Annotated in this window: 50 protein-coding genes and 1 pseudogene (2 of these 51 running past the window's edge); 22 read left to right on the top strand and 29 right to left on the bottom strand. The window is 74.3% G+C overall.

The annotated features are described in order from the left end of the window. Positions 1-952, top strand: the 3' portion of a protein-coding gene (locus ABD345_RS17845) for a coenzyme F420-0:L-glutamate ligase (protein WP_344553211.1). It extends 353 nt beyond the left edge of the window; the window shows 952 of its 1,305 coding nt (coding positions 354-1,305); its start codon lies off the left edge, out of view; it ends in the stop codon at positions 950-952. 214 nt (positions 953-1,166) lie between these two features. On the opposite strand, the gene ABD345_RS17840 is transcribed toward ABD345_RS17845, so the two are convergent. After that, a complete protein-coding gene (locus ABD345_RS17840) occupies positions 1,167-2,081 on the bottom strand; it encodes a DNA-3-methyladenine glycosylase family protein (RefSeq protein WP_344553210.1) in 915 nt (304 codons plus the stop codon). A gap of 174 nt (positions 2,082-2,255) precedes the next feature. Here ABD345_RS17840 and ABD345_RS17835 point away from each other — a divergent pair, with 174 nt between their 5' ends. Together ABD345_RS17835 and ABD345_RS17830 are read left to right on the top strand one after the other, a co-directional pair. Then, the gene (locus ABD345_RS17835; RefSeq protein WP_344553209.1) at positions 2,256-3,044 is read left to right on the top strand and encodes a TIGR03089 family protein; all 789 of its coding nucleotides are present in this window, start codon (positions 2,256-2,258) and stop codon (positions 3,042-3,044) included. 178 nt (positions 3,045-3,222) lie between these two features. After that, on the top strand, positions 3,223-4,986 hold the full coding sequence (locus ABD345_RS17830; protein ID WP_344553208.1) for an LCP family protein: 1,764 nt from the start codon (positions 3,223-3,225) through the stop codon (positions 4,984-4,986). Positions 4,987-5,171: 185 nt separating this feature from the next. Here ABD345_RS17830 and ABD345_RS17825 read toward each other — a convergent pair whose 3' ends face one another. Beyond that, positions 5,172-5,777: an acyltransferase gene (locus ABD345_RS17825; RefSeq protein WP_344553207.1), complete on the bottom strand. Its 606-nt coding sequence runs from the start codon at positions 5,775-5,777 to the stop codon at positions 5,172-5,174. A gap of 137 nt (positions 5,778-5,914) precedes the next feature. Here ABD345_RS17825 and ABD345_RS17820 point away from each other — a divergent pair, with 137 nt between their 5' ends. Further along, entirely contained in the window at positions 5,915-7,438 is a 1,524-nt protein-coding gene (locus ABD345_RS17820) for an LCP family protein (RefSeq protein WP_344553206.1), read from the top strand. A gap of 156 nt (positions 7,439-7,594) precedes the next feature. Here the strand turns inward: ABD345_RS17820 and ABD345_RS17815 are convergent, their stop codons facing one another. The 3 genes from ABD345_RS17815 to ssuE all read right to left on the bottom strand — a co-directional run bounded on the left by ABD345_RS17815 (position 7,595) and on the right by ssuE (position 11,800). Then, a complete protein-coding gene (locus ABD345_RS17815; RefSeq protein ID WP_344553205.1) occupies positions 7,595-10,153 on the bottom strand; it encodes an ABC transporter permease in 2,559 nt (852 codons plus the stop codon). Positions 10,154-10,170: 17 nt separating this feature from the next. Beyond that, positions 10,171-10,956 carry an ABC transporter ATP-binding protein gene (locus ABD345_RS17810; RefSeq protein ID WP_344553204.1) on the bottom strand — a complete coding sequence of 262 codons (786 nt, stop codon included), beginning with the start codon at positions 10,954-10,956 and terminating at the stop codon, positions 10,171-10,173. A gap of 289 nt (positions 10,957-11,245) precedes the next feature. Beyond that, positions 11,246-11,800, bottom strand: a complete 555-nt coding sequence (gene ssuE, locus ABD345_RS17805; RefSeq protein WP_344553203.1) for an NADPH-dependent FMN reductase — start codon at positions 11,798-11,800, stop codon at positions 11,246-11,248. 368 nt (positions 11,801-12,168) lie between these two features. Between ssuE and ABD345_RS17800 the strand changes: the two genes are divergently transcribed. Together ABD345_RS17800 and ABD345_RS17795 are read left to right on the top strand one after the other, a co-directional pair. Further along, positions 12,169-13,506, top strand: coding sequence for an LCP family protein (locus ABD345_RS17800; protein ID WP_344553202.1), 1,338 nt, complete (start codon positions 12,169-12,171; stop codon positions 13,504-13,506). A gap of 109 nt (positions 13,507-13,615) precedes the next feature. Then, positions 13,616-14,086, top strand: a complete 471-nt coding sequence (locus ABD345_RS17795; RefSeq protein WP_344553201.1) for a serine O-acetyltransferase — start codon at positions 13,616-13,618, stop codon at positions 14,084-14,086. A 21-nt stretch (positions 14,087-14,107) separates the two neighbouring features. Here ABD345_RS17795 and ABD345_RS17790 read toward each other — a convergent pair whose 3' ends face one another. Continuing rightward, positions 14,108-15,277, bottom strand: coding sequence for an LCP family protein (locus ABD345_RS17790; RefSeq protein ID WP_344553199.1), 1,170 nt, complete (start codon positions 15,275-15,277; stop codon positions 14,108-14,110). Positions 15,278-15,414: 137 nt separating this feature from the next. On the opposite strand from ABD345_RS17790, the gene ABD345_RS17785 reads away from it, so the two are divergent. Further along, positions 15,415-16,758: a UDP-glucose dehydrogenase family protein gene (locus ABD345_RS17785; protein WP_344553198.1), complete on the top strand. Its 1,344-nt coding sequence runs from the start codon at positions 15,415-15,417 to the stop codon at positions 16,756-16,758. A gap of 51 nt (positions 16,759-16,809) precedes the next feature. Next, positions 16,810-17,217 (top strand): CoA-binding protein, encoded by a 408-nt coding sequence (locus ABD345_RS17780; protein WP_344553197.1) that lies wholly within the window; start codon positions 16,810-16,812, stop codon positions 17,215-17,217. Positions 17,218-17,224: 7 nt separating this feature from the next. On the opposite strand, the gene ABD345_RS17775 is transcribed toward ABD345_RS17780, so the two are convergent. From ABD345_RS17775 to ABD345_RS17760, 4 genes are read right to left on the bottom strand one after another with little or no spacing between them, the layout of a single operon-like run. Beyond that, complete coding sequence (locus tag ABD345_RS17775) at positions 17,225-18,058, bottom strand: MerR family transcriptional regulator (RefSeq protein WP_344553196.1); 834 nt, start codon at positions 18,056-18,058, stop codon at positions 17,225-17,227. A gap of 41 nt (positions 18,059-18,099) precedes the next feature. Further along, a complete protein-coding gene (locus ABD345_RS17770) occupies positions 18,100-19,293 on the bottom strand; it encodes a dipeptidase (protein WP_344553195.1) in 1,194 nt (397 codons plus the stop codon). A gap of 12 nt (positions 19,294-19,305) precedes the next feature. Continuing rightward, positions 19,306-19,830 carry a 5-(carboxyamino)imidazole ribonucleotide mutase gene (gene purE / locus ABD345_RS17765; RefSeq protein WP_344553193.1) on the bottom strand — a complete coding sequence of 175 codons (525 nt, stop codon included), beginning with the start codon at positions 19,828-19,830 and terminating at the stop codon, positions 19,306-19,308. Beyond that, complete coding sequence (locus ABD345_RS17760; RefSeq protein WP_425556841.1) at positions 19,827-20,984, bottom strand: 5-(carboxyamino)imidazole ribonucleotide synthase; 1,158 nt, start codon at positions 20,982-20,984, stop codon at positions 19,827-19,829. Before ABD345_RS17760 ends, purE begins: the two co-directional genes overlap by 4 nt. A gap of 171 nt (positions 20,985-21,155) precedes the next feature. On the opposite strand from ABD345_RS17760, the gene ABD345_RS17755 reads away from it, so the two are divergent. Further along, positions 21,156-21,677, top strand: coding sequence for a GtrA family protein (locus ABD345_RS17755; protein ID WP_344553191.1), 522 nt, complete (start codon positions 21,156-21,158; stop codon positions 21,675-21,677). Positions 21,678-21,705: 28 nt separating this feature from the next. Here ABD345_RS17755 and ABD345_RS17750 read toward each other — a convergent pair whose 3' ends face one another. The 9 genes from ABD345_RS17750 to hutH all read right to left on the bottom strand — a co-directional run bounded on the left by ABD345_RS17750 (position 21,706) and on the right by hutH (position 32,833). Next, the gene (locus tag ABD345_RS17750) at positions 21,706-22,947 is read right to left on the bottom strand and encodes an ATP-binding protein (protein WP_344553190.1); all 1,242 of its coding nucleotides are present in this window, start codon (positions 22,945-22,947) and stop codon (positions 21,706-21,708) included. A gap of 53 nt (positions 22,948-23,000) precedes the next feature. Beyond that, complete coding sequence (locus ABD345_RS17745; RefSeq protein WP_285740005.1) at positions 23,001-23,675, bottom strand: response regulator transcription factor; 675 nt, start codon at positions 23,673-23,675, stop codon at positions 23,001-23,003. Between the two features lie 231 nt (positions 23,676-23,906). Continuing rightward, entirely contained in the window at positions 23,907-25,073 is a 1,167-nt protein-coding gene (gene hutI / locus ABD345_RS17740) for an imidazolonepropionase (RefSeq protein WP_344553187.1), read from the bottom strand. A gap of 188 nt (positions 25,074-25,261) precedes the next feature. Continuing rightward, on the bottom strand, positions 25,262-26,614 hold the full coding sequence (locus ABD345_RS17735) for a formimidoylglutamate deiminase (protein ID WP_344553185.1): 1,353 nt from the start codon (positions 26,612-26,614) through the stop codon (positions 25,262-25,264). Next, positions 26,599-27,786, bottom strand: a complete 1,188-nt coding sequence (locus tag ABD345_RS17730; protein WP_344553232.1) for an allantoate amidohydrolase — start codon at positions 27,784-27,786, stop codon at positions 26,599-26,601. Before ABD345_RS17730 ends, ABD345_RS17735 begins: the two co-directional genes overlap by 16 nt. An 11-nt stretch (positions 27,787-27,797) precedes the next feature. Next, positions 27,798-29,483 carry a urocanate hydratase gene (gene hutU / locus ABD345_RS17725; protein ID WP_344553183.1) on the bottom strand — a complete coding sequence of 562 codons (1,686 nt, stop codon included), beginning with the start codon at positions 29,481-29,483 and terminating at the stop codon, positions 27,798-27,800. Between the two features lie 309 nt (positions 29,484-29,792). After that, positions 29,793-30,134 (bottom strand): hypothetical protein, encoded by a 342-nt coding sequence (locus tag ABD345_RS17720; RefSeq protein ID WP_344553181.1) that lies wholly within the window; start codon positions 30,132-30,134, stop codon positions 29,793-29,795. Between the two features lie 104 nt (positions 30,135-30,238). Next, on the bottom strand, positions 30,239-31,111 hold the full coding sequence (locus ABD345_RS17715; RefSeq protein ID WP_344553180.1) for a MurR/RpiR family transcriptional regulator: 873 nt from the start codon (positions 31,109-31,111) through the stop codon (positions 30,239-30,241). Positions 31,112-31,270: 159 nt separating this feature from the next. Next, on the bottom strand, positions 31,271-32,833 hold the full coding sequence (gene hutH / locus ABD345_RS17710) for a histidine ammonia-lyase (RefSeq protein ID WP_344553231.1): 1,563 nt from the start codon (positions 32,831-32,833) through the stop codon (positions 31,271-31,273). 251 nt (positions 32,834-33,084) lie between these two features. On the opposite strand from hutH, the gene fdhD reads away from it, so the two are divergent. The 4 genes from fdhD (at position 33,085) to ABD345_RS17690 (ending at position 35,961) form a co-directional block, all read left to right on the top strand. Then, complete coding sequence (gene fdhD, locus ABD345_RS17705) at positions 33,085-33,900, top strand: formate dehydrogenase accessory sulfurtransferase FdhD (protein WP_344553179.1); 816 nt, start codon at positions 33,085-33,087, stop codon at positions 33,898-33,900. Positions 33,901-33,987: 87 nt separating this feature from the next. Further along, positions 33,988-34,773: a Crp/Fnr family transcriptional regulator gene (locus ABD345_RS17700; protein WP_344553178.1), complete on the top strand. Its 786-nt coding sequence runs from the start codon at positions 33,988-33,990 to the stop codon at positions 34,771-34,773. Positions 34,774-35,116: 343 nt separating this feature from the next. Then, the gene (locus ABD345_RS17695) at positions 35,117-35,308 is read left to right on the top strand and encodes a hypothetical protein (protein ID WP_344553177.1); all 192 of its coding nucleotides are present in this window, start codon (positions 35,117-35,119) and stop codon (positions 35,306-35,308) included. Positions 35,309-35,430: 122 nt separating this feature from the next. Then, entirely contained in the window at positions 35,431-35,961 is a 531-nt protein-coding gene (locus tag ABD345_RS17690) for a hypothetical protein (RefSeq protein WP_344553175.1), read from the top strand. A gap of 611 nt (positions 35,962-36,572) precedes the next feature. Here the strand turns inward: ABD345_RS17690 and ABD345_RS17685 are convergent. The 3 genes and pseudogenes from ABD345_RS17685 to ABD345_RS17675 form a co-directional block, all read right to left on the bottom strand. After that, positions 36,573-37,712 (bottom strand): annotated as a pseudogene (locus ABD345_RS17685) (GGDEF domain-containing protein); the annotation flags it as partial. A gap of 170 nt (positions 37,713-37,882) precedes the next feature. Beyond that, positions 37,883-38,950, bottom strand: coding sequence for an adenylate/guanylate cyclase domain-containing protein (locus ABD345_RS17680; RefSeq protein ID WP_344553174.1), 1,068 nt, complete (start codon positions 38,948-38,950; stop codon positions 37,883-37,885). 202 nt (positions 38,951-39,152) lie between these two features. Next, a complete protein-coding gene (locus ABD345_RS17675; RefSeq protein WP_425556840.1) occupies positions 39,153-40,049 on the bottom strand; it encodes a biotin--[acetyl-CoA-carboxylase] ligase in 897 nt (298 codons plus the stop codon). A gap of 200 nt (positions 40,050-40,249) precedes the next feature. On the opposite strand from ABD345_RS17675, the gene ABD345_RS17670 reads away from it, so the two are divergent. Continuing rightward, complete coding sequence (locus ABD345_RS17670; protein WP_344553173.1) at positions 40,250-41,839, top strand: acyl-CoA carboxylase subunit beta; 1,590 nt, start codon at positions 40,250-40,252, stop codon at positions 41,837-41,839. A gap of 22 nt (positions 41,840-41,861) precedes the next feature. Continuing rightward, positions 41,862-42,062 carry an acyl-CoA carboxylase subunit epsilon gene (locus ABD345_RS17665; protein WP_344553172.1) on the top strand — a complete coding sequence of 67 codons (201 nt, stop codon included), beginning with the start codon at positions 41,862-41,864 and terminating at the stop codon, positions 42,060-42,062. A gap of 245 nt (positions 42,063-42,307) precedes the next feature. Here the strand turns inward: ABD345_RS17665 and ABD345_RS17660 are convergent, their stop codons facing one another. Further along, a complete protein-coding gene (locus tag ABD345_RS17660; protein WP_344553171.1) occupies positions 42,308-42,727 on the bottom strand; it encodes a DoxX family protein in 420 nt (139 codons plus the stop codon). A gap of 254 nt (positions 42,728-42,981) precedes the next feature. Here ABD345_RS17660 and mmpB point away from each other — a divergent pair, with 254 nt between their 5' ends. Both mmpB and ABD345_RS17650 read left to right on the top strand, forming a co-directional pair. Further along, positions 42,982-43,107 (top strand): morphogenic membrane protein MmpB, encoded by a 126-nt coding sequence (gene mmpB, locus ABD345_RS17655; protein ID WP_344553169.1) that lies wholly within the window; start codon positions 42,982-42,984, stop codon positions 43,105-43,107. 18 nt (positions 43,108-43,125) lie between these two features. Continuing rightward, the gene (locus ABD345_RS17650) at positions 43,126-43,737 is read left to right on the top strand and encodes a nucleoside triphosphate pyrophosphatase (RefSeq protein ID WP_344553168.1); all 612 of its coding nucleotides are present in this window, start codon (positions 43,126-43,128) and stop codon (positions 43,735-43,737) included. A 7-nt stretch (positions 43,738-43,744) separates the two neighbouring features. Here ABD345_RS17650 and ABD345_RS17645 read toward each other — a convergent pair whose 3' ends face one another. Next, a complete protein-coding gene (locus tag ABD345_RS17645; RefSeq protein ID WP_344553167.1) occupies positions 43,745-44,497 on the bottom strand; it encodes a hypothetical protein in 753 nt (250 codons plus the stop codon). Positions 44,498-44,763: 266 nt separating this feature from the next. Between ABD345_RS17645 and ABD345_RS17640 the strand changes: the two genes are divergently transcribed. Further along, the gene (locus tag ABD345_RS17640; RefSeq protein WP_344553166.1) at positions 44,764-45,516 is read left to right on the top strand and encodes a hypothetical protein; all 753 of its coding nucleotides are present in this window, start codon (positions 44,764-44,766) and stop codon (positions 45,514-45,516) included. A 218-nt stretch (positions 45,517-45,734) separates the two neighbouring features. Then, positions 45,735-47,510, top strand: a complete 1,776-nt coding sequence (locus ABD345_RS17635) for an acetyl/propionyl/methylcrotonyl-CoA carboxylase subunit alpha (RefSeq protein ID WP_344553164.1) — start codon at positions 45,735-45,737, stop codon at positions 47,508-47,510. A 97-nt stretch (positions 47,511-47,607) separates the two neighbouring features. On the opposite strand, the gene ABD345_RS17630 is transcribed toward ABD345_RS17635, so the two are convergent. From ABD345_RS17630 to ABD345_RS17615, 4 genes are all read right to left on the bottom strand, one after another. Next, positions 47,608-48,960, bottom strand: a complete 1,353-nt coding sequence (locus tag ABD345_RS17630; protein WP_344553163.1) for a condensation domain-containing protein — start codon at positions 48,958-48,960, stop codon at positions 47,608-47,610. Between the two features lie 93 nt (positions 48,961-49,053). Further along, positions 49,054-49,956: a DeoR/GlpR family DNA-binding transcription regulator gene (locus ABD345_RS17625; protein ID WP_452176582.1), complete on the bottom strand. Its 903-nt coding sequence runs from the start codon at positions 49,954-49,956 to the stop codon at positions 49,054-49,056. Between the two features lie 197 nt (positions 49,957-50,153). Beyond that, the gene (locus tag ABD345_RS17620; protein WP_344553160.1) at positions 50,154-51,608 is read right to left on the bottom strand and encodes an NAD(P)H-quinone dehydrogenase; all 1,455 of its coding nucleotides are present in this window, start codon (positions 51,606-51,608) and stop codon (positions 50,154-50,156) included. Positions 51,609-51,663: 55 nt separating this feature from the next. Next, entirely contained in the window at positions 51,664-52,224 is a 561-nt protein-coding gene (locus ABD345_RS17615) for a hypothetical protein (protein ID WP_344553158.1), read from the bottom strand. Positions 52,225-52,357: 133 nt separating this feature from the next. Between ABD345_RS17615 and ABD345_RS17610 the strand changes: the two genes are divergently transcribed. The 3 genes from ABD345_RS17610 (at position 52,358) to ABD345_RS17600 (ending at position 56,059) form a co-directional block, all read left to right on the top strand. After that, positions 52,358-52,795, top strand: a complete 438-nt coding sequence (locus ABD345_RS17610) for a gamma-glutamylcyclotransferase family protein (RefSeq protein ID WP_344553156.1) — start codon at positions 52,358-52,360, stop codon at positions 52,793-52,795. A gap of 216 nt (positions 52,796-53,011) precedes the next feature. Next, positions 53,012-53,839 carry a purine-nucleoside phosphorylase gene (locus tag ABD345_RS17605; RefSeq protein ID WP_344553155.1) on the top strand — a complete coding sequence of 276 codons (828 nt, stop codon included), beginning with the start codon at positions 53,012-53,014 and terminating at the stop codon, positions 53,837-53,839. A 522-nt stretch (positions 53,840-54,361) separates the two neighbouring features. After that, a complete protein-coding gene (locus ABD345_RS17600) occupies positions 54,362-56,059 on the top strand; it encodes a phospho-sugar mutase (RefSeq protein ID WP_344553154.1) in 1,698 nt (565 codons plus the stop codon). Between the two features lie 7 nt (positions 56,060-56,066). Here the strand turns inward: ABD345_RS17600 and ABD345_RS17595 are convergent, their stop codons facing one another. Continuing rightward, on the bottom strand, positions 56,067-56,104 hold the 3' end of the coding sequence (locus ABD345_RS17595; RefSeq protein WP_344553153.1) for a DUF3710 domain-containing protein. Its footprint extends 622 nt past the window's final position; 38 of the gene's 660 nt are visible here — the last part of the coding sequence; its start codon lies beyond the right edge, outside the window — the gene reads right to left on this strand; the stop codon is at positions 56,067-56,069.

Genomic DNA, 56,104 nt, shown 5'->3' with positions numbered 1-56,104 from the left:
GCGGGCCCGGCTCCAGGAGCTGACCGGGCGGCGGTTGGCCGTGCTGATCACCGACACCTTCGGCCGCCCCTGGCGCAGCGGGCTCACCGACGTCGCGATCGGCGCCGCCGGACTGCCCGTGCTGGAGGACCACCGCGGCCGGGTCGACAGCCACGGCAACGAACTGCGGCTGACCGTCACCGCCACCGCCGACGAACTCGCCGCCGCCGCCGACCTGGTGAAGGGCAAGGCCACCGGCACCCCGGTGGCGGTCGTCCGCGGCCTGGCCGGGCTGGTCACCGAGGACGACGGGGAGGGCGCGCGCCGGCTGGTCCGCGCCGCCGGGCAGGACATGTTCCGCCTCGGCACCTCCGAGGCCGTCCGCGAGGCGGTCACCCTGCGGCGCACGGTGCGCGCCTTCACCGACGAACCGGTCGACGGCGGCGCGGTGCGCCGGGCCGTCGCCGCCGCGGTCACCGCCCCCGCCCCGCACCACACCACCCCCTGGCGGTTCGTCCTGCTGGAGACGGCGGAAGCCAGGACCGGGCTGCTGGACGCGATGCTCGCCGCCTGGCAGCGGGACCTGCGGGAGCTCGACGGCTGGAGCGAGGAGCGCGTCGCCCGGCGCACCGCCCGGGGCGAAGTGCTGCGCGGCGCACCGTACTTGATCGTGCCCTGCCTGGTCATGGACGGCTCGCACGACTACCCCGACGAGCGGCGGGCCGCCGCCGAGCGGGAGATGTTCGTGGTCGCGATCGGCGCCGCCGTGCAGAACCTGCTGGTCACCCTGGCCGGCGAGGGGTACGGCTCGGCGTGGGTCTCCTCCACGATGTTCTGCCGCGAGACCGTCCGCGCGGCGCTGGACCTCCCGGCGGGGTGGGACCCGATGGGGGCGGTCGCGGTGGGGCGGGCGGCGGAGGAGCCGAGGGAGCGTCAGGCGCGCTCCGCGGAGGACTTCCTGACGGTGCGCTGAGAAGGGAGCACCGCCAGGGGCTCACGGGAGCGAAGCCAGGGGCCCGGCGAACGGCGGGGCCGTGCTGCTGACGGCCGGAGCCCACCGAGGTGTCCGCGCTGCTGCGTGTGGTGATACAGAACCGGAAGCCCACGCGCGCCACGGCAGTGCACCGCCCGCAGCCACGACCTCGCCGTTCCCCGAGCCCCTGGTGGTGCTCTCCCGAGCCGTCTGCCTAACGGTTGCGGTGGTCGTTGGGGGCGAGGCGGGGCCCGTACTTCGGGGGGCGGGCTCCGGTGAGGGGGAGGATGCGGCAGAGGCGGTGCCGGTGGGGGCGGTAGGGCTCCAGGAGGGCGAGCATCTGGGCGTCGTCGCTGCGGGGGCGGCCGGCCAGGGCCCAGCCGACGGTGTTGGGGAGGTGGAAGTCCCCGACGGAGACCGCGTCGGCGTCGCCGTTGCTGCGCTGGAGGGTCTCGGCGGCCGTCCAGGGGCCGACGCCGGGGACGGCGGTGAGGCGGGCGAAGGCGTCCGCCGGGGGCATCGCGGCGGCCTGTTCGAGGCGGGCGGCGAGCCGGACCGCGCGCAGGACGGTGGCGGAGCGCTTGGGGTCGACGCCGGCCCGGTGCCAGGCCCAGCTGGGGACGAGGGTCCACTCCCGGGCGGAGGGGACGACCCGCATGCCGAGGTCGGCGGCCGGGCCGGGGGCCGGGGTGCCGTGGTCGCGGAGCAGGGTGCGCCAGGCGCGGTACGCCTCCACGGTGGTGACCTTCTGCTCCAGGACCGCCGCGACCAGCGACTCCATCACCAGGCCGGTGCGGGTCAACCGCAGCCCGGGGCAGGAGCGTTGGGCCTCGCGGAGCGGCCCGGGCGGCAGGGTGAGGCCGGCCGGGTCGTCGTGCGCGCCGAGCATCGCGGGGAGCTGTTCGAGCAGCCAGCCGCCGCCGGGGCCCCAGCCGGTGGCGTCGATCTCGTCGGCCCGCTGGACGATCCGCAGGGTGCCCGGCCCGTCGGGGGTGCGGGAGGCGCGCCAGACGGCGCCGTCGGGGGTGCGCCGGAAGGCCGGGTCGCCGGTGCCGCGCTGCAGCGGGAAGAGGGTGCGGCCCAGGTCGAGCGGGTAGCCGGGCCGCCACTGCCGGGTCTGGGCGGGCATCGGTACGTCCTCGGGGTGCGGGTGCGGGTGCGGGTGCAGGTGCGGGCGCGGGGCCCCGGGGGTGTGGGCCGGGGCACCGGCGAGCGTAACGCGGGGCGGTGACACGACGCGGCGTTCCGACCGGCCGGGCACCCTCCCGTTCGGCGGGGGGCAGGACGTAGGCTGGGCCGCACCATGACTGCGCCTTTCGCTGCCGACGCCCGTACCCCCGCCGAGCTGCTGCAGGCCTTCCTGCGCCCGGGGTCCGCTGCCGACCCGTCCCGCCCGTTGGTGACCTTCTACGACGACTCGACCGGGGAACGGGTGGAGCTGTCCGCGAAGACGTTCGACAACTGGGTGGCGAAGACGGCCAACCTGCTGCAGGACGAGTTGAACGCCTCGCCGGACGACCGGGCGGCGCTGCTGCTGCCGGCGCACTGGCAGAGCGCGGTGTGGCTGCTGGCCTGCTGGTCGGTGGGCGTGGTGGCGGTGCCGCAGGGCGAGCCGAAGGACACCGAGCTGGTGGTCTCCGGGCCGGACGGACTGGCGGCCGCGCAGGAGTGCCCGGGCGAGCGGGTGGCGCTGGCGCTGCGCCCGCTGGGCGGGCGGTTCCCGCAGCGGCCGGACGGGTTCCTGGACTACGCGGCGGAGGTGCCCGGACAGGGCGACCGGTTCGCCCCGTACTCGCCGGTGGACCCGCAGGCGGTGGCGCTGGAGACGGTGGTGGACGGACTGCCGCTGAAGCTGACCGGCGAGCAGACGGTGGCGCTGGCCCGCGAGGGCGCGGCCCGGCTGGGCCTGGACGGCGACAGCCGCGTCCTGTCGACGCTCTCCTTCGACGACTGGGCGGGCCTGGAGGCGGGCCTGCTGGCGCCGCTGGCGGTCGGCGCCTCGGTCGTGCTGTGCCGGAACTCCGGGCAGTTGACGGAGGAGCAGTGGCAGAGCCGGATCGACTCCGAACGGGTGACTCTGCGCCTCGGTTGACGCTCCCGGCGCCCCGGGGCGGGTAGTCCTGGGGCGATGGCAGTGGAGTGCGGCGGCGCGCTCCGTCCGGCGGATCGGACCGGACGGGGCGCGCCGCAACCGTTTTCCGCCCGTTCGCCGGGTGACGGGTATCACATCGTGGACGGTTCGGGCGTCAGGCTCGTCTAGGGTGTCCGGGATGAACAGCGGACACCGGAACCGGGGCGACTCGGCGGACTCGATCCCTCCCGGCGTCGACCCCGCCGACCAGTGGGTGCTCGACCCGGCGACCGGCGAGTTCCGGCTCGACCTGGACGCGGGACGGCGGCCCTCCGACGCACGGCCCCGCGCCGCCTCGGCGCGCCCGCAGGCCGGCCGCCGGGCCGCGGACGGCTCCGCCACCTCCGCCGCCGGTGCCTCCGCCGCGGAGCCGACCGGCGAGCGGGGCCCCCGGGGCTCCCGGGCCGCCGCCCGGAACCCGAAGGGCGCGACCGCGGCGCCGGGCGGCCGGGCCGCCCGCCGCAAGGGCCGTTCCAGCCGCGGCCGACGGGTGCTGAAGTGGACCGCGGGCACGCTCGGCCTGGTGCTGGTGGCGGGCTGCGGCGGCGCGTACTACGTGTACCAGCACTTCAACAACAACATCTCCTCGGTGAAGGTCGACGTCGGCGACGACTCCGAGCGCCCGCAGGCGACCGACGCGCTGAACATCCTGGTGATCGGCACCGACAGCCGGGTCGGCCTGGGCCGCGAGTACGGCGACGAGGGCTCGGCCGGGCACGCGGACACCACGCTGCTGTTCCACATCTCCAAGGACCGCTCCAACGCGACGGTGCTGTCCATCCCGCGCGACCTGATGGTGCAGATCCCGGACTGCAAGACCGGCGACAAGACCATCCCCGGCGAGGCCCGGGCGATGTTCAACACCAGCCTGGGGCAGGACGGCCGCGACCCCGGCTGCACCTGGAAGACCGTGGAGAAGCTGACCGGCGTCCGGATCAACCACTTCATGATGGTCAACTTCGAGGCGGTGAAGACGCTGTCGACCGCGGTCGGCGGGGTCGAGGTGTGCGCCGCCACCGACATCGACGACCCGTACTCGCACCTGAAGATGAGCGCGGGCCGGCACGTGGTGCAGGGCGAGGAGGCGCTGGCCTTCGTCCGCACCCGGCACGCGGTGGGCTTCGGCGGCGACCTGACCCGCATCCCGCTGCAGCAGCAGTTCATCTCCTCGATGATCCGCAAGATGAAGAGCAGCGACACCCTGACCAGCCCCACCAAGCTGTGGGACCTGGCGGACGCCGCCACCAAGGCGCTCACCGTCGACGACGGGATCGGCAGCGTCAACAAGCTCAAGGACCTGGCGCTCGACATCTCCCGGGTCGACACCAAGAACATCACCTTCACCACGGTGCCGGTGCTCGACGACCCGACGAACAACAACCACCTGGTGCTCAAGCCGAACGACGCCCAGCAGGTGTTCTCGATGATCGTCGCGGACCGCTCGCTGACCGACGTCCCCTCGCCGAGCCCGACCCCCGAGGCGCCCGCGCCGTCCTCCTCCGCCCCCGCCGCGCCCCAGGTGGACCCGGCCGGGGTGAAGGTCACCGTGCGCAACGGCAGCGGGGTCGGCAAGCAGGCCGCGAAGGTCGCCACCGCGCTCCAGGACAAGGGCTTCGCACTGGCCGTCGCGGGCAACAACGCCGACCCGACGGCCACCAGCACGGTCTCCTACCCCGCCGGGCACGAGGACGAGGCGCAGGCGGTCGCCGCGGCCCTCGGACTCCCCGGGACGGCGGTGCAGGTCGGCGGCAAGCTCACGGCGAAGGACGGCCTCGTGGTCGTCATCGGCAAGGACTTCACCGACGCGGGCAGCACGCCCTCGGCGGCCCCGTCCGAAGCGCCCAAGGACATCCAGCGGGTGCAGGCGGACGACACCAACGTCTGCGCGGCCAAGGGCAAGTAGGCGCAAGAGCGCGCATTCAGGGGCTCGGGGAACGGCGAGTCCGTGCTGCTGACGGCCGGAGCCCATCGAAGTGTCCGTGCTGCTGCGTGTCCTGAACAGAACCCGAAGCCGATGCGCGCTCCGGCAGTGAACCGCTCGCAGACTGGGCCTCGCCGTTCCCCGAGCCCCTGAATGCGCGGGCGCGGCTAGGCGTCGCGGGTGAGGGTGCCGGAGGCGCTCTCGGTGTAGGTCTCGCCGGTGCGGGGGCAGCGCCAGCGCTGCGGGCCGTCGGGGGCGAGGGGTTCGCCGGCCCGGCCGACCCACTTGATCCGGCGGGCGGGGACGCCGGCCACCAGGGCGTGGTCGGGGACGTCGCGGTGGACGACGGCGCCCGCGGCGACCAGGGCCCAGCGGCCGACGGTGACGCCGGCGACCAGGACGGCGCGGCCGCCGATCGAGCAGCCCTCGCGGAGGGTGACGCCGCGGGCGTGCCAGTCGTCGCCGCGCTTGAGCTTGCCGTCGGGGTCGACGGAGCGAGGGTAGAGGTCGTTGGTGAGGACGGCGGCGGGGCCGACGAAGACGCCGTCCTCCAGGACCGCGGGCTCGTACACCAGGGCGTGGTTCTGGAGCTTGACCCGGTCGCCGAGCCGGACGCCGGGGCCGACGTACGCGCCGCGGCCGATGATGCACTCGGCGCCGATCCGGGCGTCCTCCCGGACCTGGGCGAGGTGCCAGACGGTGCTGCCGGGGCCGATCTCGGCGCTCGGGTCGACGTCGGCGGTGGCCTCGATCCTGGGGGCGCTGCTCGTCATGGCGCGAGCCTAGTGCGCGGGGGCGGCCCCCGTCCGGCGTTCCGGGGAGCGGCTCCGACGGTTCGTCAGGCCGCGCGGGCGGGGCGTCCGGCGCGCCGTCCGGTCGGGTGGCGGGCGGGCCGCCTAGCATGCGGAAGATGTCCCGTCAGCGCCCTCCCGAACGCCAGCCCGCACCCGTTCGGCCGCGGCGGCCGGGCCGCCGCCGCTGGGGCGGCTGGGCGGCGGGCACCCTCTCCTTCGCGGTGCTGGCCACCTCGTGCGGCGGGTGGGCGGTGCTGAACGGCATCGGCTCCTCGCTCGACCGGGTGGACGCGATCGGCGGCGGGCCGGACCGCCCGGCCGACGACGGCGCCGAGACCTTCCTGGTGGTGGGCACCGACGAGCGCGCGGGCATCCCGGACTCCACCCTGAAGGACGTGCTGCACGCGGGCGGCGAGTCCTGCCACTGCACCGACACGATGATGGTCGTGCAGTTGTCCGCGAACCGCGGCCGGGCCACCGTGGTGTCCGTCCCGCGCGACTCCTACGTGGACATCCCCGCGCACCGGGACCTCGCCACCGGGGAGCAGGTGGAGGCCGGCAAGGGCAAGATCAACGCGGCGTACGGGATGGGCGGGGCGCCGCTGGCGGTGCGCACCGTCGAGCAGAACACCGGGCTGCGGATCGACCACTACGTCGAGGTGAACTTCCTCGGCTTCGTCTCCACCGTGGACGCCCTGGGCGGCGTCGAGGTGTGCACCGCCAAGCCGCTGCGGGACGACTACTCGGGCCTGGACCTGCCGGCCGGCACCACCAGGCTGGACGGCGCCGGGGCGCTGCGCTACGTCCGGGCCCGGCACGTGGACGGCTCCTCCGACCTCGGGCGGATGCACCGTCAGCAGAAGCTCCTGGCGCAGCTGTTGCACCGGGCGTCCGCCGGGGACACCCTGCTCGACCCGGCGAAGCTGTCCGGGGTGCTGGACACCGTGCTGCGCTCGGTCAAGGTCGACAAGGGGCTGGGCGACGCCGAACTGCTGGAGTTCGCGGGCCGGTTGAAGGACCTGTCGGCGGCGAACGCGGACTTCGTCACGGTGCCGCTGGCCGAGGTGGACCACCAGGTCGCGGGGTGGGGGTCCACCGTGCTGTGGGACGAGAAGGGCGCGGCGGCGCTGTTCGAGGCCCTCCGGGCCGGGCGTCCGCTCACCGGGGCCGGGGCCGGGGCGCCGGTGTCCACCGCCGCGCCGAGCGCCTCGCCCGTTGCCGGAACGGTTCCGCCGGGCGAGGTCCGGGTGCAGGTGCTCAACGGCGCGGGCGTCCAGGGCCTGGGCTTCCGGGTCGACGCGGAACTGCGCAAGGCCGGGTTCGCCACCACCGGCATGCCGTCCAACGCGCCCGGCGGGCAGGCGGCCGCGACCCGGACGGTGATCCGCTACGACCCGCGCTGGGACGAGTCGGTGAAGACCCTGGCGGCGGCCCTGCCCGACGCCGAGCTCGAATCCGTCCCGGGCCTGGGGGCGACCTTCCAGGTGGTCGCGGGCAGCGGGTACCGCGGGCCCTCGGACGGCGGCTCCTCCCCGGAGCCCTCGGCGACGGCGGGGCCTTCGGCGACGGCCGCCGCGACGGCCGGGCCTTCGGCGGTGGCGGGGGCGGAGAGCGGGAGCGAGATCGGCTGTCCGGCCTGAGGAGTGCCGGGCCCGGGGAGAAGCCGGGCTGCTGTCCGTGGAAGGCACGCAGCAGCACGGACCTTCGATGGGCTCCGGCCGTCAGCAGCATCGCCCCGCCGTTCCCCGGGCCCCTGGCGGGGCGCGGGGAACGGCGGGGCGCGGGGTGACGGCGGGTCAGTCGGAGGCGATGGCGGCCAGCACGTTCATCCGGGCGGCGCGGAAGGCCGGGACGAGGGCGGCGACCAGGCCGATGACCACGGATCCGGCCAGGACGGTGATCACGGTGCCGGTGGGGACGGTGAGGACGGTCAGGCCGTTGCCGGCCAGGACGGACCGGGCGGTGACGCCCCAGCCGAGGCCGAGCGCGGTGCCGAGGACGGCGCCGAACAGGGCGATGACCACGGATTCGAGCCGGACCACCCGGCGCAGCTGGCGGCGGGAGAGGCCGATGGCGCGCAGCAGGCCGATCTCCCGGGTGCGCTCGATCACCGACAGGGCCAGCGTGTTGACCACGCCGAGGACGGCGACCACGATCGTCAGGCCGAGCAGGCCGTAGACCATGGCGAGCAGCTGGTCGACCTGGTCCTTGATCATCGTCTTGTAGCCGGCCTTGTCCTGGACGGTCAGCTGCGGGTGGTCGGCGAGCGACTTCTGCAGGTCGGCGAGGACGGTGGCCTTGTCGGTGCCGGGCGCGGCGGCGGCGAACAGCGCGGAGTCCTGGACGGCCGCCACGTCGACGGCCTTGCCGACGGTGTCGATCGAGGTGAGGAACTGGCCGTCGAACAGCTGGTTGCCGGTCTCGACGACGGCGGCGACCTTCAGGGTCTGGCCGGCGCCGGTCTCGGTGCTGTAGGTGACGGTGATCGGGTCGCCGACCTTGAGGTGGTGCGCGTCGGCGAAGTCCTGGCCGATGGCCAGGCCGTCGCCGGCGAACGCGGCCTCGGCGCTGCCGGAGGCGATCGGGAGCCGGAAGTCCCGCAGGTAGCCGGGCTCGGCGGCGGTGACCCGGTTCAGCACCTGGGTGCCGTCGGGGAGGGTGAAGCGGGCGCCGAGGTGCTTCTCCTCGGTGAGGTGGTCCAGGCCCGGGCTCTTCCGGGCGGCGTCGACCGCGGCCTGGCTGACCGTGCCCTGGCCGCCGTCGACCACGTAGTCGGCGCCGACCGAGCCGTCGATCTGTTCGGTCATCGAGGAGACCATCGAGGAGGTGACCACGGAGGCGCCGATCACCACGGCCAGGCCGATCATCAGGGCGGCGGCGGTGGAGCCGGTGCGGCGCGGGTTGCGCATGACGTTGCGCTGGGCGAGCCGGCCGGCCGGGCCGAACAGGGCGGGCAGCGCGCCGCCGAGCAGCCGGAGCAGGCCGGAGACCAGCAGCGGGCCGAGCACCACGGCGCCGACCAGGGTGGCGAGCACGCCGAGCAGGATCAGCATCCCGCCGGTGGCGCCGCTGGAGGAGGCGGCCAGCACCAGGGCGGTGGCGCCGATCGCGCCGGCCGCGGTGCCGAGCGCGGCGCGCACCCGGTTGGCGCCCGGCTCGACGGGGGCGGCGTGGTCGAGCAGCGCGGCCATCGGGGTGATCCGGGAGGCGCGGCGGGCCGGGACGAAGGCGGCGAGCAGGGTGACCAGCACGCCGACCGCGTACGACGCGGCGGGCACCGTCCAGGTGATCTCCAGCGAGGTGTCCAGGCCCATTCCGGCGGCCCGCATCAGCTGGATCATGCCGAGCGCGAGGCCGAGGCCGGCCGCGATGCCCAGGGTGGAGCCGAGCACGCCGAGGATCAGGCCCTCGATCAGCACCGAGCGGTTGACCTGGGAGCGGCTGCCGCCGATGGCGCGCAGCAGGCCGATCTCCCGGGTGCGCTGGGTGACCAGCATGGAGAAGGTGTTGACGATCAGGAAGCCGCCGACGCCGGCCGCGAGGACCGCGAAGCCGAGCATCGCGTACTTCATGAAGTCCAGGAAGCCGCCGACGTCGGAGGAGTTCTCCTTCTGCTGCTCGGCGGCGGTCTTGGCCTGGAAGCCGCTGCCGAGGTCGGCCAGGGCGGCGGTCTTCAGCTGCTCGTCGGTGCGGCTGCCGTCGCCGAACAGCTCGACGGAGGTGTACGCCTCGGTGCCGAGCAGGATCCGCTGGGCGGTGGGGGTGTCCAGGAAGGCGAGGGCGGCGCCGGGGTTGGTGGTGCGGAAGGTGGCGATGCCCGCGATGGTGAAGTCGTGGTCGGCGTCGGTGATGATCCGGACCCGGGAGCCGAGGTCGAGGTGGGCCTTCTCCGCGGTGTCGGCGTCCAGCACCAGCTGGTCGGCGCCCTGCGGGACGTGGCCGGAGGTGATCTCGACGGAGTTGCGCGGGGTGTCGGTCCAGTTGCCGGTGAGGGTGGGGGCGCCGGAGGTCGGGCCGATCACCTTGTTGGTGGCGGGGTCGACCAGCGTCGCGGTGGCGGTCATCACCTGGCCGACCGCGGCCTTGACGCCGGGCTCGGCGGCGAGCCGGCGCTGGGTGTCGACCGGGATGCTGGGGGCCGGGCCGGGGCCGTTCTCGGTGATCTCGTCCTTGGCCTTGGAGACCGAGAGGTCGGAGGCGGTGGAGGCGAACAGCCGGTCGAAGGTGCTGGTGGCGGTGTTGTAGAAGACCAGGGTGCCGGCCACGAAGGCGACCGAGAGCACCACGGCGAGCAGGGAGAGCAGCAGGCGCCACTTGTGGGCGAAGAAGCTCCGCAGCGAGGTCTTGAGCAGCATGGGGTTCCGGCTCCGTCTCAGCTGGTGCGCTTGCCGTCGAAACGGCGCATGCGGGTCAGGACGGAGTCGGCGGTGGGGTTGTGCATCTCGTCGACGATCGCGCCGTCGGCGAGGAAGAGCACCCGGTCCGCGTGGCCGGCGGCGACCGGGTCGTGCGTCACCATGACGATGGTCTGGCCGAGTTCGTCGACCGAGCGGCGCAGGAAGCCGAGCACCTCGGCGCCGGAGCGGGAGTCGAGGTTGCCGGTGGGCTCGTCGCCGAAGATGATCTCGGGCCGGGCGGCCAGCGCGCGGGCCACCGCGACGCGCTGCTGCTGGCCGCCGGAGAGCTGGCCGGGGCGGTGCTTGAGGCGGCCGGACAGGCCGACGGTGTCGATCACCTGCTGGAGCCAGGCCTGGTCGGGCTTGCGGCCCGCGATGTCCATCGGCAGCGTGATGTTCTCCACCGCGTTCAGGGTGGGGAGCAGGTTGAACGCCTGGAAGATGAAGCCGATCTTGTCCCGGCGCAGCCTGGTGAGCTGCTTGTCCTTCAGGCCGGTGATCTCGGTGTCGCCGATCCAGATCCGCCCCTCGGAGACGGCGTCCAGCCCGGCCAGGCAGTGCATCAGCGTCGACTTGCCGGACCCGGACGGGCCCATGATCGCGGTGAAGCGGCCGCGCTCGATGTCGACGTCGACCGCGTCCAGCGCCGTCACCCGGGTCTCCCCCGCGCCGTACGCCTTGGTGACCTGCCGGGCCCGGGCGGCGCTGCCGTCCCGCTCGGGCAGGGATGAGAGGTGGGCGGCGCTCGCTGCCGTGGTCACTGCGTGCTCCTGTCGTGGGGTGTGCCGTGGTCACCCCAGCCTTCCCGGCGCGCCCCCGGTCGCGGAATCCTGCTGGCTACCGTCTTCGGGGTGGGGCCGGCCCCACCTTCGGAGGTGTGGCTGGGGTGAGGGCTCCACGGTAGGAGCGGGCCCGGCCGGGGGTCGTCCTCCACCGGACTGACCCCCGTCCCGGGAAAGCGTCCGGGGCCCGGGCCCTCTCCCCTAGGGGTCGCCGCGCCGCGGTCTGAGGGTCCCGGGCCCCGGGCGGGGCCGTTTCGCTGACGAACGGTCAGCCGGCCACCGCGAGTCGCACCCTGGGGGCGAGCGCGGCGGAGAACGCGTCCACCACCGGGGTGAGCAGCACCTCGGTCTCGCGCTCCAGTTCGGTGCCGCCGTCCTCGCGCAGGCCGACGTGCCGGTCCAGCACGAACCAGCCCTGGGTGATGTGCCCGGCGCCCATCGAGCTGAGCACCGGCCGCAGCGCGTAGTCCACCGCCAGCACGTGCGCGGTGGAGCCGCCGGTGGCCAGCGGCAGCACCGTCTTGCCGCGCAGCGCGTACTGCGGCAGCAGGTCGAGCAGGGCCTTCAGCAGCCCCGAGTAGGCGGCCTTGTAGACCGGGGTGCCGATCACCACGCCGTCGGCCTGCTCGAACAGCTCGACGGCCCTGGCTATCGCCGGGTCCGAGGTGTCCGCGGCGAGCAGCGCGGCGGCGGGCAGCGAGCGGGCGTCCAGCGCGCGGACCTGGTGCCCGTGCGAGACGAGCCGGCGGTCGACGTGGCGCAGCAGCCGGGTGGTGCGGGAGGTCGCGGACGGGGAACCGGAGACGGACAGGATCACGGCCATGGAGTCACCTCGGGGCGTACGGCCGCGGGCATGGCGCGGCCGGGAAGCGAGAAAGGGGGATCGGCGAGGGCACGGGTCGCCTGGGGGTGAGTGCGCGCGGCGGTGGGCGTCAGCCGCGACACAGCGAGCAGGACACCCGACCGTGGTCGACGTGCCGCCGACGGGTGAGGACCTGACGCTGCTCCATGCGTTCATGCAAACACGGCCGGTTTCGGCGGGTCAAGGCCGTGCCCGCCTGGTGAACACGGCCGTGCCCGCCTGGTGAACAGTGCTCCGAACCGTCCGCGCCCTGCATCAAAACGGCCACAACGGGGCCCCGGGCGCCCCCGCGATCACTGCGCGGGCCCCGGTTCGGGCATCCTTCCCCCATGAACACGTGGCAGGAGCGCCCGGGGGGCGGCGCATACGGGCAGGGCGACGCGGCGCGGGGCCAGGGCGGAGCAGCGGCCGAGCCGCCGCTGCCGCCGGAGCTGAACCCGCGCGGCACGGGCGTCCCGCTCTCCCGTCCCGCCCGGCAGGACAGCGAACGGCCGCCGTACGGCGGCGGGCAGCCCCCGTACGGCAACGGCGACGGCGGGCAGCCCCCGTACGGCAACGGCGGCAGCGGCGGCGGGCAGCCCCCGCACCGCGGCGGGCAGCCGTACGGGCAGCAGCCGCCCGAGCGGGGCCGGGGCGGGCCGGGGGCGGGGGCCGGGGAGGCCGCGCCGCGGCCGCGCCGTTCGCGCAAGAAGATCGTCGGCTACTCGGTGCTCGGCCTGGTGCTGGCGCTGCTGGTGACCATGACCGGCACCTACTTCTGGGCCGACGGCAAGCTGCACCACGAGAACGTGCTGGCCGACTACCCGGGCCGCCCGGCCGCGGGCAAGGGCACCAACTGGCTGATCGTCGGCTCGGACAGCCGGGCCGGCCTCACCGACGCGGACGAGCAGAGCCTGCACACCGGCTCCGCCGAGGGCAAGCGCAGCGACTCGATGATGATCCTGCACATCGGCGACAACGGGAACACCCTGATGTCGATCCCGCGCGACTCCTGGGTGCAGATCCCGGCCCACCTGGACACCTCCGGCAGCGGCAAGACCGTCCCGGCCGCCACCCGCAAGATCAACGCGGCCTTCGCGGCCGGCGGCGGCCGCCTGCTGGTGCAGACCGTCGAGACCAGCATGAACCTGCGGATCGACCACTACGCGGAGATCGGCTTCGCCGGTTTCGTCGGCCTGGTGGACGCGGTCGGCGGCGTCGAGATGAACATCGAGCAGCCGGTCAAGGACAAGGACTCCGGCCTCGACCTGCAGGCCGGCACCCAGACCCTGAACGGCAAGCAGGCGCTCGCCTTCGTCCGGCAGCGGCACCAGATGGCCGACCAGGACCTGGGCCGGATGCGCAACCAGCAGAAGTTCCTCGGCGCGCTGGCCGAGCAGGCCGCCTCCCCGACGACGCTGCTCAACCCGTTCACCTTCTACCCGCTGGTCTCGGCCGGGCTGGACACCGTGATCGTCGACGACGACGCCGGGCTGACCGACCTGGGCTCGATGTTCCTGGCCATGAAGGGCGTCACCGGCGGCGACGGCCAGACCATCACCGTGCCGATCGGCAACCCGGACTACCGCACCTCCACCGGCGAGTCCGCCGTCAAGTGGGACGACGCCAAGTCCAAGGCGGTCTTCGAGGCGATGCGCAACGACACCGCCGTCCCGGCCGCCAAGTGACCCCCGCCGTCCCGCGGCGGCGTCCGGAATTCGCACGGCGAATCCGAACTGCCGCCGCGGGGCGCGTCGTCGGCGGTGCGCCGGCCCGGTCGGCGGGACAATGTCGGCCATGTCGCTGGTGACCTCCCTCATCTACCGCCGCCGCAGCCGGCTGTTCGGCCGCCTGGTCCAGGAGGCCCTGGCCCTGTACGGGATGGAGGTCCCGGCCGCCGCCGAGATCGGGCCCGGGCTGGTGGTCTTCCACCGCGGCTTCGGCACCGTGCTGCACCCGTACACCACGCTGGGCGCGAACGTCACCCTCTACAACGGCGTCACCATCGGCCGGGCCGACCCGTGGGTCCCGCAGGAGTCCTCGGCGATGCGGCGGGTGGTGCTGGAGGACGGCGTGACGGTCTGCGCCGGGGCGAAGATCGTCTGCAAGAGCGGGGTCCTCACCGTCGGCGCCGACACCGTCGTCGGCGCCAACGCCGTGCTGACCCGCTCGACCGGGCCCGGCGAGATCTGGGCCGGCGTCCCGGCCCGGAAGGTCGGCGAGCGGAACCGGGTGCACGAGCAGGGGCGGGCCGCGGCCGTCAACTGACGCCGGTCCGGCCGGCGCCGGTCAGTCCACGTCCGTCCCGAGGGTGCCGGTGCTGGTGCGGTGCTCGGCCAGGTAGGCGTCCATCCGGTCGGTGCGCACGGCGTTCCAGAGCACGCCCGCGGCGCCGTCGTCCAGCAGGACCACGTCCTGGCCGTCGACGGTGTCGAAGCCGCCGAAGGGGGCGTTCATGAAGTGGACGCCGTCCGGGCGGACGTCGCGCAGGCTCCAGGCGAGGTCGTAGAGGTCGCCGTTGCTGAGCCGGTCGTCGACGCTGGCCACGTCGCCGATGGTGCCGAGCAGGCCGGTGAGCTTGGACGGGCTGGAGAGGGTGCCCGAGCTCATGGTCTTGATCATCAGGGAGCGCAGGAAGTTCTGCTGCCGCTTGGTGCGGTCGAGGTCGCCGTTGGGCAGCCCGTGCCGCTCGCGGACGTAGAGCAGCGCCTCCGCGCCGTCCATGTGGTGGGTGCCGGCCAGCCACTCCCGGGCGTCGCCCTTGGCCTCGATGGTGCGCGGGATGGTGATGTCCACGCCGCCGACGGCGTCGGTGAGCGCGCGGAAGCCGCTCCAGTCGATCACCGCGACGTGGTCGATCCGGATCCCGGTCAGGTCCTGGACCGTCCGCACCATCAGCGCCGGGCCGCCCCAGGAGTAGGCCGCGTTGATCTTCGCCTTGCCGTGGCCGGGGACCGGCACCCAGGTGTCGCGCGGGAGGGACACCAGCGAGACCGACTTCCGGTCCGCCGAGATGTGCATCAGCATCATGGTGTCGCTGCGCTGCGCCCCGGCCCGCCAGGCGGGCGCCCCGGCGTCCTTGCCGGTGGTCGGTCCGTCGGAGCGGGCGTCCAGGCCGACCAGCAGGAAGGTCTGCCCGCTGTGCGGCACCGCCGACGGCTGCTCGGAGGCGGGCAGCGTCGGGAAGGCGTCCGGGATCCGCCGCACCGAGGACGCGTAGTGGTCGGCCGCCCACAGCACCGCGCCGAACGCGCCGCCGAACAGCACCAGCAGCACCGCCAGCGTCCAGGCCAGCAGCCGCCGCAGCCGCCGCCGGCGCCGCGGGGCCTCCCCGGCCCCCTGCGCCGCCGCCTCCTCCGCCGGGCCGTCCCCGTCCTCGTCCCCGTGCTCGTCGCGGTCGAAGATGCTCAGCGGCCCGGTGTCCTCCTCCGGCTCGTCGCCCCGCCCCTTGGAAGTCATGGCGGCATTGTGAACCTTCCGCACAGACCTTCGAGCCGGAATCGGGAAATCTGCGCATCCGCGGCCCCCGGCGGGGCGGATACCATCGGTGGCTGCGGCCGTCGCACCTGGTACGGCCCGGACCGAAGGGAACGCGTGTGGCTCCCCGCATCACGGTGATCGGCACCGGCTACCTGGGCGCGACGCATGCCGCCTGCATGGCGGAGCTCGGGTTCGAGGTCCTGGGTCTCGACGTCGACCGGGACAAGCTGGCGGCACTGGCCGCCGGGCGGGTGCCGATGTACGAACCGGGGCTGTCCGAACTGCTGCTCAAGCACGTCGCGGGCCACGAGGGCTCGACCGGGCGGCTGCGCTTCACCGACTCCTGGGAGGAGGTCGCGGCCTTCGGCGACGTGCACTTCGTCTGCGTGAACACCCCGCAGCGCAAGGGCGAGTTCGCCGCCGACATGAGCTACGTCGACTCCGCGATCGACTCCCTGGCCCCGCTGCTGGAACGGCCGGTGCTGGTGGTCGGCAAGTCGACCGTGCCGGTGGGCTCGGCGAACCGGCTGGCCGAGCGGCTGGCCGCGCTGGCCCCGGTCGGCGAGCGGGCCGAACTCGCCTGGAACCCGGAGTTCCTGCGCGAGGGCTTCGCGGTCGGCGACACCCTGCACCCGGACCGGCTGGTGGTCGGCGTGCGCAGCGAGAACGCCGAGCGGCTGCTGCGCGAGGTGTACGCGGGCCCGATCGCGGACGGCGTGCCGTTCGTGGTGACCGACTTCCCGACCGCCGAGCTGGTGAAGGCCGCCGCGAACTCCTTCCTGGCCACCAAGATCTCCTTCATCAACGCGATGGCCGAGGTCTGCGAGAGCGCCGGCGCCGACGTGGTGCAGCTGTCCAAGGCGCTCTCCTACGACGAGCGGATCGGCCGCAAGTTCCTGAACGCCGGCCTCGGCTTCGGCGGCGGCTGCCTGCCCAAGGACATCCGGGCGTTCATGGCCCGGGCCGGGGAGCTGGGCGCGGACCAGGCGCTGACCTTCCTGCGCGAGGTCGACTCGATCAACATGCGGCGCCGCTCCCGGATGGTGGAGCTGGCCCGCGAGCAGTGCGGCGGCGGCTTCCTCGGCCGCCGGGTCGCGGTGCTCGGCGCCGCGTTCAAGCCGAACTCGGACGACATCCGGGACTCCCCCGCGCTCAACGTGGCCGGGCAGGTCCAGCTGCAGGGCGCCCAGGTCACGGTGTACGACCCGAAGGCGATGGACAACGCCCGCAAGATGTTCCCCAGCCTCTCCTACGCCGCCACCCCGCTGGAGGCCGTCGAGGGCGCGCACGTGGTGCTGCACCTCACCGAGTGGCAGGAGTTCCGCGAGCTGGACCCGGCCGAGGTCGGCGCGCTGGTCGCCGAACGCCGCCTGGTCGACGGCCGCAACGTGCTGGACGGCGAAGCCTGGCGGGCCGCGGGCTGGACCTACCGGGCGATGGGGCGGCCCTACCCGGAGTGAGCCGCGCGGGCGGCCCGGAATGACCGGCGCGGTGGCGCCGTTGCCCCTGGCATGAGCTACGGAGACGACGCCACCGTCCGGAAGGTCCTCACCGACTCCGGCGACACCTGGGCCGTGGTCGGCCTGTCCAACAACACCGCGCGCGCCGCGTACGGCGTGGCCCGGGTGCTGCAGCGGGCCGGGAAGCGGATCGTGCCGGTGCACCCGAAGGCCGAGACGGTGCTCGGCGAGCCGGGCTACGCCTCGCTCGCCGAGATCCCCTTCCCGGTCGACGTGGTGGACGTGTTCGTCAACTCCGAGCTGGCCGGCCCGGTCGCCGACCAGGCGGTGGCGAAGGGCGCCAAGGCCGTCTGGTTCCAGCTCGGGGTGGTCGACGAGGACGCGTTCGCCCGCACCCGGGCGGCCGGGCTGGACATGGTGATGGACCGGTGCCCGGCGATCGAGCTGCCGAAGCTCTGACGCCCGCTCAGCCGCCGACCGGGAAGGCCACGTCGCAGACCTCGTCGGTCGGTCCGGCCGACATGACGTCGGTGAAGTAGACCTCGCGGCCGGGGCCGGTGCGCTCCGCGCCGGCGCCGTCCGCCCACTCGCAGACCGCGTCGTAGGCGCTGAGGATCTGCGGGTAGTCAAGCTGCGCCCTGGTGATCCGGGTGTACGCCTCGCGGTGCGCGGGCTCGATCCGGTGCGGGGCGGTGAGGCCGGGGGCCGCGGCCGGGTCGACGGGGACGCAGACCTCGACCGGGCCGTCGTTGTCCTCGTCGACCTGGCCGTGGTAGATCACGAAGGGCACGCCCGCCGGGCTGCCGGCCGCCGCCGCGAGGGCCGACAGCCGGCCGATGGCGCCGCCGATGAAGTCGTCCAGGTCCTGCGGCCGGGCCCGGCGCTGCTCGGTGAGCACCAACTGCTGGGGCACGTCCCGCTGTTCGACCGTGTACATGGTTTCGATCCCTTCGAGTCCGCTGAGTTGGACGCGGAGGTGCTCGGCCAGCGTCCGCTGCGAGGCGGTCCGCCGTTCGACGGCGGCCCAGTACGCGGCGATCCGCTCCGCCGCCGCGGGGCCCGGCAGGGCGAGCACCTCGGCGACGGTGGCCAGCGGCATGTCCAGGCCGCGCAGCCGGACGATCAGCCGCGCGGTGGCCAGGCGCTGCGGCCGGTAGTACCGGTAGCCGCTGTCCGGGTCGATCCGGTCCGGCGGCAGCAGTCCCTGCCGGTCGTACAGCCGCAGCGCCTTCGGTGACAGCAGGCCGCGACGGGCGAACTCACCGGTGGTGAGCAGCCGTTCCTCCTCCGCACCGGCCACGCTGCGGCCTGCCCCAGGGGCGGGGTCAAGACCTCCGTGGTTCACGCGCCGTCCAACTGCTCGCGGGTGGCGGTCGAGGGGCGGCGCTCGGCCCGCAGCCGGCGCGCGACGGTCTCGGCGCCGCGCAGCGCCCGGAGCGCGTTGTGCCAGGTCAGCTTGGCGAGGTCGGCCTCGGACCAGCCGCGGCGCAGCAGTTCGGCGACCAGCGCCGGGTAGCCGGAGACGTCCTCCAGGCCGGACGGGGTGAAGGCGGTGCCGTCGTAGTCGCCGCCGATGCCGACGTGGTCGACGCCGGCGACCTCCCGCATGTGGTCGAGGTGGTCGGCGACGGTGGCGGCGGTGGCGACCGGGCGGGGGTGGGCGGCCTCGTACGCGCGCTGCACGGCCATCGCCTCGGGGGTGGTCTCCAGCGGGTGGAAGCCCCGGGCCGCCATGTTGGCGTCGGCGGCGAGCGTCCACTCGATGGCGGCGGGCAGCACGAACTTGGGCACGAAGGTGACCATCGCGACGCCGCCGTTGGCGGGCAGCCCCGCCAGCACGTCGTCGGGGACGTTGCGCGGGTGGTCGCAGACGGCCCGGGCGGAGGAGTGCGAGAAGAGCACCGGGGCCTCGGAGACCCGCAGCGCGTGGCGCATGGTGCCGGCGGAGACGTGCGAGAGGTCGACCAGCATGCCGAGCCGGTTCATCTCCCGGACCACCTCCTCGCCGAAGGCGCTCAGCCCGCCGTGCACGGGCTCGTCGGTGGCGGAGTCGGCCCACGGCACGTTGGAGTTGTGGGTGAGCGTCAGGTAGCGCACGCCCAGCTCGTACAGCGCCCGCAGGGTGGCCAGCGAGGAGTTGATGCTGTGCCCGCCCTCGGCGCCCATCAGCGAGGCGATCCGGCCCTCGGCGCGGGCGGCCTCCACCTCGTCGGCGGTCAGCGCGAGCCGCAGGTGCTCGGGGTGACGGGCGGTCATCCGCTTGACGAAGTCGACCTGTTCGAGCGTCGCGCTGACCGCGCCGTCCCCCGACAGCTCGGCCGGCACGTACACCGACCAGAACTGCGCACCGACCCCGCCGGCCCGCAGGCGGCCGAGGTCGGTGTGCAGCCGGTGGCTCTGGTCGGCCGTCAGGTCGACGGCGTCGAGGTCGTACCCGGCCTGGGCGCGCATCGCCCAGGGCAGGTCGTTGTGGCCGTCCACCACCGGCGTGGTGCGCAGGACGGCCCGGGCGCGGTCGAGCAGTTCGGGGGTCATCCCCCCGTTCTACTACTTGCCGAAGCCGAAGGAGTCGTTCCCCGCGACCTTGGCGCGCAGCTTGCGGCCCTTCTCGGTGGCCTGGTTGTTCAGCTCGGCCTGGAACTCGACCATCTTCTCGGCGAGTTCGGCGTCGAACGCGGCCAGCATCCGGACCGCGAGCAGCCCGGCGTTGCGCGCGCCCGCCACCGAGACCGTCGCCACCGGCACCCCGGCGGGCATCTGGACGATCGACAGCAGGCTGTCCATCCCGTCCAGGTAGCGCAGCGGCACCGGCACCCCGATAACCGGCAGCGGCGTCACCGACGCCAGCATCCCGGGCAGGTGCGCGGCCCCGCCGGCCCCGGCGATGATCGCCTTCAGCCCGCGCCCGTGCGCCTGCTCGCCGTAGGCGACCATCTCGCGCGGCATCCGGTGCGCGGAGACCACGTCGACCTCGTACGGGATCTCGAACTCGTCGAGCGCCTGCGCGGCGGCCTCCATCACGGGCCAGTCGGAGTCGGAGCCCATCACGATGCCGACAAGGGGAGAGGTCATTCGGTGATCGTTCCTCGCAGGTAGGCGGCCGCGTGGCGGGCGCGCTCGCGGACGTCTTCGAGGTCGTCCCCGAAGACGTTGACGTGGCCGACCTTGCGGCCGGGCTTCACGTCCTTTCCGTACATGTGGATCTTGAGGCCGGGGTCGCGGGCCATGCAGTGCAGGAAGGCGCGGTACATGTCGGGGTAGTCGCCGCCGAGGACGTTGACCATGACGGTCCACTTGGCGCGCGGGCGGGGGTCGCCGAGCGGGAGGTCGAGGACGGCGCGCAGGTGGTTCTCGAACTGGGAGGTGACGGCGCCGTCCTGGGTCCAGTGGCCGGAGTTGTGCGGGCGCATGGCGAGCTCGTTGACCAGGATCCGGCCGTCGCGGGTCTGGAAGAGCTCGACGGCGAGGTGGCCGGTGATGTCGAGTTCGCCGGCGATCCGCAGGGCGAGCTGCTGGGCCTCGTCGGAGAGGGCGGGGTCGAGGTCGGGCGCCGGGGCGGTGACCTCGGCGCAGATGCCGTTCTCCTGGACGGACTCGACGACGGGGTAGGCGACGGCCTGGCCGCTGGGCGAGCGGACCACGTTGGCGGCGAGCTCGCGCAGGAAGTCGACCTTCTCCTCGGCCAGCACCGGGACGCCCGCGAGGAAGGGGGCGGCGGCCTCGGTCTCGTCCTTCACGACCCAGACGCCCTTGCCGTCGTAGCCGCCGCGGACGGTCTTCAGGACGACGGGGTAGCCCTCGCCCTCGTTCGCGAAGGCGGTGACGTCGGCCGGGTCGGCGACCAGGCGGTGCCGGGGGCAGGGGACGCCGATGGAGTCGAGCTTCGCCCGCATGACGCCCTTGTCCTGGGCGTTGACCAGCGCGTGCGGCCCGGGGCGGACGGCGACGCCCTCGGCCTGCAGGGTGCGCAGGTGCTCGGTGGGCACGTGCTCGTGGTCGAAGGTGATCACGTCGCAGTCGGCGGCGAAGGCCCGCAGCGTGTCGAGGTCTCGGTAGTCGCCGAGCACGGTGGTGCCGACCACCTGCGCGGCCGACTCCTGGGGGGTGTAGGCGAGGAGTTTGAAGCGGATGCCCAGCGGGATGCCCGCCTGGTGCATCATGCGGGCGAGCTGCCCGCCGCCGATGACTCCGACCACTGGAAAGTTCGCATTGCCCGCTACAGTCACGCGCTCCAGGATATCCGGGCCGGTGGGGGCCCTCGTACCGGCGTGCGCGGGGGTCGTGCGCGCCCGGATCGGGACGGGAGCACTCACGGAGTGCGGGTAGCCTGGTGGGCCGGATCGCACGACACCTACTTATCCGATCATGTGAAGTAGACGTAGACGGAGACAGCCCGGATGACGAGCACCATCGAGACGCGCCCCTCCCTGGTCCAGCGGCTGCGCGGGCTGTCCGCGGAGGCCGTGGGGTTCGCCCTGATCGGCGCCTCCGGCGTCGTGGTCAACTTCGGGCTGTTCTGGATCCTCAACAACGCCGTCGGCCTGGCCTCGCTGCGCTCCAACATCGCGGCCACCGTGGTGGCGATCGCCACCAACTACCTCGGCTACCGCTACTGGCTCTACCGGGACCGCGACGCCGCCTCGCGCAAGCGGGAGATCACGCTGTTCCTGCTGTTCAGCGGCATCGGCATGCTGATCGAGACCGGCACCCTGGGCTTCACCCAGTACGTGCTCGGGCTGGACACCTCCTTCGAGCGGCTGGGCGGCAAGTTCCTCGGCCTGGCGATCGCCACCGTCTTCCGCTTCGTCTCCTACCGCACCTGGGTGTTCAAGGCGATGCCGGAGCTGGAGGACCCCGCGGTGGTGCAGGAGGCGGAGCTGCTGCTGGCCGCCGAGGAGCGCCCCGCGCTGGCGAACTGACGACCGCGGGGGCGTTCAGCGGGGGCGTTCAGTCGCCCCCGTGGGCGAGGAAGAGCGCGAACACCGGCGGCCGCAGCGACAGCAGTTCGAGGCGGCCGCCGTCGGCTTCGGCGATGTCCCGGGCCACGGCCAGCCCGATGCCGGTGGAGTTGCGGCCGCTGACCGCCCGTTCGAAGACCCGGTTGCCGAGCTCCCGGGGGACGCCGGGCCCCTCGTCCTGGACCTCGGCGACCACCGAGCTGCCGGAGCGGCGCACCCGCAGCGTGATGGTGCCGGCGCCGTGCATCAGCGAGTTCTCGATCAGGGTGGCGAGCACCTGGGAGACGGTGCCGGGGGTGCCGATCACCCGGGCGTCGCGCAGTCCCTCGATGACCAGGCGGCGCCCGCTGTCGCGCAGGGTCGGGCCCCACTCCTCGACCTGCTGCTTGACCACCTCGTCGAGCCCGAAGGTCACCGCGGTGGGGCTGTTGGGGTCGCGCTGGTTGGTGAGCAGCCGCTGCACCACGTCGGTGAGCCGCTCGACCTGCTGGAGGCCGATCGCGGCCTCCTCCCGGACGGTGCCGGGGTCCTCGGCGAGCGCGGTGATCTCCTCCAGCCGCATGGAGAGCGCGGTGAGGGGGGTGCGCAGCTGGTGCGAGGCGTCGGCGGCGAGCCGGCGTTCGGCGGTGAGCATCCGGGCGATCCGTTCGGCGCTGGTGTCCAGCACCTCGGCGATCCGGTCGAGCTCGGGGACGCCGTAGCGGCGGCCCTGGGGCCGGGGGTCGCCGGAGCCGAGGCGTTCGGCGGTCTCGGCGAGGTCGGTGAGCGGCCGGGCGAGGCGCTTGGCCTGCCAGACGGCGAGCGCCACGGCGGCCTGGACGGCGAGCAGCGCGACCACGCCGAGCAGCAGCAGCATGTTGCCGATCTCGTGGTCCAGCGCGGTGCGGGACTGCTCGGCGGTGACGGTCTCCCCGCTGGCGCCGGTCTCGGTGGCGCTCAGCGCGTCGCCCCGGACGGGGTGGCCGAGGGCGATCTGCGACTGCCCGGGGATGTCCACGGTGACGTAGTAGTCGTCACCGGCGACCACGGCGGCGAACTTCTCGCCGCTGACCGGTTCGCCCGCGGCGAGCCGGCTCTCGACCAGGCCGAGCACCCGGAGCGCCACCGCGTCCACCCGGTCGTTGGCGGCGTTGACGATCGTCTGCTTCTCGATCAGGGCCAGCGGCACGCAGAACACCGCGACCACCACCAGGACGACGCCCAGCAGCGAGTTGATCATCCTGCGCTTCACGCCGGGCGGTCCTTCGGTTCGCGGTTCTGCCGGTCAGTTCTTCTCGGAGCCGGTCAGTTCTTCTCGAAGCGGAAGCCCACGCCGCGCACGGTGGCGATGTAGCGCGGGTTCGCGGCGTCGTCGCCGAGCTTCTTGCGCAGCCAGGAGATGTGCATGTCCAGGGTCTTGGTGGAGGTCCACCAGGTGGTGTCCCAGACCTGGCGCATGATCTCCTCGCGGGTGACCACCCGTCCGGCGTCCCGCACCAGGACCCGCAGCAGCTCGAACTCCTTGGCGGAGAGGGTGAGCTCCTCCTCGCCGAGCCAGGCGCGGTGCGACTCGATGTCGATCTTCACGCCGTGCGCGCCGGTGGTCAGCTGGTCGACGTTGCCGCGCCGGAGCAGGGCCCGGACCCGGGCGAGCAGTTCGGCCAGCCGGAACGGCTTGGTGACGTAGTCGTCGGCGCCGGCGTCCAGACCGACCACGGTGTCCACCTCGTCGGCGCGGGCGGTGAGCACCAGGACCGGGAAGCTCTTGCCGTCGGCGCGCAGCCGCCGGCAGACCTCCAGGCCGTCCATCTCGGGGAGGCCGAGGTCGAGCACGATCAGGTCGACGTCCTCGCCCAGGCCGGCGCCCAGGGCGGCCGGTCCGTCCTCGCGGACCAGTACCTCGTAGCCCTCGCGGCGCAGGGCGCGGGCCAGCGGTTCGGAGATTGCCGGGTCGTCCTCGGCCAGCAGCACACAGGTCATAGGGGCGATGGTAGACCGCGCGGGGGCCGCTGATCAGGGGACCTGCGGGACGGGCGGGGCTCCCGGGGGTGCCGCCTCCGGAGGGCGTTGCGCTTTCACGGGCATCACCCGCCAACTCCTTCAATTCGAAGGCATTCTTCGAATTCAACCAAGGAAACACACGCTGCACGATCAGGTAGCTTTACCTTCCGCATACCATTGCTGCTCCGCAGCCGGTCCGCCCCGCCGGGGTCAGAGCCTCCTGGCCCCGCCCTGCCAGACCGCGGCGGTCAGCGGGACGCCCGGGCGGTAGGCCAGGTGGACGTGCGAGGGGGCGTCCAGCAGGTGCAGGTCGGCGCGGGCGCCGGGGGCGATCCGGCCGACGTCGGTGCGGCGCAGGGCGAGGGCGCCGCCGGCGGTGGCGGCGTGCACCGCCTCGTCGGGGGTCATGCCCATCTCGCGGACCGCGACGGCGACGCAGAACGGCATCGAGCTGGTGAAGCTGGAGCCGGGGTTGCAGTCGGTGGAGAGCGCGACGGCGGCGCCCGCGTCCAGCAGGCGCCGGGCGTCCGGGTAGGGCGCGCGGGTGGAGAACTCGGCGCCCGGCAGCAGCGTCGCGACGGTGTCGCTCCCGGCCAGCGCGGCGACGTCCGCGTCGGTCAGGTGGGTGCAGTGGTCGGCGGAGGCGGCGCCGAGTTCGACCGCGAGCCGGACGCCGGGGCCGTGGCCGAGCTGGTTGGCGTGCACCCGGGGCCGCAGGCCGGCCGCGACGCCGGCGGTGAGCACCGCCCGGGCCTGGTCGCCGTCGAAGGCGCCGCGCTCGCAGAACACGTCCACCCAGCGGGCGTACGGCGCGCAGGCGGCCAGCATCTCGCCGGTCACCAGGTCGACGTACCCGTCCGGGTCGTCGGCGTACTCGGGGGCCACCACGTGCGCGCCCAGGTAGGTGGTCTCGGCGGTGTGCCCGGCGGCGATCCGCAGCGAGCGGGCCTCGTCGGGGGTGCTCAGGCCGTAGCCGGACTTCACCTCGACCGTGGTGGTGCCCTGGCGCAGCATCTCCGCCAGGTAGCGGGTCAGGTTGGCGTTGAGTTCGGCGTCGGAGGCGGCCCGGGTCGCCGCGACGGTGGTGCGGATGCCGCCCGCCTCGTACGCCCGGCCGGACATCCGGGCGTGGAACTCGGCGGTGCGGTCCCCGGCGAACACCAGGTGCGCGTGGCTGTCCACGAACCCGGGGAGCAGCGCCCGGCCGCCCGCGTCGGTGTGCTCGTCGGCGGCGGGTGCGGCGGCGGCCGGGCCGACCCAGGCGACGCGGTCGCCGTCCAGCACCACGGCGGCGTCGGCCAGCAGGCCGAGCGGGCCCGCGCCGAGGGCGGGGTCGTTGGTGACCAGCGAGCCGATGTTGCTGATGAGCAGGCTCATGAACGCGGGTTCCTTCTGGGGGGAGTCGGGCGCGGGTCTCAGCGCGGGGCGGGTCCCGGCGCGGGTCTCAGCGCGGGGCGGGTCCCGGCGCGGGTCCCGGCGCGGGGCGGGTCCCGGCGCGGGTCTCAGCGCGGGACGGGTCCCGGCGCGGGTCTCAGCGCGGGGCGGGTCCCGGCGCGGGGCGGGTCTCAGCGCAGGGCGGCCACCGCGTCCGCGAGCGCGCGGCCGGTCTCCGGGACGAGCCGGTGCACGCCGCCCTGGACGACGTGCCGCCCGCCGACCACCAGGTGGCGGACGTCGGCGGCGGACGCCGCGAACACCGCGGTCTCGGCGCCGAGCACCGGCGACGGCCCGGCGGTGCGGACGGAGTCGAGGGCGAGGACGCAGAAGTCGGCGAGCGCGCCCGGCTCCAAGCGGCCGGCCTCGGGCCAGCCGAGCGAGGCGTGGCCGTCCGAGGTGCCGGCGCGGAGCAGGGCGCCCGCGGTCCAGTGGCCGCGGGTGCGGGTGCGCAGGCGTTCGTCGAGTTCGAGGGCGCGGGCCTCCTCGAACGGGTCGATGACGGCGTGGCTGTCCGAGCCGAGGGTGATCGGGCAGCCCGCGGAGGCGAGCTGCCGGGCCGGGCCGATGCCGTCGGCGAGGTCCCGTTCGGTGGTGGGGCACATGCAGACGGTGGTGGAGGAGTCGGCGAGCAGCCGGACGTCCTCGTCGGTGAGGTGGGTGGCGTGCACGGCGGTGGTGCGCGGGCCGAGGACGCCGTGGTCGGCGAGCAGCCGGGTCGGGGTGACGCCGTGCGCGGCGAGGCAGGCGTCGTTCTCGGCGGTCTGTTCGGAGAGGTGGACGTGCAGCGGGGCCCGGCGGGTCGCGGCCCAGTGCGCGACGGTGCCCAACTGCCCGGCGGGGACGGCCCGGACGCTGTGCACGGCGGCGCCGATCCGGGCGTGCGGGCGGTCGGTCAGGGCGGCGGCGCGGTCGGCCCAGGCGTCCGCGTCGCCGTCGGAGAAGCGCAGTTGGGGCTCGGTCGGTTCGGCGCCGAAGCCCGCGGACAGGTAGCAGCTGTCGAGCAGGGTGATCCGGATCCCGGCCCGGGCGGCGGCCTCGATCAGCGCCTCGCCCATCGCGTTCGGGTTCGCGTACCGGGTGCCGCCGGGCCCGTGGTGCAGGTAGTGGAACTCGCCGACGGCGGTGATCCCGGCGAGCGCCATCTCGGCGTACACGGCGGTGGCGAGCGCCAGGTAGCGGTCGGGGTCGAGCGCGGCGGCGACCTTGTACATGGTGTCGCGCCAGGTCCAGAACGTCCCGGAGCCGACCTGCACGGTGGAGCGCAGCGCCCGGTGGAAGGCGTGCGAGTGCGCGTTGGCCTGGCCGGGCAGGGCGAGCCCGGCCAGTCGGACCGCCCCGGCGGGGCAGGGCCCGCTGCGGGGGGTGACCCCGGTGATCCGGCCGTCCGGGCCGGCGGTGATCAGCACCTCGGGCTGGACGGCCGGGCCGTTCGGGTGCGGCAGCCAGGCGTGTTCGACCCAGTACGTCACGACGGACGGCATGCGAGGTCCTCCAGGACGTCGGCGAGGGCGCGCACGCCGGTGTGGCAGTCGGCCCGTTCGGCGTGCTCGGCCGGGGAGTGCGAGACGCCGGTGGGGTTGCGCACGAACAGCATGGCGGTCGGGACGGCGGATGCCAGGATCCCGGCGTCGTGTCCCGCGCCGGTCGGCAGGACGGGGGCGTTCAGCAGGGCGGCGAGGCGCTCGCGCAGCGGGCCGTCGAAGTCGACCACCGGGGTGTACGACTCGCGGGTGAGTTCGACCCGGACGCCGTCGCGTTCGCCGCGCTCGACGGCCGACTGCCCGATGCCCTCCACCAGTCGGCCCAGGGTGTGCTCGTCGGGGGCGCGCGAGTCCAGCCAGCCGCGGACCAGCGAGGCGACGGCGTTGGTGCCGTTGGGTTCGACGGCGACCTTGCCGAAGGTGGCCAGCGCCCCGGCCAGCCGGGCCTTCTTGCGGGCGGCGAGCACCGTGGTGGCGTAGGTCAGCATCGGGTCGCGGCGGTCGGCCAGCAGGGTGGTGCCCGCGTGGTTGGCCTCGCCGTGGAAGTCGAACCGCCACCGGCCGTGCGGCCAGATCGCGCTGGCCACCCCGACCGGCTGCCGCTCGGCGAGGAAGCGCCCCTGCTCGACGTGGAGTTCGACGAACGCGCCGATCCGGCCCAGCAGTTCGGGATCCGGCCCGATCAGCGCCGGGTCGTGCCCGGCCCGCTCCAGGGCGTCGGGCAGCCGCACCCCGTCGGCGTCGCGCAGCGCGTGCGCGGCCTCCCGGTCGAGCGCACCGGTGGCCAGCCGGGAGCCGACGCAGGCGACGCCGAACCGGGCGCCCTCCTCGTCCGCGAAGTTGACGATCCCCAGCGGACGGGTGAACTCGGCTCCGCGCGCACGGAGTTCGTCGTACGCGGCGAAGGCGGAGATCACCCCGAGCGGACCGTCGTAGGCGCCGCCGTCCGGGACGGAGTCCAGGTGCGAACCGGTGACCACGGCGTTCCCGGCGGCCGGGTCGCCGTGCCAGGCCCACTGGTTGCCGTTGCGGTCCGTCCGGCACGCCAGGCCGCGGGTCCGGGCCTGCTGCTCGAACCAGGCCCGGCACTCGGCGTCCGCGGAGTTCCAGGCGTGCCGCCGGTAGCCGCCGGTGGCGGCGGAGCGGCCCACCGGGAGCAGCTCCGCCCACATCGCGTCGAAGCTCACCGCTCGTCCGCCGGGCTGTGCTCGTCCATCGGGATGCGCACCCCGCGCTCCCGCGCGACCTCGGAGGCCCGGTCGTAGCCCGCGTCGACGTGCCGGATCACGCCCATGCCGGGGTCGTTGGTGAGGACCCGGCGGATCTTCTCCCCGGCCAGCGCGGTGCCGTCGGCGACGGTGACCTGCCCGGCGTGGATCGAGCGGCCGATGCCGACGCCGCCGCCGTGGTGGATCGACACCCAGGAGGCGCCGGAGGCCACGTTGACCATGGCGTTGAGCAGCGGCCAGTCGGCGATCGCGTCGGAGCCGTCGAGCATCGCCTCGGTCTCCCGGTACGGGGAGGCGACCGAGCCGCAGTCCAGGTGGTCGCGGCCGATCACGATCGGCGCGGACAGCTCGCCGGACGCCACCATGTCGTTGAACCGCTCGCCCGCCTTGTCGCGCTCGCCGTGGCCGAGCCAGCAGATCCGCGCGGGCAGGCCCTGGAAGTGCACCTTCTCCTGGGCCATGGTGATCCAGCGGTGCAGCGACTCGTTCTCCGGGAACAGGTCGAGCACGGCCCGGTCGGTCCGGTGGATGTCCTTCGGGTCGCCGGAGAGCGCCGCCCAGCGGAACGGGCCCCTGCCCTCGCAGAACAGCGGCCGGATGTACGCCGGGACGAACCCGGGGAAGGCGAACGCCCGCTCGTACCCGGCGAGTCGGGCCTCGCCGCGGATCGAGTTGCCGTAGTCGAAGACCTCCGCGCCGCGGTCCTGGAAGCCGACCATCGCCTCGACGTGCCGGGCCATCGACTCGCGGGCCCGGGTGGTGAACTCGGCGGGCTTCTCGGCCGCGTAGGAGGCCATGTCCTCGAAGGCGACGCCGGTGGGCAGGTAGGCGAGCGGGTCGTGGGCGCTGGTCTGGTCGGTGACGACGTCGATCGGGGCGTCCATCGCGAGCAGCCGCGGCAGCAGGTCGGCGGCGTTGCCGAGCAGGCCGATCGAGAGCGGCCGCCGCTGGTCCCGGGCCTCGACGGCGAGTTGCAGCGCGTGCTCCAGGCCCCTCGCCTCGACGTCGAGGTAGCGGTGCTCGATCCGGCGGGCGATCCGGGACGGGTCGCAGTCGATGCAGATCGCCACGCCGCCGTTCATCGTGACGGCCAGCGGCTGGGCGCCGCCCATGCCGCCGAGGCCGGCGGTCAGGGTGACGGTGCCCTCCAGGGTGCCGCCGAACTTCTTGTCCGCGACCGCCGCGAAGGTCTCGTAGGTGCCCTGCAGGATGCCCTGCGTGCCGATGTAGATCCAGGACCCGGCGGTCATCTGCCCGTACATGGTGAGCCCGAGCGACTCCAGCCGGCGGAACTCCTCCCAGTTCGCCCAGTCGCCGACCAGGTTGGAGTTGGCGATCAGCACCCGCGGCGCCCACTCGTGGGTCTGCATCACGCCGACCGGCCGCCCGGACTGCACCAGCATGGTCTCGTCCTGCTTCAGCCCCCGCAGGGTGCGCACCATCGCGTCGAAGGACCGCCAGTCCCGGGCCGCCTTGCCGGTGCCGCCGTAGACCACCAGCTTGGACGGGTGCTCGGCCACCTCCGGGTCCAGGTTGTTCATCAGCATCCGCAGGGCCGCCTCCTGCTGCCACCCCTGCGCACTGAGCCCGCTCCCCCGCGCCGCGCGAACCTCGCGCGGGCCGCTCGTCTGCTCTGCCATGGGCCAGCCTCCCTGCCGGATGCAATTCATTCACGATCAACGAGACTGAATATATCCAAACAGCACCACGGCGACCAGAGCCCGCGCGGGAGCGCGCATTCAGGGGCTCACGAGTGCGCGCATTCAGGGGCTCGGGGAACGGCGAGTCGATGCTGCTGGTGGCCGGAGCCCATCGGAGTGTCCGCGCTGCTGCGTGTCCTTGACCGAACCGGAAGCCGATGCGCGCTCCGGCAGTGAACCGTCAGCAGCCACGGACTCGCCGTTCCCCGAGCCCCTGGCGGCGCTCTCTCGTGAGCCCCTGAGTGGGCGTCAGGCCGCCTCGTCGCCGTCCCAGTCGATGCCGATCTCGGCCAGCCAGCGGCGGTCCGCCGCGTCGGGCTCGGGGGTCGGCTGGCCGGGGCGGGCCGGGGGGCGCGGGATGTGCTGGATCGGGCCGACGCCGTAGCGGGCGGCGGCCTGGTCGGCGGCGTCGCTGCCGGGTTCCAGGACGCCGATGTGCACGGCCTCCTCGTCGCCGGGGTCGAGGACGACCAGTTCCGGGTTGGGCGGGCGGCGCAGCGCGATGCGGCGGCCGCAGAGTGGGCAGGACCATTCGTCGGCCCCGGAACCGAGCCGTCCGGTGAGTCTCATCTGGTGGATCGGCGGTGGCATGGGACTTCCCCCGTCCGAGCTGTCGTTCTCCCTACCCAGAGGGATGCCCGCTCAGTACCCGTCGTCAACCCGACGAAAAGGTGTCATTCGGCAAACAACAGGTGTCAGTCCAGGAAGAGTTGACGGGACGTCGCGGACTGCTCGATGGATTCCAGCCGGGCTTCGGCGCCCGGCAGCTCGTCGCACATGGTCTGCAGCAGGACGCGGCCGAGCATCATCGGCGCGCACGCGGTGTCGAAGACCAGACCGGTGCCGACGGCGGCGGGCAGCAGCACGTCGGAGAGCTTGGCGACGGGGGCGAACGCCGAGTCGGCGACGGTGAGCACGGTCAGGCCGCACTCCCGGGCCACCGCGAGGGCGTCCATCAGCTCGCGCGGGTAGCGCGGCAGGGCGAAGCAGAGCAGCGCGCTGGCCCCGGCGTCGGCGGCCTGCTCCAGCCGGTCGGCGAGCATCGAGCCGCCCTCGTCGAGCAGCCGGACGTCGGGGTGGACCTTGCTCGCGAAGTACGCGAAGCCGTGGGCCTGCGCGGAGGCGGCCCGCAGGCCGAGCACGGGCAGCGGGCGGGAGGCGGCCAGGATCCGGGCGGCGCGGACGATCGGGGCCGGGTCGGCGAGCAGTTCGGCGAGGTGCCGCAGGTGCTCGATCTCGGCGAGGACGGCCTGCTGGTGCTCGTTGCGCACCACCTCGTCGTGGCTCTCGGGCGTGCCGGAGTCGCCGACGCCGAGTTCGCGCAGCTGCTTGCGCAGCGCCGGGTAGCCGTCGTAGCCGAGGGCGACGGCGAACCTGGTCACCGAGGGCTGGCTGACCCCGGCGAGTTCGGCGACCTCGACGCTGGACAGGAACGGCGCCTCGGTGGCGTGCCGGACCAGCGAGTGGGCGATCCGCCGCTGGGTGGGGGTCAGCCGGTGGCCCTCGAAGAGCTGGAGCAGCCGGGCGGAGGGCCCGGCGGTGGTGCCGGTCTCGTCCAGGGCGGTCATGTGCGGTACCTCCACGCTCGGTTGGGCGGTCGCCGGTGGCTTCGACGGTGGGACGACTGTGGCGCAGTCCCGGCAGGTGGGCAATCGCGTATCGACTGGCGGGACGGGCGGGTCCGGAGCGTGCTCCGGCGGGTGCGCCCGCCCGTCCCGGCCGGGGAGTCAGGCGAGTGGTCCGGTGACCTCCTGCACCGCCTCCAGCAGGGCGCCGGAGGCGACCAGGGCGGCCGCGGCCTCCAGGTCCGGGGAGAGGAAGCGGTCGCGGCCCGGGCCGCCGACCCCGGCCGCGCGGGCGGCGGCGACGGCGGCGGCGGTCGCCGGGGCGAGCACGCCCGGCTGCTCGGCGGCCTGCTCCCGGATCTCCAACGCCCGCGCGGCGGCCACGAGTTCCACCGCGAGGACGCGGCCGAGGTTGTCCACCGCGCGGCGCAGCTTGCGGGCCGCGGACCAGCCCATCGAGACGTGGTCCTCCTGCATCGCCGAGGACGGGATGGAGTCCACCGAGGCGGGCACCGCCAGCCGCTTGTTCTCGCTGACCAGCGCGGCCTGGGTGTACTGGGCGATCATCAGGCCGGAGTCGACGCCCGGGTCGTCGGCCAGGAAGGCGGGCAGGCCGTGCGAGCGGGCCCGGTCGAGCAGCCGGTCGGTGCGCCGCTCGGCGATCGAGGCCAGGTCGGCGGCGGCGATCGCCAGGAAGTCCAGCACGTAGCCGACGGGCGCGCCGTGGAAGTTGCCGTTCGACTCGACCCGGCCGTCGGGGAGCACCACCGGGTTGTCCACCGAGGCGGCCAGTTCCCGTTCGGCGACCAGCGCGGCGTGCGCCAGGGTGTCCCGTCCGGCGCCCGCGACCTGCGGGGCGCAGCGGATCGAGTACGCGTCCTGGACCCGCGGCGCGTCGTCCTGGTGGTGGCCGGTCAGACCGGAACCCCGCAGCACCGCCAGCATGTTGGCCGCGGCGGCGGCCTGCCCGGGGTGCGGGCGGATCGGGGCGTGCAGTTCGGGGGCGAGCACCTTGTCGGTGCCCAGCAGCGCCTCCAGGCTCATCGCGGCGGTGACATCGGCGGTGGTGTAGAGGCGGCGCAGGTCGGCCAGCGCCATCAGCAGCATGCCGAGCATGCCGTCGGTGCCGTTGATGAGGGCCAGGCCCTCCTTCTCCAGCAGTTCGACGGGGGCGATCCCGGCTTCCGCGAGGAGTTCGCCGGCCGGCCGCTCCACCCCGTCCGGGCCGAACGCGGTGCCCTCGCCCATCAGCGCCAGCGCGCAGTGCGAGAGCGGCGCGAGGTCGCCGGAGCAGCCCAGCGAGCCGAACTCCCGCACCGCCGGGGTGATTCCGGCGTTCAGCAGCGCGGCCATCGTCCCGGCGACCAGCGGGCGCACGCCGGTGCGGCCGGAGGCGAGCGTCTTCATCCGCAGGAACACCAGGGCCCGGACCACCTCGGTCTCCACCACCGGCCCCATGCCCGCCGCGTGCGAGCGCACCAGCGAGCGCTGCAGCTGGGCCCGCAGCTCCGGGCTGATGTGCCGCACGGCCAGCGCCCCGAACCCGGTGGAGACCCCGTACACCGGGCGCGGCTCGGCGGCCAGCGCGTCGATCCGGGCCCGGGCCGCGGCCATCTCGGCGAGCGCGTCCGGCCCGATCTCCACCCGGGCCCCGCCGCGGGCGACGGCGAGGACGTCCTCGGCGCTGACGTCGGCCTTGCCGACCCGGACGACGACACTGTGCATATCCATATGCACAATCTCATCAGGTGAATGGCAATGTGACAAGCAGGGTGGCGGACCGCCCGCTGCGCTCCGCGCACACGCACACGCACGACCGGGGGTGGCGGCAATGGGCAGCGGCAACACCCGTTCGTACCGGCCCCCGGCCCCTTCCTGCCGCTGTCCTTCCTCGGCTACCTCCCCGGGGTCGGACTCAAGCTGCGCGCCGCCGAAGCCTGACGGGTGGTTGACTGGCCCGCGGAGGTGCGAGACGCATGGCGCGGGCGACGGAACGACGACGAGTGGTGCGGCTGGACGGGGACGGGCGATCCGTGCGGCCCGACAGCCTCGCGGCCGAGGAGCCGCTGGAGATCCGGATCGGCGGCGAGGCGCTGACCGTCACCATGCGCACCCCCGGCCACGACTTCGACCTGGTCGCCGGGTTCCTGGTCGGCGAGGGCCTGGTCGGCGCCACCGAGGAGCTCGCGGCACTGCGCTACTGCGCCGGGACGGACGAGGACGGCGCCAACACGTACAACGTCGTCGACGCCACCGTCCGCGGCGCCCGCCCCGCGCTCTCCGCCCACCGCAACCTGCTCACCACCAGCGCGTGCGGCCTGTGCGGCCGCGACACCGTCGACGCCGTCCGCACCCGCTCCCGCTGGGACGTCGCCCCCGACCCGCTCACCGTGCCCGTCGCCGTCCTCTACGACCTCCCGGCCCGGCTGCGCGCCGCCCAGCGCGCCTTCGACACCACCGGTGGCCTGCACGCCGCCGGGCTCTTCGCCGCGGACGGGACGCTGCTGTGCGCCCGCGAGGACGTCGGCCGGCACAACGCCGTCGACAAGGTGGTCGGCTGGGCCCTGCGCGAGGGCCGCCTCCCGCTGACCGGCCACCTGCTGATGGTCTCCGGCCGCGCCTCCTTCGAACTCACCCAGAAGGCCGCCCTGGCCGGCCTCCCCCTGCTCGCCGCCGTCTCCGCCCCCTCCTCGCTGGCCGTCGACCTCGCCGAGGAGCTGGGCCTCACCCTGGTCGGTTTCCTGCGCGACCGCGCCGCGAACGTCTACACCCGCGCCGACCGGATCTCCTGAGCGCACCGGCGGCCCCGGCCGGCTTGTTCACAGCGGGCTCACCCCTTTGGGAGCATGGGGAGCCAGGGCCAGAGCGCGGAGGTGTGCATGGGTACCGATTCACCGCCCACCGGTGACGCCGCGCCGCCTTCCGGCCCCGGGGCCCGGAGGCCGGCCTCCCGTTGGCCGACCGGCTCGTACCTGGGGCTGCTGTCCGCCTCCTCCCACCAGGCCCTGATGCTGGCCGGAAGGGTGGCGGTCCACTCCGCCGGCGAGGTCCTCCTGCGGGAGGGGGAACGCGCCTCCCACCTCTTCCTGATCGAGGAGGGGCTGGTCAAAGTGACGTCGATGACGGAGGAGGGGCACGTCAGCCTGCTCGCGATCCGGGCCGCGGGCGACGTCGTCGGGGAACTCGCCGCGGTCGACGGCGCGCCCCGCTCCGCGACGGTGACCGCCGTCGGAACGGTGCGGGCACGCGCCATCCAGCACAGCGAGTTCGTCCGCCTCTTCCGCCAGGAGCCGCAGATCGCCCTCGCCCTGGTGGCGGCCGTGGCCGGCAAGTTGCGGGCGGCCACCCGGGCGCGGGTGGACACCGGCGGCTACCCGCTCCAGGTCCGTCTGGCGCGGGCGCTCGTGGAACTCGCCGAGACGTACGGGGAACCGACCGAGAACGGGGTCGCCATCACCGTCCCGCTGAGCCAGGAGGACCTGGCCGCGCTCATCTCCTCGTCCATGGCCGGGGTGACGCGGTCGCTGCAGCAGTTCAGGAAGAACGGCCTGATCGACACCAGCTACCGGCGGCTGACCGTGCTCGACCTGGACGCGCTCAGCGATCTGGCGGTCCTGCCCCACCCCGCCCGGGACGGATCCACCGGGTCTCCGGCCACGGCCTAGCCGCGCTACGCGGAATTGACGACGGCCCCGTAGACGCGCGTAGGTGGGAGCCGTGGGCTACCACCCCCACGGCTCCACCTACGTCCTCGCTGCGGAGGGCTCGGCAAGAGGACCCGGCGACAGCCTGATCAGGGTAGATGCGGGCGCCGGGGCAAGACCTGCTCAAAGTAGAGGGTTTGACGGCCTTTCTGCGGTCCGTCCCGATCTGCCGGAAGCCCTGGAGCCCGCCGCTCCCGGCTCGTAGCGTTCTCCTTGCCGGTCGTCCCCGAGAGGTGGCGCCTCCTACCAAGGTGCCCGGGGTCCGTCGGCGCAGGGCTCGGCAAGCAACCCTCCGGGAGGCAGTTTGAACACCCACGTGTGGACCGCGGCGATCGCCGCGGTGGTCGCGCTGACCGCGCTCGGCCTGGCGGCCTTCGCCGTCGCCAGGGTGAGCGGGAGCGCGCCGCTCAAGGTGGCGATCGTGATCACCGCCCTGACCGGCTTCGTCGCCGCGCTCCCGCCGCTCATCTCGGCCTTCACCTCCTTCATGGCCTAGCGGTGGCCGGTCAGGGGCACTCGCCGCCCGGGGGCGGCAGCGCGGGGGAGCGCCGGAGGCAGTCGCCGCTCCCCCGCGATGCCGACCGCACCGCGGTGGCGGTGCCCCTGACCCCGGGGCGGTTGCACACCGAACCGTTCCGCCTGCTGCGGGAGTTGGACCTCCCGGTCGAGGACCTGCTGATCGCCGGCAGCGCCCCGCTGTACGTCCGGGGGCTGCGGGACCGGATCGGCGATCTGGACGTGGTGGCGAGGGGCGAGGCCCTCCGCCGGGTGCTCCTGCTCGGCGAACCCGAACGGGCACCCTTCGACAGCGCCGTCTCCGTCCGGCTGATGGGCGGACGCCTGGAGATCACCGACAGCTGGTTCGCCGGCATGTTCGGCCCGGTGGGGGAGCTGTTCGACCGGGCGGAGCGGGTCGGTGGCCTCCGGTTCCTCACCCTCGCCGACACGCTCGCGTGGAAGCGACGGCTCGACCGGCCGAAGGACCGGCTGGACCTCCGGCGGGCGGCCGAGTGGGTGGAGCGGAACAGGCCGCCCAGGCACCAGGGCGGAGCCGGCCGCGGCGCGCTGCCGACCGCCGACCCCGCCGGTTGCAAGGCCCGCGGCCCCAAGCGGGCCGATCTTCGCAGCGGCCGCGCCCCCCGTGGGTGACCGGCGTCGAACGCCGTGGCCTCCCCGGTCCCGCGCCCCCGGTGGTGCTCCCGCTACGCCGGGGGCGGTGAGCTGGGGCCGGTGAGGGCGACGGCGACCAGGGCGCGCAGGGCGGGGGCGGTCTGGGTGAGGGGGAGGGTGGATTCGTCGGCGAAGAGTTCGAGGAGCCAGCCGCCGGCCGGGTTGGAGCCGCCGGCGGCGACCATCGCGCGGTAGCCGGAGACGACCATGACGGCTTCCTCGGCGGCGTCGTTGCCGGGGGCGCCGGCCCGGAGGGTGAAGGAGCCGCCGGTGACGGTGCGGGAGGTGAGGGGGTAGTGGCGGAGGTCGAAGACGGCGTCGGGGGCCTCGATCTGGGCGCGCTGGGTCTGGGCGCGGGAGCTGGCGGGGCCGCCGGTCATCCGGTAGACGGCGTGCCGGGCGGTGCGCATCAGCGGGGAGCCGGGCGGCACGTAGGAGATCCACCAGCCGACGGCGTTGAGCAGCCGGGCGGCGGTCTCGGCGACCAGGGTGAGCCGGCCGAGGGTGTCGGCGGGGTGGGTGCCGCCGCCCTGGTCGAGGGCGCCGAGGACGGCGGTGAGGAGCTGGCCGGGGTCGGCGCTGTGCGCGGCGCCGCGGAAGCGGCGGCGGTCGCCGTTCGGCCGCCCGCCGGGGGCCTTGCGCCGGGGGTCGGCGGCGTCGGCGAGCTGCACGGTCGGGTCGGGGGCGTACGCGGGGCCGTGGCTGCGTCCGGCGACGACGGGGTGGGCGGCGCGGCCGGCCTTGGCCCGGTACTGGGCGGCGTCGGCGAGCCGGAACAGGCGGTCGGGGGTGGTGACCGGGCCGATCGAGTCGCCGGTGGAGGCGATGCCGCAGGCGACGCCCTCGCCGTCGGTCAACTCCAGGGCGCGGGCGCAGAGTTCCTCGGCGACGGCGACCACCTCGTCGGCCGACTGGCCCTCCGCGAGCAGGCAGAACTCGTCGCCGCCGAGCCGGGCGGCCAGGCTGCCGGGGAGCTTGGCGGCGGACAGCGACAGCTGGTGGGCGAAGCGTTCGAGGAGGCGGTCGCCCATCTCGTGGCCGAGCTGGTCGTTGACCCGCTTGAGGCCGTTGACGTCGCAGACCACCAGGGAGACCACCGCGCCGTCCCGGTTGTGGGCCTTGAGCGCGGCGTCGAGCCGGGCGTCGACGGCGCGGCGGTTGGCGAGGCCGGTGAGGGCGTCGGTGAAGGCGAGGCGGCGCAGGTCGGCGACGCGTTCGGTCTGGGCGAGGCCGGCCGAGACCTGGGCGGCGAGCAGGGTGGCGTACTCGGCGTCGGCGCCGGTGAAGACGGGCATGCCGGTGCCGCGGGCGAGGTAGAGCTCGCCCCAGGCCTGGCCGTGCAGGACGATCGGGGCGACCAGGCAGCAGCCGCGGCCGCGGCGGCGCAGTCCGGCGGCGCGCTGGCGGCAGAAGGCGCCGGAGCCGTGGTCCTGGTGGCCGGTGTACGGGCCGACATCCTCGGCGGTCTGGGTCCAGGCGCGGGGCAGCCGGCCGGTGGTCCAGTGCTCTTCGAGGTAAGTGACGATCTCGGGGAAGTCGGCGACGGGGTAGGACTCGTCCTCGGGCAGTTCCTCCTCGCCGGGGGCGAGTTCGCCGTGGTTGACCAGCACCCGCAGCCGTCCGGACTCGCGGTCCCAGACCGAGACGGCGGCCATGGTGGCGCCGAGCGCGGAGACGGCGCGGACGGCGGCGGCCCGGACGGCCTCCAGCGGGGTCAGCGCGCCCGCCATGTCCTGGGCGAGTTCCACCACGGCCTGCAGCCGCAGGTCGGGTGCCGCCGCCTCGAACGAGGCCCGCTCGTCCATGGTCGCCTCACTCACCGTTAGCCGCCCTCCTGCCCGCGTGACCCTTTTACCCAGCCTAGGTCGGTGTGTGCGGTTTTCGGGTGAGGAGGTGGTGATCAGTCGGCGGTGGGCACCCGGGTGAGCAGCCAGGGTTCGACCAGGCCGAGGCCGCGGACGGGGCGGCGCCACATCGGCTGGAGGTTGAAGCGGTGGCCGGGGGCGGGTTCGCTCTCCGGGAGGCTGGCGGTGCCGTGCTGGTCGAGCGCGGCGGCGAGTTCGCCGTCGACCAGGACGGCGTCCTTGGGGGCGATCGAGGTGAGCCGGGAGGCGAGGTTGACGGTGGTGCCGAAGACGTCGCCCATCCGGGAGGTGACGGTGCCGAAGGCCATGCCGACCCGCAGGGCGGGCATGTTGTCCTCCTTGGCGAGGGTCTCGACCAGGGAGAGGGCGATCTCGGCGACGGTGGCCGGGTCCTCGGAGACGAACAGGATCTCGTCGCCGAGCGTCTTGACGACGCGGCCGCCCTGGCCGGCGATCAGGTCGGAGCAGGTGTTCTCGAAGCCCTCGACGAGTTCGCCGAGCTCCTCCTCCTCCAGCCGGCGGGAGAGCCGGGTGAAGCCGACCAGGTCGGCGAAGGCGACGGCGAGCCGGCCGGAGGTGACCTCGTGGTCCTCGGCGGCCTGGACGACCCGGCCGGTGACGGCGGCGAGCTGGCGGCGCCAGACGTAGACCAGGAACTGCTCCAGTTCGGGCAGCAGCAGTTCGACCAGCGGGTAGGCGACGTCGGAGCGGCTCATGCCGGGTTCGACGGGCTGGGTGAGGTTGTCGAGGAAGGTGTCCATCTGCCAGCCGGCCAGCCGGGCGGTGGTCTGGCCGGTGGAGCGGGCGACCTGGATCGCCATCGGTTCGCTGAGCAGCCCGGACTCGATCAGGCCGGCCAGCCGGCGCAGCGCGATCACGTCGTTGTCGGTGAGGGCGCGGGACTGGCCGATGTCGGGGAAGCCCATGGCGCGCCAGAACCGGGTGGCGAGGTCCATCGGGACCTCGGCGGCGCGCGCGGCCTGGTACGGGGTGTACTTGCGCGGCGCGTCGAGGATCAGCCGCTCCAGGTCGGTGGCGACGGTGGTCTCGTCCCCCGTCGCGCCGCTGCCGGAGCCCGTCGTGGCGCCGCCGTTGTCTGTCACCGGTCCGTCCCCGTGCGGCCGGGCCGCACTTGTGTCTTGCCGTCCTGGAGGTGCGGGCACGCGACCACCGCGGGGGTAGTGGCGAGCCTCACACCGCTGCCAGGTGGAATGTTCGCACGGAATCGCGTAATCCGGGGCATCCGCCCGGCAGCCGGTCGGTCGGTCCCGCAGGGTGAGACCGACGCGTCCCGGGCGGCCGGTCTCAGTCCTGCGGGCGCACGTGCACCACGTCCCCGGCGGCGACGGGGTGCCGGGCGCCGTCGGGGGTGCGCACCACCAGGCGGCCGTCGGCGTCCACCGCGACGGCCTCGCCGAGCAGTTCGCGCTCCCCGGGCAGTTGGACCCGCACCTGCCGGTTCAGCGTGGTGCAGCGGGCGGCGTACGCGGGCAGCAGGCCGCTGGCGTGCGGGTCGCCCGCGGCGGCGGTCCACTCGCCGTACAGTTCGGCGAACTCGCGCAGCACCGCGCGCAGCAGGGTGGGCCGGTCGGTGGTCTCGGCGCCGGCCAGCGCGAGCGAGGTCGCGGTGGGGACGGGCAGTTCGTCGGCGCGCAGCGAGACGTTCAGGCCGAGGCCGGCCACCACGGCGCCGCCGGACAGTTCGGTGAGGATGCCGCCGAGCTTGCGCTCCTGCCCGTCGACGACGGCCTGCAGGTCGTTGGGCCACTTCAGGCCGGTGCGCACCCCGGCGATCCGGTCGAGGGTGGCGGAGACGGCGGTGCCGACCAGGATCGGCAGCCAGCCGTAGCGCTCCATCGGCACGCCCTGCGGGCGCAGCAGCACCGACAGGAACAGCCCGGAGCGCGGCGGCGCGTTCCAGCGGCGGTCGAGGCGGCCGCGTCCGGCGTGCTGCGACTCGGCGACCAGCACGGTGCCCTCGGGCGCGCCGTCCTTGGCGCGGACGGCGAGGTCGGCGTTGGTGGAGCCGGTCTCGCTCACCACATCGAGTGAGGTCCACAGCTTCCCGGGGCGCAGCAGGTCGAGCCGCAGGGCCCGTTCGTCCAGCGGCGGGCGTTCCAGGTCGGTCCACGGGGAGGGGCCGCCGTGGCCGAAGCCGCGCAGGCCGGAGCGGCGGGGACGGGGGCTGTCGGGAGTGGTCACCGGACCAGCCTAGGTCCCTTGCGGACGCCGCACGCCGCCTCATCGTCCCGCAGAACGCGCGGTGGGACGATGTGGCGATGGCCATAACCACGCGTGCCGCCGCGCTGGTTACGCTACTCAACGGTAGACCGCAGCGCCGCCCTGCCCGCACCCCTCGCGCGCCCGGGCCGGCGGCCGAGGACGCAGGGAGAGCCCCCCGAATGACCCAGGCACCGCAGGACCCGCACACCACCGCCGGGAAGCTCGCCGACCTGCGCCGGCGGATCGACGAGGCGGTGCACTCCGGCTCGGCCGCGGCGGTCGAGAAGCAGCACGCCAAGGGCAAGCTGACCGCCCGGGAGCGGATCGCGGAACTGCTCGACGAGGGCTCCTTCGTGGAGTTCGACGAGTTCGCCCGGCACCGCTCGACCAACTTCGGCCAGGAGAAGAACCGCCCGTACGGCGACGGCGTGGTGACCGGCTACGGCACCGTGGACGGCCGCCAGGTCGCGGTGTTCGCCCAGGACTTCACGGTGTTCGGCGGCTCGCTCGGCGAGGTGTTCGGCGAGAAGATCGTCAAGGTGATGGACTTCGCGCTGAAGACCGGCTGCCCGATGATCGGCATCAACGACTCCGGCGGCGCCCGGATCCAGGAGGGCGTGGTCTCGCTCGGCCTCTACGGCGAGATCTTCCGGCGCAACGTGCACGCCTCCGGCGTGATCCCGCAGATCTCGCTGATCATGGGCCCGTGCGCGGGCGGCGCGGTCTACTCCCCCGCCGTGACCGACTTCGTGGTGATGGCCGACAAGACCTCGCACATGTTCATCACCGGGCCGGACGTGATCAGGACCGTCACCGGCGAGACCGTGGACATGGAGGAGCTCGGCGGCGCCCGCACCCACAACACCAAGTCCGGCAACGCGCACTACCTGGCCGCCGACGAGAAGGAGGCCGTCGAGTACGTCAAGGCGCTGCTCTCGTACCTGCCCTCCAACAACCTCAGCGACCCGCCGGCCTACCCCGAGGAGGCCGACCTCACCGTCACCGCCGAGGACCTCGAACTCGACACCATCGTCCCGGACTCGGCGAACCAGCCGTACGACATCCGCCGGGTGATCGAACGCGTCCTGGACGAGGGCGACTTCCTGGAGGTCCAGCCGCTGTACGCGGGCAACATCGTGATCGGCTTCGGCCGGGTCGAGGGCCACCCGGTCGGCGTGGTCGGCAACCAGCCGATGGACCTGGCCGGCTGCCTGGACATCGCCGCCAGCGAGAAGGCCGCCCGCTTCGTGCGCACCTGCGACGCCTTCAACATCCCGGTGCTGACCTTCGTCGACGTGCCCGGCTTCCTGCCCGGCACCGGCCAGGAGTGGGACGGCATCATCCGGCGCGGCGCCAAACTGATCTTCGCCTACGCGGAGGCCACCGTGCCGCTGATCACCGTCATCACCCGCAAGGCGTTCGGCGGCGCGTACGACGTGATGGGCTCCAAGCACCTCGGCGCCGACCTCAACCTGGCCTGGCCGACCGCCCAGATCGCCGTGATGGGCGCCCAGGGCGCGGTCAACATCCTGCACCGCCGGGAGATCGCCGCCGCCGAGGCGGAGGGCCTGGGCGAGGAGCGCCGCGCCGAACTGCTCGCCTCGTACGAGGACACCCTGCTCAACCCGTACCTGGCCGCCGAGCGCGGCTACGTCGACGCGGTCATCGCGCCCAGCGAGACCCGGCGGCACGTCGTCCGCGGGCTGCGGGCGCTGCGCGGCAAGCGGGAGGCGCTGCCGCCCAAGAAGCACGGCAACATTCCGCTCTGATTCCCGAAGGGACCCCCGCGCCATGACCCCCATTCAGGTGCTGCACGGGCAGCCGACCCCCGAGGAGCTGGCCACCGTCCTGGCGGTGGTCCAGTCCCGGGCCGCGGGCCGGGCCGCCACCGGCCCCGCCCGCGGCCCGGCCTCCGCCTGGACCGCCCGCACCCCGCGCCACCTCCCCGCCCCGGGCCCGCACGCCTGGCGCACCAGCCTCTGGCCCAGGTGAGAGGGCATCCACAACAGGGGCTCGGGGAACGGCGAGAGCCCCCGCCAGGGGCTCGGGGAACGGCGAGGCCCAGTCTGCGAGCGGTTCACTGCCGGAGCGCGCATCGGCTTCCGGTTCTGTTACTACACGCAGCAGCACGGACACATCGATGGGCTCCGGCCGTCAGCAGCATCGACCCGCCGTTCCCCGGGCCCCTGATTTCGCCTCCCGCCGTTCTCCCGGAGCCCCTGGAGGGGGCTGTCCGCCTAGGACTTCTCGGCGCCGGTGAGCGCGAAGCTGCCCGGGCCGAGGACGACGATCAGCAGGAAGGCCCAGCAGAAGAGCACCGAGGACTCGCCGCCGTTCTGGATGGGGAAGAGCGCGTTCTCCTGGTGGACGGTGAAGTAGGCGTAGGCCATCGAGCCGGAGGCGATGAACGCGGCGATCCGGGTGCCGAGTCCGAGCACGACCAGGGAGCCGCAGACCAGCTGGATGACCGCGGCGTACCAGCCGGGCCAGGTGCCCGCCTTGATGCTGCCGCCGCCGTACGCGCCGCCGAGGACGCCGAACAGCGAGGCGGCGCCGTGGCAGGCGAAGAGCAGGCCGACCACGACGCGGTGCAGCGCGACGAGGTGGGGGCGGACCGCGGCGGTGGTGGTTCTCGCCGTGGTGATGAACTGGGACATGGTTTGTCTCCTCAGCCGAAACCAGTGGGGTGGTTCTGGAGCTGTGCTCGTGCCCTGACCATGTGGGGTGACATGGCGTCGGGCACGGGAGCAGGTCGGCGGCCGCACGCCACCGATCATGGACCCGACAATCCAATTGCTCTATTGCAGGGAACGCGGGCCCCCGCGTCAAGGGGCACCCGAACCGTTCCGGTGCGCCGGACTGAGTACGGATACTCAGGCGCGCCCGGCCCGTCCCGTTGCAGGCTGGTGCGGTGCTCTGGTCAGACCCCCGCGACGAACCGTCGCAAGAGGCCCGCGAGGTGCAGCGCAGGCTGCGCCGGACGGGGGTGCTGATCGCCCTGCTGGCGCTGCTGGGGGCGGCCCTGGTGCTCGTGTAGGCCGCTAGGCTTTCCCGCATGACCGCTCGCCGCCCGCTGGTTCTCGCGTCCGCCTCCCCCGCCCGGCTGGGCCTGCTGCGGCAGGCGGGCCTGGATCCGCTGGTGCGGGTGAGCGGGGTGGACGAGGACGCGCTGAGCGCCGCGACGCCGGGCGAACTGGCGCTGGTGCTGGCGGTGGCGAAGGCCGAGAAGGTCGCGGGCGACCTGGCCGCCGAGCCGGGCGAGCCGCCGCTGGTGGTCGGCTGTGACTCGGTGCTGGAGCTGGACGGCGTCGCGCTGGGCAAGCCGGCCGACCCGGCACAGGCGCTGGAGCGCTGGCGCTCGATGCGCGGCCGCGAGGGCGTGCTGCGCACCGGCCACTGCGTGATCGACACCGCGACCGGGCGGCGGGCGGCCGCGACCGCCTCGACCACCGTCCGGTTCGGCACCCCGGACGACGCCGAGGTCGCCGCGTACGTCGCCTCCGGCGAACCGCTGCACGTGGCCGGGGCGTTCACCCTGGACGGCCGTTCGGCACCGTTCGTGGAGGGGATCGACGGCGACCCCGGCAACGTGATCGGCCTGTCGCTGCCGCTGCTGCGCCGCCTGCTCGCCGAGCTGGACGTGCGCATCACCGACCTGTGGGCCTGATCCCCGCTCAGCCCGTCGCGGGGGCGTGCTTCGCCAGGTAGCCGAGCACGTCGGGCAGCGCGCCGTCCTGGAGCAGCGGGGCGCCGTGGTTGCCGCCGGGGTAGATCTTGAGCTGCTTGTCCTCGGCGACCGAGGCGTCGTAGAGGGCCTTGGCGTTGTCGTTGAACGGGCTGTCGGTCTGCTCGGCGGCGAAGTACGTGGGCGTCCTCACCGTGGTGACCGCGAGCGCGGCGTTGAACAGCGGGTACGAGCTGGGCGAGCTGAGCGAGACCACGGCCTTGACCGGCAGCGGGTTGTCGAGCTTGGCGGCGACCAGCGAGGCCGCCGCGCCCTTGGAGGCGCCGACCAGCGCGACCGCGCCGACGCCCTTGCCCTGGTAGTAGCGTTCGGCGGCCTTGATGCCCTCGGTGACGTCGCCCGAACAGGTGAAGGCGAGCACCGCGTAGCCGGCCCCGGTGAACGCGTCGAAGGCGGGCGCCCATTCGCACAGCGAGCCGTCGGCCTGGTGCGAGAAGACCACCCCGACCTTGGCGTGCCCGGCGTCGGAGTCCCGGTAGAAGGCGTCCAGGTAGTTCCCGGCGGCGGTGCCGCCGTCGAGGCTGAAGGAGCCCTTGGCGGCCTGCTCCGCGGTGACGCAGCCGTAGGTGTCGGCGCTCGGACTCGGCGCGGCCTTCCCGGCCCCGGATCCGGAGCCGCCGGAGCAGGCGGTGAGCAGCAGCGCGGTCGCGGCCAGCGCGACGGGCAGCGTGGAACGTTTCACGTTTCCCCCGTGAATCGTACGAATGGTGCGGTGGTGGCTGTGACGCTAGGGAGCGGCCCGAGCCGGGTCAATGGTCTGGACCGTTCCGTTACCGCGGTGGCCGCCGGGGGTCCGCGCGGCGAAAACGGAACGGACGGCTCCGTTTTCCGGGTGCGGAATCGGACAGAACCCGGCCCGCACATCTGTTGCAGAGTTCCACTCCCCTTGGACCTGGCCGCCGTTAGGCTGACGCAGCCGGAACGGAGAGGAGCGACGAGGAGCGGAAGATGACCGATGGAGTGCTCAACGTCGTTCTGGGACTGGTCGCTTCGGCGATCAGCGCCGGGCTGGGCTGGCTGGCCCAGACCGTGCGCCGCCGGCGCCGGCTGGGGCGGGAGCGGGCCTTCTTCGGCCTGCCCGCGGCGGGCGAGGCCCTGCTGGTGGTCAACCGCCAGCCGTCCGCGCCGGACGTGAAGAGCGTGGCCCGCGACGACGTGTACGCGTTGATGGAGCTGGCCGCGCTGGTGCGCGAGTGCGGCGCGCGGGCGACGCTGACCGGGCACGACGAGGTCCGGCAGGGGCTGGGCGACAAGACGGAGTTCTGCGTGGGCGGCCCGGTCGGCAACAAGCGGACGGCGGCCCACCTGGAGTCCTGGCTGCCCGGGGTGGCGTTCGTCAGCCCGCCCGCCGAGGCCGGGCACCCGGTGCACACCCTGGTGGTCGGCTCGCGCGAGTTCCGGTTCCTGACCTCCCGGGAGGAGCCCGGCCAGCGGGCGCACGTGCTGCTGGCCCGGGTGCACCTGCGCGAGGGCGGCCGGCCGGTGTTCGTGATAGCCGGGCAGACCGCGGTGTCCAACCACGCGGGGGCCCGCTACCTGGCCGCCCACCACCGGACGCTGGCCCGCGCGCACGGCCGGGACGGCGCGTTCGCGGTGGTGCTGCGGGTGGTGAACGCCCGGGCCTACGGGCCGGACGTGGTCGAGTTCGAGGCCGACGTGACGGCCGCGGCGACCACCCGTCCCCAGCCGGCGGCCGCCTGATCCGACCGGTGTGGCGAAGGCCACCCTCCTTCCCGCGGACGCCCCGGCCACCCCGCCGCGCCCGCTCCCGCCGCCCGTCACCCGGGGTGTGCCGCCAACGGCCGCCGCTCGTACGGGAGTCCGGCAACCGAGCGTGTGAGCACGCTCACCACCAGGGACTACTCGCCGGTAGCGCCCTCCAATCCATAGACTCGACGAGGTTCGAGAAGGGAGCCACAGTGCGCAAGGTGCTCATCGCCAATCGCGGAGAAATCGCCGTCCGCGTCGCCCGAGCCTGCCGGGATGCGGGAATCGCCAGCGTCGCCGTGTACGCGGAGCCTGACCGGGACGCGCTGCACGTGCGGGCGGCCGACGAGGCGTACGCGCTGGGCGGCGACACCCCCGCGACCAGCTACCTGGACATCGCCAAGGTCCTCAAGGCGGCCGCCGACTCCGGCGCGGACGCCGTCCACCCCGGTTACGGCTTCCTCTCCGAGAACGCCGACTTCGCCCAGGCCGTCATCGACGCGGACCTGACCTGGATCGGCCCGCCGCCGCAGGCCATCCGCGACCTCGGCGACAAGGTCACCGCCCGGCACGTCGCCCAGCGCGCCGGCGCCCCGCTGGTGGCCGGCACCGCCGAGCCGGTGTCCGGTGCCGACGAGGTGGTGGCCTTCGCCGCCGAGCACGGCCTGCCGGTCGCCATCAAGGCGGCCTTCGGCGGCGGCGGCCGCGGCCTGAAGGTCGCCCGCACGCTGGAGGAGATCCCCGAGCTGTACGAGTCGGCGGTCCGCGAGGCGGTCGCCGCGTTCGGCCGCGGCGAGTGCTTCGTCGAGCAGTACCTCGACAAGCCCCGGCACGTCGAGACCCAGTGCCTGGCCGACCAGCACGGCAACGTGGTGGTCGTCTCCACCCGCGACTGCTCGCTGCAGCGCCGGCACCAGAAGCTGGTCGAGGAGGCGCCCGCGCCGTTCCTCACCGCCGAGCAGAACGCCGAGCTGTACCGGGCGTCCAAGGCGATCCTGCGCGAGGCGGGCTACGTCGGCGCCGGCACCTGCGAGTTCCTGGTCTCCCAGGACGGTCTGATCTCCTTCCTGGAGGTCAACACCCGCCTGCAGGTCGAGCACCCGGTCTCCGAGGAGGTCACCGGCCTCGACCTGGTCCGCGAGATGTTCCGGATCGCCGACGGCGAGGAGCTGGGCTACGACGACCCGGAGGTCCGCGGCCACTCCTTCGAGTTCCGGATCAACGGCGAGGACCCGGGCCGCGGCTTCCTGCCCGCGCCCGGCACCGTCACGCTGTTCGCCCCGCCGTCCGGCCCGGGCGTCCGGCTGGACGCGGGCGTCGAGTCCGGCTCGGTGATCGGCCCGGCCTGGGACTCCCTGCTGGCCAAGCTGATCGTCTCCGGCGCCGACCGCAAGCAGGCCCTGCAGCGGGCCAAGCGCGCCCTGGAGGAGTTCAAGGTCGAGGGCATGGCCACCGCCATCCCGTTCCACCAGGCGGTCGTCACCGACCCGGCCTTCGCCCCCGAACTCACCGGCTCCGCCGACCCGTTCACCGTCTTCACCCGGTGGATCGAGACCGAGTTCGACAACACCATCCCGCCGTTCGCGGGCGCCGGCGCCGACGGCGAGGAGCCCGAGGGCCGGGAGACCGTGGTGGTCGAGGTCGGCGGCAAGCGGATCGAGGTCTCGCTGCCCTCCTCGCTCGGCGTCTCCGCCGCCCCCGCCGCCGGTGGGTCCGCCGCGAAGGCCAAGCGCCGGGCCGGCGGCAAGAAGGCCGCCTCCGCGGTCTCCGGCGACACCCTCGCCTCGCCGATGCAGGGCACCATCGTCAAGGTCGCCGTCGAGGAGGGCCAGGTCGTCGCCGAGGGCGAGCTGATCGTGGTCCTGGAGGCGATGAAGATGGAGCAGCCGCTCAACGCCCACAAGGCCGGCACCATCGTCGGCCTGACCGCCGAGGTCGGTGCCTCCGTCTCCAGCGGCGCCGCGCTCTGCGAGATCAAGGACGTCTGAGCGTCGCCGACCCCGTGAAGGGCGGCGGGAGTCCACGGACTCCCGCCGCCCTTCCGGCTGTTCGGCCGCCCTTCCGGCTGTTCGGCCGCCCTTCCGGCTATTCGGCCGCGCCGAGCACCAACGCCTCGACCCCGCACAGGAACCGCGCCATCCGTTCGCGGTCGAGCAGCGCGCCGTCCGCCACCATCCGCAGCTCGACCGCGCCCGGCACCACCACCACGTCCACCGCGACGGACACCCCGGGACGGGCCGGGAACTCGCCCGGGAAGCTCAACTCCCGCTCCCCGGCGGCCCCCTGGGCGGGCGCGTCGGCCATCAGCGCGGCCAGCGGGTCCCGGGTGTCGTTCCAGAACACCGAGTGGTCGGCCAACTCGACGCCGGCGGACCGCAGTTCGTCCAGCTCGGCGTCCAGCTTCGGCTTGTCGTAGCCGGAGTGCCGGTACGCGGTGAGCGCCGGGCCGTGCGCGCGGCGGACCGTCCCGGCGAAGTCGTCGGCCAGCTCCGGGAGGTGGAACAGGCCCTCCTGGGCGAGCGTGGTGACGGCGTCGGCGGCCTGCTCGGTGAACCGGTTGCCGACCACCACCTGGCACAGGAAGGCGCGCTGCCCGCCCAGCCGGGCCAGTTCGGTGGCGGCGGCGGCCAGCAGCACCGTGGCGTCACCGGTGCGCAGCCGGGCCGCGGCCACCGGGAGGGCGGCGGCCAGCGCCGGGGAGCGCAGCACCGCGTACGGGAAGGTCCGGTCCGGGTCCGGTTCGCCGTCCGGGCGGGGCAGCAGGGTCCGCGGTCCGGCCGCCAGCTTCTCCCGCCAGTGCCGGCGGGCGGCGGCGTCCCGGCGGCGGCCGCGCGGCGAGCGCTGCTCGGCGGCCTCCTCCAGCGGCTGGGCGAACTCCCGTTCGGCGCGCAGCCCGTGGGCGGTGCGCCCGGCGGCCAGCAGCATCAGGTCGCGGACCATCCGGCGCATCCCCCAGCCGTCCGCGGCGGTGTGCGAGAGCACCACGACGGCCTGCCGGACCAGGCCGTCGACCAGCACCAGGCCGAGCCGGACCGGCCACTCGCGGGCCGGGGCGAAGGGCCGCCGGGCGTACTCGTCGAGCAGTTCGGCGGCCGCCGCGGCGGCCTCCCCGGCCGTCTCCCGGTGCAGCAGCGCCACCGGGAGGGTGCCGTCGGCGTCCACCACCTGGACCAGGTCGCCGTCCTCCTCGACCAGCCGGGTGCGCAACGCGTCGTGCAGGTCGAGCAGTTCGGCGTAGGCGCGGAGCACCGCGTCCGGCGCCATGCCGGGGTCGACGGGGGCGGCCAGCCGCAGGTTGTAGCGGGGCGCGTCGGCGCCGAGCCGGACCAGGGCGGAGTGGATGGCGCGCTGCCCCCAGGTCGCGGGGCCGCGGCCGCCGCGGGCCCGACGGACCGTCAGTTCTGTCGTGCGGTCGAGTGATTCGCTCGCTGCGTCCATGGGCGCAGACGCTACAAGCGGCCCGGTCGGGGCGGCCAGGGGTCGGCGGCGGGCGGGCCGGAACCGGTCAGCGGGGCGCCCCGGGGCGCCCCGTCAGCGGATCCGCTCGGCCAGCCGGGCGGCGGGCGGCAGCGCCCCGTGCGGGGCGGCCGGACGGCGCTGGCCGGGCAGCGGGCTGCCGGGGGCCGGACCGGACGGCCCGGCGCCCCGCCGGGCGGCCTGCTGGTGCGCCCCGGACTCGGCGGCCAGGCCGAGCGAGGCCACCGAGACCTGCACCCCGCAGTCGGCGAGCGCGTGCTGCTCGCGGGAGGTGAGGTCGTCCAGCAGGGTGCGCTCGTCGGTGACCAGCCGGGTGATCGCCTCGGTGGCGACGGTCTGGAACATGCTGTCGGTGCCGAGCTTGGTGTGGTCGGCCAGCACGATCACCTCGTTGGCGGCCTGCACCAGCGCCCGGTCGACCGAGGCGGAGAGCATGTTGGCGGTGGACAGGCCGCGGTCGGCGGTCAGGCCGCTGCCGGAGATGAACGCCTTGGTGACCCGCAGCCCGGCCAGCGACTGCTCGGCGCCGCTGCCCACCAGGGCGTAGTTGGAGCCGCGCAGGGTGCCGCCGGTCATCACCACCTCCACCCGGTTGGCGTGCGCCAGCGCCTGGGCGACCAGCAGCGAGTTGGTGACCACCGTCAGCCCCGGCACCCGGGCGAGCCGGCGGGCCAGCTCCTGGGTGGTGGTGCCGGCGCCGACCACGATGGCGTCGCCCTCCTCGACCATGTCCGCGGCGAGGTCGGCGATGGCGCTCTTCTCGGCGGTGGCGAGGTGGGTCTTCTGCGGGTAGCCGGGGTCACGGCTGAACCCGCCGGGCAGCACCGCGCCGCCGTGGCGGCGGTCGAGCAGCCCTTCGGACTCCAGCGCCCGGACGTCCCGGCGGACGGTGACTTCGGAGGTCTGGACGACGCGGGCCAGCTCACGGAGCGACACGGCTCCGTTGGCGCGCACCATCTCAAGGATCAACTGGCGACGTTCTGCTGCAAACACAGGACCGACGGTAACCCGAGTGACCGTCTGCTTTCAGGCGTTTGCACCTGGTAACGGGATTTGCTCACCTCGGAACGGCGCACGACCGTACAATGCGCGCTCCGCCGCCCGGGTGAGCCGGGCGGCGCACGCCCGGCTCGTTCCCGTGCTCCCGCACTCCCCTAGGAGCCCGCGCCCTCGCGCTTGCGGATGTGCAGCTGGCGGGCCGCCTCGGCGGTCGAGCCGGACAGCGAGGGGTAGACCGTGAACGCGCTCGCGACCTGCTCCACCGTCAGGTTGTTGTCCACCGCCAGCGAGATGGAGTGGATCAGTTCGGAGGCGCGCGGGGCGACCACCACGCCGCCGACCACGATGCCGGTGCCGGGGCGGGCGAACAGCTTCACGAAGCCGTCCCGGATGCCCTGCATCTTGGCCCGCGGGTTGCCGCGCAGCGGGAGCTTGACCTCGACGGCGTCCATCTTCCCGCAGGAGACGTCGGCGTGGGTGTAGCCGACGGTGGCGATCTCCGGGTCGGTGAACACGTTGGACGCCACGGTCTTCAGGTTCAGCGGCTGCACCGCGTCGCCGAGCGCGTGGTACATCGCGATCCGGCCCTGCATGGCGGCCACCGAGGCCAGCATGAAGACGCCGGTGCAGTCGCCGGCCGCGTACACGCCGGGGGCGGAGGTGCGGGAGACCCGGTCCACCTGGATCTGGCCCCAGTCGTTGACCGCGACCCCGGCCTCCTCCAGGCCCAGGTCCGCGGTGTTGGGGATGGAGCCGACCGCCATCAGGCAGTGCGTGCCGGTGATCACCTTGCCGTCGGCCAGGGCCACCTCGACCCGGTCGCCGACGCGCTTGGCGCTCTCGGCCCGGGAGCGGCTCATCACGTTCATGCCGCGGCGGCGGAACACGTCCTCCAGCACCTCGGCGGCGTCCGGGTCCTCGCCGGGGAGCACCCGGTCGCGCGAGGAGACCAGCGTGACGTTCGAGCCGAGCGCCTGGTAGGCGCCGGCGAACTCGGCGCCGGTGACGCCGGAGCCGACCACGATCAGCTCGCGCGGCAGCTCCTCCAGGTCGTACACCTGCGTCCAGGCGAGGATCCGCTCGCCGTCCGGCTGGGCGTCGGGCAGCTCGCGCGGGCGGACGCCGGTGGCGATCAGCACCGCGTCGGCGCGCACCGACTCGACGGCGCCGTCGGCGAGTTCGACCAGCACCTCGCGGGAGCCGTCGATCGCCTGGCCGCCGGTGCCGAGCCGGCCGCGGCCGCGCAGCACGGTCACCCCGGCGCGGGTGACGGCCTGGGTGATGTCGTGCGACTGGGCGATCGCCAGCCGCTTCACGCGCCGGTTGACCTTGCCGAGGTCGACGCCGACCACCCGGGCCGGGTCGGCCGCGTCCGGCGTGCCGTCCGCGACCAGGATGCCGAGTTCCTCGTAGGAGCTGTCGAAGCTGGTCATCACCTCGGCGGTGGCGATCAGCGTCTTGGACGGCACGCAGTCCGTCAGCACCGCCGATCCGCCCAGACCGTCGCGGTCGACGACGGTCACCTCCGCGCCGAGCTGGGCGGCCACGAGGGCCGCCTCGTATCCGCCTGGTCCGCCACCGATGATCACGATCCGAGTCACGTGCCCCATTGTCCCGCATGCCGGAACCGATTCCACGCCGGGGCCGTTGTTGTTCCCCTCCCCGCTACCCGGTCTGCCGGATCGAGGCGCTCACCAGCAACCCGCCGGACACCGTGTAGGTGCCCTCGTAGGTCTTCGTGCTGCCGTCGGTCTGGACCGCGTAGATCACCGCGCGGACCTGGCCGGAGCCGAACTCGCTGCTGGTGCCCAGGTAGATCTTCGCCGTGGTGGCGTAGCCCTTCACCCAGCCGTCGTAGTCGCTGCCGCCGATGTTCCTGCCGCCCAGCGCCCAGGCCGCCGCGTAGTCGTGGTCGGTGATGTCCTCGTAGTACTGCGTGACCACGGCGGTGGCGCTGGTGAGCGTCGGGTTGCCGCCCTTCGCGGTGGTGACCGTGACGGTCGGGTTCGGCGTGGCGGTGACGGTCTGCGGCGTGACGGTGACCGTCGGGGTGGGCGTCGGCGTGACGGTGACGGTCGGCGTCGGGGTGGGCGTCGCGGTGACGGTCACCGCGCCCGGCGGGCTGGCCCCCGCCGAGCCGCCGCCGTCGGACCCGCAGCCGACCGCGGTCGCCAGCAGCACCGCCGCCACCGCCGAGGCACCCGCCACCACCGGTAGTTGTCGCATCAGGACGCTCCCGTCCGGCGCGCACCCCGCCCCCGGCCCGGCGGGTTCGCCCGCGGGGTGAGACCTCCCTCCACGGTAGGCCCGCCCCGGACGCGCAGCCCGGTGGACCGTTCCGCTCCCGTAGGCTGGCGCCATGTCGCTCTACGCCGCCTACGCCACCAACCTCGACGCCCGGCAGATGTCCCGGCGCGCCCCGCACTCCCCGCTGCGCGGCACCGGCTGGCTGCCCGGCTGGCGGCTGACCTTCGGCGGTGAGCAGCTCGGCTGGGAGGGCTCGCTGGCCACCGTGGTGGAGGACGAGAAGGAGGAGGTCTTCGTCTCGCTGTACGACGTGGCCCCGATGGACGAGGAGGGCCTGGACCGCTGGGAGGGCGTGCAGCTCGGCATCTACCGCAAGGTGAAGCTGCGCGCGCAGACCCTGGACGGCGAGGTCGCGGTCTGGACGTACGTGCTGAACGACTACGAGGGCGGGCTGCCCGCCGCCCGCTACCTGGGCCTGATCGCGGACGCGGCGGAGAGCGCCGGCGCCCCCGACGACTACGTGCTGGACCTGCGCCGCCGGCCCTGCTGACCGCCGGGGCGGTCCCGCCGCCGCCCGCCGCCGACGGCCCCACGGACGCCCCCGCCGACGGCCCCCGCGTCCCGCCGGGCGCCGTGGTGGGTTCCGCCGGGAACCCTTGCCCCCGCGGGGACGAATGCCGTTCTTCCACGCAATCCGGGTAACGATCCGGCATGGCCTGGGCGTGCTGTCTACGCGCGTAGGCAGATTTGACCTATCCTCGATCGCGTGAACGCATCTCCTCAGACGGTCGCCCCCGCCGACCCCTACGCCGCCGCCCGGGCCGCCGCCGACCGGCTGCGCGAACTCACCGGCGCCGAGCGCCACGACGTCGCCCTGGTGATGGGCTCCGGCTGGGTGCCGGCCGCCGACGCCCTGGGCGAGACACTCGCGGAGTTCCCGGTCACCGCCCTGCCCGGGTTCCCCGCCCCCTCGGTGGCCGGCCACGCCGGCACCATCCGCTCGGTGCGGATCCCCGGCGGCGAGCGCCGGGCCCTGGTCTTCCTCGGCCGCAACCACTACTACGAGGGCCACGGCGTGGCCACCGTGGTGCACGGCGTGCGCACCGCCGCCGCGGCCGGCTGCCGCACGGTCGTGCTCACCAACGGCTGCGGCGGCCTGCGCGACGGCTGGGTCCCCGGGCAGCCGGTGCTGATCAGCGACCACATCAACCTGACCGCGGACTCCCCGATCGTCGGCGCCAACTTCGTCGACCTCACCGACCTGTACTCCAAGCGCCTGCGCGCCCTGTGCCGCGAGATCGACCCGTCCCTCGACGAGGCCGTGTACGTGCAGTTCCGCGGCCCGCACTACGAGACCCCGGCCGAGGTCAACATGGCCCGGGTGATCGGCGGCGAGCTGGTCGGCATGTCCACCACGCTGGAGGCCATCGCCGCCCGCGAGGCCGGCGCCGAGGTGCTCGGCATCTCGCTGGTCACCAACCTGGCCGCGGGCATCACCGGCGAACCGCTCAACCACGCCGAGGTGCTGGAGGCCGGCAAGGCGTCCGCCGAGCGGATGGGCGCGCTGCTGGCGAAGGTCCTGGAGCGGATCTGACACCCCGGCGGGCGAACTCCCGCCCCGGGCCGCCCGCCTGACGGAGAATCGGGGGATGTGGCGAGCAGCAGCACGGGGCGGCGGGGCGGGAGCCGGACCGCCGCACCGGGCCGGGGCCGGGGCCGGAGGCGGAGCAACGGCGGCCCCCGCGCCGCGCCCGGGCGACCGGGCCGGAGCACGCGGGACCGCGAAACAGGTTCCGCGCACCGGACCGGACCGGGCCGTCGGACGCGGCGCGGAACCGAGCCGTCCGGGCCGGGCACCGGGACCACGAAGCCGGTCCCGGAGCAGCGCCGACCAGGTCGGCGGCACCGCGGCCGTGCCGCCCGCCGGACCCGGCGGGTCCTCCCCCGGCGGGCGCCGAAACCCGGCCCGGCCCGGTCCGAGGCGCCCGGGTCACGGCCTCCGCACCGCGCCTCACCGCACGCACCCGTCCTCGCTCCCGTCCCCACCCGCCGCACCTCTCCTCCTCGTCCTCACACCTTTCGTCCTCTCGTCCTCACACCCCAGGGAGCGGGCCGCATGTCGCAGGCACCCACCAACGACCTCCTCGACCGGGCCCGCGCCTGGCTGGCCGAGGACCCCGACCCGGAGACCCGCGCCGAGCTGACCGCGCTGCTGGCCGCCGCCGAGGGCCCGGAGGCCGAGGGCGAGGAGCGGATCGCCTGGTCCCGACTGGCCGAACGCTTCGCCGGGCGGCTGCAGTTCGGCACCGCCGGGCTGCGCGGCGAACTGGGCGCCGGGCCGACGCGGATGAACCGGGCCGTGGTGATCCGGGCCGCCGCCGGACTGGCCGGGTACGTCCGCCAGCACCCCGAGCTCGGCGACCTGGTGGTGATCGGCTACGACGCCCGGCACAAGTCGCACGACTTCGCCCTGGACACCGCCGCCGTGGTGGTCGGCGCCGGCCTGCGCGCCGCGCTGCTGCCGCGCGCGCTGCCCACGCCCGTCCTCGCCTTCGCGATCCGGCACCTGGGCGCGGCGGCCGGCGTGGTGGTCACCGCCAGCCACAACCCGCCGCAGGACAACGGCTACAAGGTGTACCTGGGCGACGGCTCGCAGATCGTCCCGCCCGCGGACGCGGACATCGCCGCCGAGATCGACGCGCTGGGCGCGCTCGCCGACGTCCCGCGCGCCGAGGGCGGCTGGGAGGTGCTCGGCGAGGACGTGCTCGACGCCTACCTGGCCCGCGCCGTCTCCGTCCTGGACGCCGACGGCCCGCGCGAACTCACCACCGTCTACACCCCGCTGCACGGCGTCGGCCGCGACGTGCTGCTCGCCGCGTTCGCCGCCGCCGGCTTCCCGGCCCCGACCGTGGTCGCCGAACAGGCCGAGCCGGACCCGGACTTCCCCACCGTCGCGTTCCCCAACCCGGAGGAACCCGGCGCGATGGACCTCGCCTTCGCCACCGCCCGCGCGGCCCGCCCCGACCTGGTCATCGCCAACGACCCGGACGCCGACCGCTGCGCCGTCGCCGTCCCCACCCCGGACGGCGACTGGCGGATGCTGCGCGGCGACGAGGTCGGCGCCCTGCTCGGCGCGGCCCTGGCCGCCAAGACCGCCGACGGCGTCTTCGCCACCACCATCGTCTCCTCCACCCTGCTCGGCAGGATCGCCGCCGCGGCCGGGCTCGGCTACACCGAAACCCTCACCGGCTTCAAGTGGATCGCCCGCGCCGAGGGCATCCGCTACGGCTACGAGGAGGCGCTCGGCTACTGCGTCGACCCGGACGGCGTGCGCGACAAGGACGGCATCACGGCCGCCCTGCAGATCGCCGAACTCGCCGCCGGCCTGGGGCGCGACGGCCGCACCCTCACCGACCTCCTCGACGACCTCGCCCTCGCGCACGGCCTGCACGCCACCGACCAGCTCTCCGTCCGGGTCGAGGACCTCTCCGTCATCTCGGACGCGATGGCCGCCCTCCGCGAGAAACCCCCCGTCGAACTGGCCGGCCTGACCGTCACCCGCGCCGACGACCTCACCGCCGGCACCCCCGACCTCCCCCCGACCGACGGCCTGCGCTACCTCCTCACCGGCCCGTCCGTCACCTCCGCCCGGGTCGTCGTCCGCCCCTCCGGCACCGAGCCCAAGCTCAAGTGCTACCTGGAGGCCGTCCTCCCGGTCCCCACCCCCGCCGACCTCCCGGCCGCCCGCGCCGCCGCCCAGGCGCTGCTGGACGCCCTCAAGCAGGACTTCGCCACCGCCGCGGGCCTGGCCTGACGATCCGTCACCACCACCGGTCGGCGAGGGGGAGCGGGCCGGTGG

The organism is Kitasatospora saccharophila (assembly GCF_039529925.1).
Lineage (GTDB): Bacteria > Actinomycetota > Actinomycetes > Streptomycetales > Streptomycetaceae > Kitasatospora > Kitasatospora saccharophila.
This window is presented reverse-complemented; position numbering and strand designations above follow the sequence as displayed.

Excerpts from the sequence above, each read along its gene's own strand:
- purE (WP_344553193.1), bottom strand. The coding sequence starts at position 19,830 with ATGACCTCTCCCCTTGTCGGCATCGTGATGGGCTCCGACTCCGACTGG.
- ABD345_RS17800 (WP_344553202.1), top strand. The coding sequence starts at position 12,169 with ATGAACACGTGGCAGGAGCGCCCGGGGGGCGGCGCATACGGGCAGGGC.
- ABD345_RS17795 (WP_344553201.1), top strand. The coding sequence starts at position 13,616 with ATGTCGCTGGTGACCTCCCTCATCTACCGCCGCCGCAGCCGGCTGTTC.
- ABD345_RS17665 (WP_344553172.1), top strand. The coding sequence starts at position 41,862 with ATGACCCCCATTCAGGTGCTGCACGGGCAGCCGACCCCCGAGGAGCTG.
- ABD345_RS17815 (WP_344553205.1), bottom strand. The coding sequence starts at position 10,153 with ATGCTGCTCAAGACCTCGCTGCGGAGCTTCTTCGCCCACAAGTGGCGC.
- fdhD (WP_344553179.1), top strand. The coding sequence starts at position 33,085 with ATGGCGCGGGCGACGGAACGACGACGAGTGGTGCGGCTGGACGGGGAC.
- ABD345_RS17735 (WP_344553185.1), bottom strand. The coding sequence starts at position 26,614 with ATGCCGTCCGTCGTGACGTACTGGGTCGAACACGCCTGGCTGCCGCAC.
- ABD345_RS17825 (WP_344553207.1), bottom strand. The coding sequence starts at position 5,777 with ATGACGAGCAGCGCCCCCAGGATCGAGGCCACCGCCGACGTCGACCCG.
- ABD345_RS17715 (WP_344553180.1), bottom strand. The coding sequence starts at position 31,111 with ATGACCGCCCTGGACGAGACCGGCACCACCGCCGGGCCCTCCGCCCGG.
- ABD345_RS17720 (WP_344553181.1), bottom strand. The coding sequence starts at position 30,134 with ATGCCACCGCCGATCCACCAGATGAGACTCACCGGACGGCTCGGTTCC.
- ABD345_RS17755 (WP_344553191.1), top strand. The coding sequence starts at position 21,156 with ATGACGAGCACCATCGAGACGCGCCCCTCCCTGGTCCAGCGGCTGCGC.
- ssuE (WP_344553203.1), bottom strand. The coding sequence starts at position 11,800 with ATGGCCGTGATCCTGTCCGTCTCCGGTTCCCCGTCCGCGACCTCCCGC.
- ABD345_RS17730 (WP_344553232.1), bottom strand. The coding sequence starts at position 27,786 with ATGTGGGCGGAGCTGCTCCCGGTGGGCCGCTCCGCCGCCACCGGCGGC.
- hutI (WP_344553187.1), bottom strand. The coding sequence starts at position 25,073 with ATGAGCCTGCTCATCAGCAACATCGGCTCGCTGGTCACCAACGACCCC.
- ABD345_RS17610 (WP_344553156.1), top strand. The coding sequence starts at position 52,358 with ATGTCGCTCTACGCCGCCTACGCCACCAACCTCGACGCCCGGCAGATG.
- ABD345_RS17650 (WP_344553168.1), top strand. The coding sequence starts at position 43,126 with ATGACCGCTCGCCGCCCGCTGGTTCTCGCGTCCGCCTCCCCCGCCCGG.
- hutU (WP_344553183.1), bottom strand. The coding sequence starts at position 29,483 with ATGGCAGAGCAGACGAGCGGCCCGCGCGAGGTTCGCGCGGCGCGGGGG.
- ABD345_RS17660 (WP_344553171.1), bottom strand. The coding sequence starts at position 42,727 with ATGTCCCAGTTCATCACCACGGCGAGAACCACCACCGCCGCGGTCCGC.
- ABD345_RS17835 (WP_344553209.1), top strand. The coding sequence starts at position 2,256 with ATGACTGCGCCTTTCGCTGCCGACGCCCGTACCCCCGCCGAGCTGCTG.
- ABD345_RS17840 (WP_344553210.1), bottom strand. The coding sequence starts at position 2,081 with ATGCCCGCCCAGACCCGGCAGTGGCGGCCCGGCTACCCGCTCGACCTG.
- ABD345_RS17770 (WP_344553195.1), bottom strand. The coding sequence starts at position 19,293 with ATGACCCCCGAACTGCTCGACCGCGCCCGGGCCGTCCTGCGCACCACG.
- ABD345_RS17820 (WP_344553206.1), top strand. The coding sequence starts at position 5,915 with ATGTCCCGTCAGCGCCCTCCCGAACGCCAGCCCGCACCCGTTCGGCCG.
- ABD345_RS17640 (WP_344553166.1), top strand. The coding sequence starts at position 44,764 with ATGACCGATGGAGTGCTCAACGTCGTTCTGGGACTGGTCGCTTCGGCG.
- ABD345_RS17600 (WP_344553154.1), top strand. The coding sequence starts at position 54,362 with ATGTCGCAGGCACCCACCAACGACCTCCTCGACCGGGCCCGCGCCTGG.
- ABD345_RS17780 (WP_344553197.1), top strand. The coding sequence starts at position 16,810 with ATGAGCTACGGAGACGACGCCACCGTCCGGAAGGTCCTCACCGACTCC.
- ABD345_RS17700 (WP_344553178.1), top strand. The coding sequence starts at position 33,988 with ATGGGTACCGATTCACCGCCCACCGGTGACGCCGCGCCGCCTTCCGGC.
- ABD345_RS17745 (WP_285740005.1), bottom strand. The coding sequence starts at position 23,675 with ATGACCTGTGTGCTGCTGGCCGAGGACGACCCGGCAATCTCCGAACCG.
- ABD345_RS17670 (WP_344553173.1), top strand. The coding sequence starts at position 40,250 with ATGACCCAGGCACCGCAGGACCCGCACACCACCGCCGGGAAGCTCGCC.
- ABD345_RS17625 (WP_452176582.1), bottom strand. The coding sequence starts at position 49,956 with ATGGTGCGCGCCAACGGAGCCGTGTCGCTCCGTGAGCTGGCCCGCGTC.
- hutH (WP_344553231.1), bottom strand. The coding sequence starts at position 32,833 with ATGCACAGTGTCGTCGTCCGGGTCGGCAAGGCCGACGTCAGCGCCGAG.
- ABD345_RS17630 (WP_344553163.1), bottom strand. The coding sequence starts at position 48,960 with ATGGACGCAGCGAGCGAATCACTCGACCGCACGACAGAACTGACGGTC.
- ABD345_RS17615 (WP_344553158.1), bottom strand. The coding sequence starts at position 52,224 with ATGCGACAACTACCGGTGGTGGCGGGTGCCTCGGCGGTGGCGGCGGTG.
- ABD345_RS17620 (WP_344553160.1), bottom strand. The coding sequence starts at position 51,608 with ATGGGGCACGTGACTCGGATCGTGATCATCGGTGGCGGACCAGGCGGA.
- ABD345_RS17830 (WP_344553208.1), top strand. The coding sequence starts at position 3,223 with ATGAACAGCGGACACCGGAACCGGGGCGACTCGGCGGACTCGATCCCT.
- ABD345_RS17790 (WP_344553199.1), bottom strand. The coding sequence starts at position 15,277 with ATGACTTCCAAGGGGCGGGGCGACGAGCCGGAGGAGGACACCGGGCCG.